Source organism: Arthrobacter sp. MYb214 (assembly GCF_002979865.1).
GTDB lineage: Bacteria > Actinomycetota > Actinomycetes > Actinomycetales > Micrococcaceae > Glutamicibacter.
On record NZ_PCPZ01000007.1, the window covers coordinates 114,293 to 171,062 of the forward strand.

The 56,770-nt window shown below is 62.8% G+C and carries 53 protein-coding genes and 1 pseudogene (1 of these 54 only partly in view); 41 read left to right on the top strand and 13 right to left on the bottom strand.

Annotation, left to right across the window (positions count from 1 at the left end; all coding sequences use genetic code 11):
• The first annotated feature begins 191 nt into the window (after window positions 1–191).
• The 15 genes from rho (at window position 192) to CQ012_RS15735 (ending at window position 14,768) form a co-directional block, all read left to right on the top strand.
• Entirely contained in the window at window positions 192–2,435 is a 2,244-nt protein-coding gene (rho, locus tag CQ012_RS15665) for a transcription termination factor Rho (RefSeq protein ID WP_105662583.1), read from the top strand.
• A 188-nt stretch (window positions 2,436–2,623) separates the two neighbouring features.
• On the top strand, window positions 2,624–3,697 hold the full coding sequence (prfA, locus tag CQ012_RS15670) for a peptide chain release factor 1 (RefSeq protein WP_105658405.1): 1,074 nt from the start codon (window positions 2,624–2,626) through the stop codon (window positions 3,695–3,697).
• A gap of 7 nt (window positions 3,698–3,704) precedes the next feature.
• The gene (gene prmC / locus CQ012_RS15675) at window positions 3,705–4,562 is read left to right on the top strand and encodes a peptide chain release factor N(5)-glutamine methyltransferase (RefSeq protein WP_105662584.1); all 858 of its coding nucleotides are present in this window, start codon (window positions 3,705–3,707) and stop codon (window positions 4,560–4,562) included.
• 33 nt (window positions 4,563–4,595) lie between these two features.
• A complete protein-coding gene (locus tag CQ012_RS15680; protein WP_105662585.1) occupies window positions 4,596–5,279 on the top strand; it encodes an L-threonylcarbamoyladenylate synthase in 684 nt (227 codons plus the stop codon).
• Window positions 5,276–6,397 carry an MraY family glycosyltransferase gene (locus CQ012_RS15685; RefSeq protein ID WP_105662586.1) on the top strand — a complete coding sequence of 374 codons (1,122 nt, stop codon included), beginning with the start codon at window positions 5,276–5,278 and terminating at the stop codon, window positions 6,395–6,397. Before CQ012_RS15680 ends, CQ012_RS15685 begins: the two co-directional genes overlap by 4 nt.
• Window positions 6,398–6,644: 247 nt before the next feature.
• Complete coding sequence (locus CQ012_RS15690) at window positions 6,645–7,001, top strand: hypothetical protein (RefSeq protein ID WP_146112315.1); 357 nt, start codon at window positions 6,645–6,647, stop codon at window positions 6,999–7,001.
• A gap of 285 nt (window positions 7,002–7,286) precedes the next feature.
• Window positions 7,287–8,078: a F0F1 ATP synthase subunit A gene (gene atpB / locus CQ012_RS15695; protein WP_105658410.1), complete on the top strand. Its 792-nt coding sequence runs from the start codon at window positions 7,287–7,289 to the stop codon at window positions 8,076–8,078.
• A 107-nt stretch (window positions 8,079–8,185) separates the two neighbouring features.
• Window positions 8,186–8,398: an ATP synthase subunit C-like protein gene (locus CQ012_RS15700; protein WP_013348621.1), complete on the top strand. Its 213-nt coding sequence runs from the start codon at window positions 8,186–8,188 to the stop codon at window positions 8,396–8,398.
• An 80-nt stretch (window positions 8,399–8,478) separates the two neighbouring features.
• Window positions 8,479–9,033, top strand: coding sequence for a F0F1 ATP synthase subunit B (locus CQ012_RS15705; protein ID WP_013348622.1), 555 nt, complete (start codon window positions 8,479–8,481; stop codon window positions 9,031–9,033).
• Window positions 9,033–9,845 (top strand): F0F1 ATP synthase subunit delta, encoded by an 813-nt coding sequence (locus CQ012_RS15710; protein WP_013348623.1) that lies wholly within the window; start codon window positions 9,033–9,035, stop codon window positions 9,843–9,845. The genes CQ012_RS15705 and CQ012_RS15710 overlap by 1 nt, the downstream gene beginning before the upstream one ends.
• A 126-nt stretch (window positions 9,846–9,971) precedes the next feature.
• On the top strand, window positions 9,972–11,609 hold the full coding sequence (gene atpA / locus CQ012_RS15715) for a F0F1 ATP synthase subunit alpha (protein ID WP_013348624.1): 1,638 nt from the start codon (window positions 9,972–9,974) through the stop codon (window positions 11,607–11,609).
• 75 nt (window positions 11,610–11,684) lie between these two features.
• Window positions 11,685–12,578, top strand: coding sequence for a F0F1 ATP synthase subunit gamma (locus CQ012_RS15720; RefSeq protein ID WP_013348625.1), 894 nt, complete (start codon window positions 11,685–11,687; stop codon window positions 12,576–12,578).
• 35 nt (window positions 12,579–12,613) lie between these two features.
• On the top strand, window positions 12,614–14,059 hold the full coding sequence (gene atpD, locus CQ012_RS15725) for a F0F1 ATP synthase subunit beta (protein WP_105658412.1): 1,446 nt from the start codon (window positions 12,614–12,616) through the stop codon (window positions 14,057–14,059).
• 2 nt (window positions 14,060–14,061) lie between these two features.
• The gene (locus tag CQ012_RS15730; RefSeq protein ID WP_038990466.1) at window positions 14,062–14,331 is read left to right on the top strand and encodes a F0F1 ATP synthase subunit epsilon; all 270 of its coding nucleotides are present in this window, start codon (window positions 14,062–14,064) and stop codon (window positions 14,329–14,331) included.
• A gap of 8 nt (window positions 14,332–14,339) precedes the next feature.
• On the top strand, window positions 14,340–14,768 hold the full coding sequence (locus CQ012_RS15735; RefSeq protein ID WP_105658413.1) for a DUF2550 domain-containing protein: 429 nt from the start codon (window positions 14,340–14,342) through the stop codon (window positions 14,766–14,768).
• 131 nt (window positions 14,769–14,899) lie between these two features.
• On the opposite strand, the gene CQ012_RS17685 is transcribed toward CQ012_RS15735, so the two are convergent.
• Window positions 14,900–15,037 (bottom strand): hypothetical protein, encoded by a 138-nt coding sequence (locus tag CQ012_RS17685; RefSeq protein ID WP_181149085.1) that lies wholly within the window; start codon window positions 15,035–15,037, stop codon window positions 14,900–14,902.
• Between CQ012_RS17685 and CQ012_RS15740 the strand changes: the two genes are divergently transcribed.
• Window positions 15,036–16,022 (top strand): NAD-dependent epimerase/dehydratase family protein, encoded by a 987-nt coding sequence (locus tag CQ012_RS15740; RefSeq protein WP_105662587.1) that lies wholly within the window; start codon window positions 15,036–15,038, stop codon window positions 16,020–16,022. The two genes, CQ012_RS17685 and CQ012_RS15740, sit on opposite strands and share 2 nt — an antisense overlap.
• Window positions 16,023–16,045: 23 nt before the next feature.
• Here the strand turns inward: CQ012_RS15740 and nagA are convergent, their stop codons facing one another.
• The 3 genes from nagA to nucS all read right to left on the bottom strand — a co-directional run bounded on the left by nagA (window position 16,046) and on the right by nucS (window position 18,963).
• Window positions 16,046–17,254: an N-acetylglucosamine-6-phosphate deacetylase gene (nagA, locus tag CQ012_RS15745; protein ID WP_105662588.1), complete on the bottom strand. Its 1,209-nt coding sequence runs from the start codon at window positions 17,252–17,254 to the stop codon at window positions 16,046–16,048.
• A gap of 129 nt (window positions 17,255–17,383) precedes the next feature.
• Window positions 17,384–18,106 (bottom strand): DUF4126 domain-containing protein, encoded by a 723-nt coding sequence (locus CQ012_RS15750; protein WP_105662589.1) that lies wholly within the window; start codon window positions 18,104–18,106, stop codon window positions 17,384–17,386.
• 161 nt (window positions 18,107–18,267) lie between these two features.
• Window positions 18,268–18,963 carry an endonuclease NucS gene (gene nucS / locus CQ012_RS15755; RefSeq protein WP_105662590.1) on the bottom strand — a complete coding sequence of 232 codons (696 nt, stop codon included), beginning with the start codon at window positions 18,961–18,963 and terminating at the stop codon, window positions 18,268–18,270.
• 59 nt (window positions 18,964–19,022) lie between these two features.
• On the opposite strand from nucS, the gene CQ012_RS15760 reads away from it, so the two are divergent.
• On the top strand, window positions 19,023–19,394 hold the full coding sequence (locus CQ012_RS15760) for an Rv1322 family protein (protein WP_105658418.1): 372 nt from the start codon (window positions 19,023–19,025) through the stop codon (window positions 19,392–19,394).
• 24 nt (window positions 19,395–19,418) lie between these two features.
• Here CQ012_RS15760 and CQ012_RS15765 read toward each other — a convergent pair whose 3' ends face one another.
• The gene (locus CQ012_RS15765) at window positions 19,419–20,786 is read right to left on the bottom strand and encodes an AI-2E family transporter (RefSeq protein ID WP_105662591.1); all 1,368 of its coding nucleotides are present in this window, start codon (window positions 20,784–20,786) and stop codon (window positions 19,419–19,421) included.
• Window positions 20,787–20,947: 161 nt separating this feature from the next.
• Here CQ012_RS15765 and CQ012_RS15770 point away from each other — a divergent pair, with 161 nt between their 5' ends.
• The 6 genes from CQ012_RS15770 (at window position 20,948) to CQ012_RS15795 (ending at window position 28,379) form a co-directional block, all read left to right on the top strand.
• The gene (locus tag CQ012_RS15770; protein ID WP_146112978.1) at window positions 20,948–22,642 is read left to right on the top strand and encodes a hypothetical protein; all 1,695 of its coding nucleotides are present in this window, start codon (window positions 20,948–20,950) and stop codon (window positions 22,640–22,642) included.
• Between the two features lie 5 nt (window positions 22,643–22,647).
• Window positions 22,648–23,559, top strand: coding sequence for a co-chaperone YbbN (locus CQ012_RS15775; RefSeq protein ID WP_105662593.1), 912 nt, complete (start codon window positions 22,648–22,650; stop codon window positions 23,557–23,559).
• A gap of 139 nt (window positions 23,560–23,698) precedes the next feature.
• Window positions 23,699–24,457 carry an ABC transporter ATP-binding protein gene (locus CQ012_RS15780; RefSeq protein ID WP_105658422.1) on the top strand — a complete coding sequence of 253 codons (759 nt, stop codon included), beginning with the start codon at window positions 23,699–23,701 and terminating at the stop codon, window positions 24,455–24,457.
• On the top strand, window positions 24,439–26,004 hold the full coding sequence (locus CQ012_RS15785; RefSeq protein WP_105658423.1) for a transporter: 1,566 nt from the start codon (window positions 24,439–24,441) through the stop codon (window positions 26,002–26,004). Before CQ012_RS15780 ends, CQ012_RS15785 begins: the two co-directional genes overlap by 19 nt.
• A gap of 301 nt (window positions 26,005–26,305) precedes the next feature.
• Window positions 26,306–26,557 (top strand): DUF3039 domain-containing protein, encoded by a 252-nt coding sequence (locus CQ012_RS15790; protein ID WP_105658424.1) that lies wholly within the window; start codon window positions 26,306–26,308, stop codon window positions 26,555–26,557.
• A gap of 55 nt (window positions 26,558–26,612) precedes the next feature.
• Entirely contained in the window at window positions 26,613–28,379 is a 1,767-nt protein-coding gene (locus CQ012_RS15795) for a DEAD/DEAH box helicase (protein ID WP_105658425.1), read from the top strand.
• A gap of 78 nt (window positions 28,380–28,457) precedes the next feature.
• Here CQ012_RS15795 and CQ012_RS15800 read toward each other — a convergent pair whose 3' ends face one another.
• Together CQ012_RS15800 and CQ012_RS15805 are read right to left on the bottom strand one after the other, a co-directional pair.
• The gene (locus CQ012_RS15800; protein ID WP_105658426.1) at window positions 28,458–29,051 is read right to left on the bottom strand and encodes an isochorismatase family protein; all 594 of its coding nucleotides are present in this window, start codon (window positions 29,049–29,051) and stop codon (window positions 28,458–28,460) included.
• 104 nt (window positions 29,052–29,155) lie between these two features.
• The gene (locus CQ012_RS15805) at window positions 29,156–30,454 is read right to left on the bottom strand and encodes a nicotinate phosphoribosyltransferase (protein ID WP_105662594.1); all 1,299 of its coding nucleotides are present in this window, start codon (window positions 30,452–30,454) and stop codon (window positions 29,156–29,158) included.
• A 142-nt stretch (window positions 30,455–30,596) separates the two neighbouring features.
• On the opposite strand from CQ012_RS15805, the gene clpS reads away from it, so the two are divergent.
• The 4 genes and pseudogenes from clpS to CQ012_RS15825 form a co-directional block, all read left to right on the top strand.
• Entirely contained in the window at window positions 30,597–30,881 is a 285-nt protein-coding gene (gene clpS, locus CQ012_RS15810) for an ATP-dependent Clp protease adapter ClpS (RefSeq protein ID WP_105658428.1), read from the top strand.
• A 2-nt stretch (window positions 30,882–30,883) separates the two neighbouring features.
• The gene (locus tag CQ012_RS15815; protein ID WP_105662595.1) at window positions 30,884–31,462 is read left to right on the top strand and encodes a DUF2017 domain-containing protein; all 579 of its coding nucleotides are present in this window, start codon (window positions 30,884–30,886) and stop codon (window positions 31,460–31,462) included.
• Between the two features lie 3 nt (window positions 31,463–31,465).
• Complete coding sequence (gene murI / locus CQ012_RS15820) at window positions 31,466–32,389, top strand: glutamate racemase (protein WP_105662596.1); 924 nt, start codon at window positions 31,466–31,468, stop codon at window positions 32,387–32,389.
• Window positions 32,386–33,180 (top strand): annotated as a pseudogene (locus CQ012_RS15825) (MBL fold metallo-hydrolase); the annotation flags it as partial. The gene murI and the pseudogene CQ012_RS15825, both read left to right, overlap by 4 nt.
• Window positions 33,181–33,408: 228 nt before the next feature.
• On the opposite strand, the gene CQ012_RS15830 reads toward CQ012_RS15825, so the two are convergent.
• A complete protein-coding gene (locus tag CQ012_RS15830; protein ID WP_286134697.1) occupies window positions 33,409–33,873 on the bottom strand; it encodes a hypothetical protein in 465 nt (154 codons plus the stop codon).
• A gap of 88 nt (window positions 33,874–33,961) precedes the next feature.
• On the opposite strand from CQ012_RS15830, the gene CQ012_RS15835 reads away from it, so the two are divergent.
• The 3 genes from CQ012_RS15835 (at window position 33,962) to rdgB (ending at window position 36,071) form a co-directional block, all read left to right on the top strand.
• Window positions 33,962–34,618, top strand: coding sequence for a helix-turn-helix transcriptional regulator (locus tag CQ012_RS15835; RefSeq protein ID WP_105662597.1), 657 nt, complete (start codon window positions 33,962–33,964; stop codon window positions 34,616–34,618).
• An 89-nt stretch (window positions 34,619–34,707) separates the two neighbouring features.
• Window positions 34,708–35,442, top strand: coding sequence for a ribonuclease PH (gene rph / locus CQ012_RS15840; RefSeq protein ID WP_105662598.1), 735 nt, complete (start codon window positions 34,708–34,710; stop codon window positions 35,440–35,442).
• The gene (gene rdgB / locus CQ012_RS15845; RefSeq protein ID WP_105662599.1) at window positions 35,439–36,071 is read left to right on the top strand and encodes an RdgB/HAM1 family non-canonical purine NTP pyrophosphatase; all 633 of its coding nucleotides are present in this window, start codon (window positions 35,439–35,441) and stop codon (window positions 36,069–36,071) included. The genes rph and rdgB overlap by 4 nt, the downstream gene beginning before the upstream one ends.
• 66 nt (window positions 36,072–36,137) lie before the next feature.
• Here rdgB and CQ012_RS15850 read toward each other — a convergent pair whose 3' ends face one another.
• A complete protein-coding gene (locus CQ012_RS15850; protein WP_146112979.1) occupies window positions 36,138–37,265 on the bottom strand; it encodes an HNH endonuclease signature motif containing protein in 1,128 nt (375 codons plus the stop codon).
• 383 nt (window positions 37,266–37,648) lie between these two features.
• Here CQ012_RS15850 and CQ012_RS15855 point away from each other — a divergent pair, with 383 nt between their 5' ends.
• The 5 genes from CQ012_RS15855 to CQ012_RS15880 all read left to right on the top strand — a co-directional run bounded on the left by CQ012_RS15855 (window position 37,649) and on the right by CQ012_RS15880 (window position 41,563).
• Window positions 37,649–38,008: a GntR family transcriptional regulator gene (locus tag CQ012_RS15855; RefSeq protein WP_181148913.1), complete on the top strand. Its 360-nt coding sequence runs from the start codon at window positions 37,649–37,651 to the stop codon at window positions 38,006–38,008.
• A 29-nt stretch (window positions 38,009–38,037) separates the two neighbouring features.
• Entirely contained in the window at window positions 38,038–38,955 is a 918-nt protein-coding gene (locus CQ012_RS15860) for an ABC transporter ATP-binding protein (RefSeq protein WP_105662601.1), read from the top strand.
• A complete protein-coding gene (locus CQ012_RS15865; protein WP_105662602.1) occupies window positions 38,952–39,647 on the top strand; it encodes a hypothetical protein in 696 nt (231 codons plus the stop codon). Before CQ012_RS15860 ends, CQ012_RS15865 begins: the two co-directional genes overlap by 4 nt.
• 189 nt (window positions 39,648–39,836) lie before the next feature.
• Window positions 39,837–40,334 (top strand): SRPBCC family protein, encoded by a 498-nt coding sequence (locus CQ012_RS15875; RefSeq protein ID WP_181149086.1) that lies wholly within the window; start codon window positions 39,837–39,839, stop codon window positions 40,332–40,334.
• 227 nt (window positions 40,335–40,561) lie between these two features.
• Entirely contained in the window at window positions 40,562–41,563 is a 1,002-nt protein-coding gene (locus tag CQ012_RS15880; RefSeq protein WP_105658459.1) for a 3'-5' exonuclease, read from the top strand.
• Between the two features lie 77 nt (window positions 41,564–41,640).
• Here CQ012_RS15880 and CQ012_RS15885 read toward each other — a convergent pair whose 3' ends face one another.
• Window positions 41,641–42,579 (bottom strand): hypothetical protein, encoded by a 939-nt coding sequence (locus tag CQ012_RS15885; protein ID WP_105658439.1) that lies wholly within the window; start codon window positions 42,577–42,579, stop codon window positions 41,641–41,643.
• Window positions 42,580–42,630: 51 nt separating this feature from the next.
• On the opposite strand from CQ012_RS15885, the gene CQ012_RS15890 reads away from it, so the two are divergent.
• The 3 genes from CQ012_RS15890 to CQ012_RS15900 all read left to right on the top strand — a co-directional run bounded on the left by CQ012_RS15890 (window position 42,631) and on the right by CQ012_RS15900 (window position 48,280).
• A complete protein-coding gene (locus CQ012_RS15890) occupies window positions 42,631–43,797 on the top strand; it encodes an exonuclease SbcCD subunit D (RefSeq protein WP_105662615.1) in 1,167 nt (388 codons plus the stop codon).
• Entirely contained in the window at window positions 43,794–46,892 is a 3,099-nt protein-coding gene (locus CQ012_RS15895; protein WP_105662605.1) for an AAA family ATPase, read from the top strand. The genes CQ012_RS15890 and CQ012_RS15895 overlap by 4 nt, the downstream gene beginning before the upstream one ends.
• Before the next feature lie 113 nt (window positions 46,893–47,005).
• Window positions 47,006–48,280, top strand: coding sequence for an MFS transporter (locus CQ012_RS15900; protein WP_105662606.1), 1,275 nt, complete (start codon window positions 47,006–47,008; stop codon window positions 48,278–48,280).
• A gap of 115 nt (window positions 48,281–48,395) precedes the next feature.
• On the opposite strand, the gene CQ012_RS15905 is transcribed toward CQ012_RS15900, so the two are convergent.
• On the bottom strand, window positions 48,396–49,091 hold the full coding sequence (locus CQ012_RS15905) for an IclR family transcriptional regulator (protein WP_105658443.1): 696 nt from the start codon (window positions 49,089–49,091) through the stop codon (window positions 48,396–48,398).
• Between the two features lie 266 nt (window positions 49,092–49,357).
• Here CQ012_RS15905 and CQ012_RS15910 point away from each other — a divergent pair, with 266 nt between their 5' ends.
• Window positions 49,358–50,698: an MFS transporter gene (locus CQ012_RS15910; RefSeq protein ID WP_105658444.1), complete on the top strand. Its 1,341-nt coding sequence runs from the start codon at window positions 49,358–49,360 to the stop codon at window positions 50,696–50,698.
• Window positions 50,699–50,895: 197 nt separating this feature from the next.
• On the opposite strand, the gene CQ012_RS15915 is transcribed toward CQ012_RS15910, so the two are convergent.
• Together CQ012_RS15915 and CQ012_RS15920 are read right to left on the bottom strand one after the other, a co-directional pair.
• Window positions 50,896–51,903 (bottom strand): LacI family DNA-binding transcriptional regulator, encoded by a 1,008-nt coding sequence (locus CQ012_RS15915; RefSeq protein WP_105658460.1) that lies wholly within the window; start codon window positions 51,901–51,903, stop codon window positions 50,896–50,898.
• 112 nt (window positions 51,904–52,015) lie between these two features.
• Window positions 52,016–53,704, bottom strand: a complete 1,689-nt coding sequence (locus tag CQ012_RS15920; protein ID WP_105662607.1) for a glycoside hydrolase family 13 protein — start codon at window positions 53,702–53,704, stop codon at window positions 52,016–52,018.
• Window positions 53,705–53,972: 268 nt separating this feature from the next.
• Here CQ012_RS15920 and CQ012_RS15925 point away from each other — a divergent pair, with 268 nt between their 5' ends.
• A complete protein-coding gene (locus CQ012_RS15925) occupies window positions 53,973–55,241 on the top strand; it encodes a sugar ABC transporter substrate-binding protein (RefSeq protein WP_105658446.1) in 1,269 nt (422 codons plus the stop codon).
• A gap of 116 nt (window positions 55,242–55,357) precedes the next feature.
• On the top strand, window positions 55,358–56,770 hold the 5' portion of the coding sequence (locus tag CQ012_RS15930; RefSeq protein ID WP_105662608.1) for an ABC transporter permease subunit. Its footprint extends 183 nt past the window's final position; 1,413 of the gene's 1,596 nt are visible here — the first part of the coding sequence; the start codon lies at window positions 55,358–55,360; the stop codon falls past the right edge of the window.

Genomic DNA, 56,770 nt, shown 5'->3' on the forward strand with positions numbered 1-56,770 from the left:
CCCGCATTCAGGTACGTCTTCGTGCCTAGGAGATGTCAGTCTCTCTAATCCACTGCAGTTTTGCCCCGAATTCTGGGCCATCTTGCGGGGAGAAAGTGAAGTAGCCACGAAATCTTCGGCTGCTGAACATCATTTACGGCATAGTGGGCCTGCCTTGAAGCGGCCCATCCTACGAGTCAGAAGGAACTTTCGTGACCGAAACCACGAGCCTCAACGAAGGCGTGGACACCAAGACTTCCGAAAACAAGAGCGCCGGACTGGCCTCTTTGAAAATGACCCAGCTCCAGCAGTTGGCTTCGCAGCTGGGTATCACCGGCGGTTCGCGGATGCGCAAGGCTGATCTGGTCAAGGCCATCGGCGACCACCAGCGCGGTGGCTCCGTTGCCGCCAAGGACGCCAAGGCCGCACAGGAAGCGAAGTCTGCCAAGACCGAAGCTCCCGCAGCGAAGGCTGAAGCTCCAGCCGAGCAGGCCAAGGAAACCAAGACCCGTGCACGTCGTGCGCCAAAGGCCGCGGCCCAGGCGCAGGCTGAGACCGAGAGCGCACCAGAGGCCGGCGCGGCTGCTGAAGCTCCGGCTGAAAAGCCAGCTCGCGCACGCCGCACCTCGCGCCGCGTGACCGACTCGGGCAAGGTTGCGGCTCCTGCCGAAGCCAACGAAGCCGCTACCGAGGCTCCAGCCGAGAACCAGGCAGCAGCCGAGGAGTCCAAGGCTCCACGCCAGCGCCGCAACTCGCGGAACAACAAGCCGGTTGACCAGCCAGCAGAGCAGGCAGCCGAGCAGGCCGAGGCACCGGCGGAGAACGCCGAGAACAACGGCGAAGCACGCGAAGAGCGCCGCGAGCGCGGCAACCGCCGTGAGCGTGGCAACCGCCGCGATCGCAACACCGAGCGCACCGAAGTTGCCGAGTCGGAGAACGCTGAAGAGCGCACCGACCGCCGCGAAGAGCGCCGCGAGCGCAACAACCGCCGCAACGAGCGCAACAACGACCGCAATGAGCGCAACAACGACCGCAACGAGCGCAATAACGATCGTGCTGAGCGCAACAACGATCGCAACGATCGCAACAACGACTCGAACGACTCGGAGAACGCCGAGGACCGTTCCGAGCGTGGCGACCGCAATGACCGCCGCGAACGCCGCGAGCGCAACAACGACCGCAACGATCGCAATGACCGCAGCAACCGCCGCGAGCGCAACAATGATCGCAACGATCGCAACAACGACCGTAACGATCGCAACAACCGCAACCGCCGCAACCGCCGTGATGACGACGAGCCGCAGCTGAGCGAGGACGACGTCGTATTGCCGATCGCCGGCATCCTGGACGTGCTGGAGAACTACGCCTTCGTGCGCACCTCCGGCTACCTGCCCGGCCCGAACGACGTCTACGTCACCCTGGGCCAGGTCAAGAAGTACAACCTGCGCAAGGGCGACGCCATCGTTGGCGCGATCCGCCAGCCACGCGAGGGCGAGACCCCGAACCCCCGCCAGAAGTTCAACGCCCTGGTGCAGCTGACTTCGGTCAACGGCAAGAAGCCAGAGGACAACCGCGAACGCGTCGAGTTCAACAAGCTCGTCCCGCTGTACCCGACCGAGCGCCTGCGCCTGGAAACCGATCCGAAGCTGGTCGGCCCGCGCGTCATCGACCTGGTCGCGCCAATCGGCAAGGGCCAGCGCGGCCTGATCGTTTCGCCTCCGAAGGCCGGCAAGACCTTGATCCTGCAGGCCATTGCCAACGCGATCACCATCAACAACCCGGAAGTGCACCTGATGATGGTGCTCGTTGATGAGCGTCCCGAAGAAGTCACCGACATGCAGCGCACCGTGAAGGGCGAGGTCATCGCCTCGACCTTCGACCGCCCGGCCGATGACCACACCACCGTGGCCGAGCTGGCCATCGAGCGCGCCAAGCGCCTGGTGGAAATGGGCATGGATGTCGTGGTCCTGCTGGACTCGATGACCCGCCTGGGCCGTGCCTACAACCTGGCCGCTCCGGCCTCGGGCCGCATCCTCTCCGGCGGCGTCGACTCGGCAGCGCTGTACCCGCCGAAGCGCTTCTTCGGTGCAGCCCGCAACATCGAGAATGGCGGCTCGCTGACCATCCTGGCTACCGCCCTGGTGGAGACCGGTTCCAAGATGGACGAGGTCATCTTCGAGGAATTCAAGGGCACCGGCAACATGGAGCTGCGCCTTTCGCGCCAGCTGGCCGAGAAGCGCATCTTCCCGGCAGTGGATGTCAACGCTTCCTCGACCCGCCGCGAAGAGCAGCTGATGAGTGCCGAAGAGGTGCGCATCATGTGGCGCCTGCGCCGCATGCTCTCGGGCATCGATCCGCAGCAGGCACTGGAAGTGCTCACCGGGAAGATCCGCGAAACCGGATCGAACGCGGAATTCTTGATGCTGGTCAACAAGACCACTCCAAACAAGGATTAGCACCACCCACCGCCATGGCGTCCAGCCAGCTTGCCGCACCGGCAGCTGGCTGGACGCCATCGGCGCGTAGTGACACCTCGCACGCCGGCCCCGGCCGGCGCAGCGTTTAGAATTGAATTCCAGCAGTGCCCCAGCCGCAATAGCCGGCGGCACTGCGCGGAAAACGCCAACAAGGAAGCACACCCACCATGTTCGAGTCCGTCAAGTCGCTACTAGAAGAGCATGCCGCAATCCAGGCGCAGCTCTCGGATCCAGCGGTGTACGCCGACCAGGCGCTGGCCCGCAAGCTCGGCCGCCGCTCGGCACAGCTGAACGGCATCGTCGAGGCCTACAACAAGTGGCACGCCGCCACCGAGGACCTGGAAGCAGCCAAGGAAATGGCTGACGAGGATCCGGACTTCGCAGAAGAGGTGGAAACCCTCACCGCCGCCCTGCCAGAGCTCGAGGAGAAGCTGCGCCGCCTGCTGATCCCGCGCGACGAGAACGACGGCCGCGACGTGATCCTCGAAGTCAAGGGCGGCGAGGGCGGCGACGAAGCAGCGCTGTTCGCAGCCGACCTGCTGCGCATGTACACCCGTTTCGCCGAGCACAAGGGCTGGAAGGTGGAGATGATCTCCTTCAACGAGTCCGACCTCGGCGGCTACAAGGACGCCCAGGTTGCCATCAAAGGCAAATCGAATGACCCGGCCGAAGGCGTCTACGCCCAGCTGAAGTTCGAAGGCGGCGTGCACCGCGTGCAGCGCGTGCCGGTCACCGAATCCCAGGGCCGCATCCACACCTCGGCTGCCGGCGTGCTGGTCCTGCCCGAGGTGGACGAGCCCGAAGAAGTCGACATCCACCAGAACGACCTGAAGATCGATGTCTACCGTTCCTCGGGCCCCGGCGGCCAGTCGGTGAACACCACCGACTCCGCGGTGCGCATTACCCACCTGCCCACCGGCATCGTGGTGGCCATGCAGAACGAGAAGTCGCAGATCCAGAACCGCGAAGCCGCGATGCGCGTGCTGCGTTCGCGCCTGCTGGCCCACCAGCAGGAGATCATCGACAAGGAGAACTCGGCCCAGCGTGCAAGCCAGATCCGCACCATGGACCGCTCCGAGCGCATCCGCACCTACAACTACCCGGAAAACCGCATTGCCGACCACCGCACCGGCTACAAGGCCTACAACCTTGACGCCGTGATGGACGGGGACCTGCAGCCGGTGGTTGAATCCTGCATCCAGATGGACGAGGAAGAGCGCTTGGCAGCGCTGGGCGAGTAACGACGCCTTGGAAGAACTCACTGCCGTACGCCGCCAGGCGATTGCGGCGCTGGCCGACGCCGGGGTGCCAAGCCCCGGCGTCGACGTCGAGCTGCTGCTGTGCCACGTGCTGGGCATCGACCGCTCGGAACTGAAGCTGCGCGAACTGCGTGGCGAGGGCCTCGACCCTGGATCCCGGGAGCAATTCACCGCCCTGGTGGCCGCCCGGCGCACCCGCATCCCGCTGCAGCACCTGACTGGCGTGGCGTACTTCCGCTACCTGGAGCTGAAGGTGGGACCGGGAGTATTCACCCCGCGCCCGGAAACCGAAACCGTGGTGCAGCTCGGCCTTGATTTCCTGGCCGCCCAAGGCATCGGCACCCCGCGGTGCATTGATTTGTGCTCGGGCTCCGGCGCCATTGCAGCGTCCGTGGCCAGCGAAGTGCCAGCAGCCAGCGTCTGGGCCGTGGAGCTCTCGGAGGATGCCATCGGCTACACCCGGGCCAACTGCGAGCCGCACCGGGTCACCGTGCTGCACCAGGATGCCACGGCGGTCCCCGGGGAACTGGAAGGCACCATGGACCTGGTGATCTCCAATCCGCCGTATATTCCGCCCAACGCGGTGCCGCGCGAAGTGGAAGTGCGCGAGCACGACCCGGAAATGGCGTTGTACGGGCTCGGGGAGGACGGACTGGACATTCCGCGAGCCATTACCGCCCAAGCCATGAAGCTCTTGCGTCCCGGCGGCTACTACGTGATGGAACACGCCGAAGTGCAGCGCGAAACCGCGGCAGCCATGCTGCGCGCGGCCGGTTTCACGCAGGTAGCTGGCCATGAAGATTTGACCGGGCGCGCCCGCGCCACATCCGGCTACGCGCCGCAATAACCAAACCACACCAGTGCATGAAAGAATGATCCCGTGAGCACAACATTTTCGGTAAGCAACGAGCAGGAACACGCTGAAGGCATCGCCGCAGCCAAGGCCGCGCTGGCGGACAAGCGCTGCATCGTCTTGCCTACAGATACCGTCTACGGGATCGGCGCCGATGCATTCAGCGCCCAGGGCGTGGCGATGCTGCTGGCCGCCAAAGGCCGCAACCGCACCATGCCCCCGCCGGTGCTGATCGCCCAGAGTTCCACCATGGACGGATTGGCCAGGGACATCCCCGAGCCCGCGCGCAAGCTGGCCGAAGCGTTCTGGCCAGGCGGACTGACCCTGATCCTGCAGGCCCAGCCTTCGCTGACCTGGGATCTGGGGGAGACCCGCGGCACCGTGGCGCTGCGCGTGCCCAACGACGACACCGCCCTGGAACTCCTGGGCCAGACCGGCCCGCTGGCCGTGTCCTCGGCCAACCGCACCGGCAACGCGGCGGCGCTGGATGTCGAGCAGGCTTTCGCTCAGCTCGGGGAGTCGGTGGATGTCTACCTCGACGGCGGCCCGCGCGGCGAGGCCGGGGAAGAGGTCCTGCCATCGACCATCATCGATTGCACCGGCCAGAACCTGCAGGTGGTTCGCTCGGGCGCGATTTCCATTGACGAATTGCGCGTGGTCGTCCCTGGCATTCTCGATTTGGGACAGGACGCACCGGAAACCGGCGCATGAGAACATACGTACTGCTCATAGCATTCAGCTTTACGGTTTCGTTCCTGCTCACCCCGATCATCCGCACCCTTGGCCACCGTTTCACCGGCAACCAGCTGGTGCGCGAACGCGACCAGCACGAAAAACCGATCGTGAAGTTCGGCGGCCTGGCGATTATCGCCGCTTTCGCCGCAGGGCTATGGCTGGCCAGCAACTTCCACTTCTTCCGCGGGGTTTTCGGCAATGACGACGCCATCCGCGGAATCGCCTACGCCCTGGGCGTCATCGTGCTCATGGGCCTGGCCGATGACATGTTCGACCTCAAATGGTGGCTGAAGCTCGCCGGCCAGATCCTGATCGGCTGGATGGTCGCCACCAACGGAATCGTCATCCAGTCCCTGCCCGTGGGGTCGTGGCAGATCGATGAGCAATGGATGCAGATTTCGGTGACCATTTTCCTGATCGTGCTGACCATGAACGCGATCAACTTCTCCGATGGATTGGATGGCCTGGCCGCGGGCCTGGCCGCCATTGGCGCGGCGACCTTCTTCGTGTACTCCTATGTACTGGCCACGCACGTGAGCGCCGATGACTACGCGAACATCGGGGCCTTGCTCTGCGCCTTGCTGCTCGGTGCCTGCCTGGGCTTCTTGCCGCACAACTTCAACCCGGCGAATATCTTCATGGGGGAGACCGGCGTTCTCGCCATCGGCATGATCCTCTCGGTGGCCGCGGTGGCGGTGACCGGTGATGTGCAGGGCCTGGAGGCCCGGCGCTTCCGCAACATCCCGGCCTACATGCCGATGCTGCTGCCGATGGTGATCGTCTTCCTACCAGTACTGGACCTTGTACTCTCGGTCTTCCGCCGGCTGGCCAACAAACGCTCACCCTTTTCCCCGGACGCCAAGCACATCCACCACCGGATGCTGGCCCAGGGCCACTCCGTGCGCCAATCGGTAGTTCTGCTCTACCTGTGGGCCGCCGTGATTGCAGTCTCAGTGGTTTCCATCGCCTTCATCCCGGTCATTCTGGTGGTCCCGATGGCCTTGCTGTTGTTCCTAGTGGCAGCGGTAGCAACGTGGCGTCCCCTGGTGATCAAGCGGGTCGAGGCCTTACGCAAGCGCATGGGCAAAGCCTAGCCCGATCAAATAGCAGGGTAACGCACAAGCAATCTGTTTCTATCTCGTGTAGAATTCAATCTGGATCTTCTTTCATCTGTTCTTTAGGGAATAGGTGGAAGTTTCAAGTTTCATCAGCATCGATGGGTGCACGATGGTTCCTCGGTGTTGACGAAGAAAGGTTGCGGACGTGAATTCTGGTTCTGCCCGCGTCAGTGCTTCGTCAGCCCCGAAATCCATCTGGTTGCCGATTCTTGGCTTGTCACTGGTGTATTCGCTGATCGCTACCGCCATATTTTTCCTGATTTCATGGTTGGTTGCCGATCTTCGCTACGCGCTTTCTGGCGCGCTGGCTGCCGGGATTGTGATTGGCTTTTTCGCGATTGGCATTCTCATTGCCGAAGCTGCAGGGCGAATTCGCCACTCGTGGGCCATGCCCGCGTTCTTGGGTGTCTTTGTCATCAAGGTTTTTGGCATCGCCTTCGTGTTGTTGAACCTGGGGTTGCCCGATTGGGTTAATCGCCAGGGATTCGTTCTTGCAGCAGCTATCTCCCTTGTTGCCTGGCAGGTTGGTGAGGTGCGTGCTTTCATGAAGGCGCGCCTGGCTATCTACAACGAGGAATAGAGTATTCCGCGCGACTTTGTGTCGGTGGGGTGCTGTGAGTTTGATAAGCTTACTTCGGGTCATTTTTGGCCGTCCGCTCAACTGCGGGCGGAATACGCAATATGCATCCGCGGGGTAACCCGCAGATGGACCTTCATCAGGGTTGATGCTTCTGGCATGGGCCATGATGGGATCCCCGTTTGATCTTTTCTTCACACGGTGAGAGGCAGTTACCGCCAGTCACCGCCTTTTGCCCGTGACCGTTACTGCAGAGAGGACAGCGCGTTGTTCGCGTTTGCGCTCCCAATGGCCTCAGAAGAAGGCGGCTTCGTACCGCCATCCGTTTCCGATACCCACCTCCCGGATCTTTTCCCGTGGATGGCTGAGTACGGCACGGGTTTCGGCAAGCAGATGCTCATGATCGTTTTGTCGATCGTGCTTATCTCTTGGTTCTTCACCGTGGCCATCAAGAACCCGAAGCTGGTTCCAGGCAAGATGCAGTACATCGCTGAGTCCGGTTACGCGTTTGTACGTAACGGAATTGGCCGCGACATCATCGGCGAGAAGAACTTCCGTCCTTGGATTCCTCTGCTGTTCGCGACCTTCTTCTTCGTACTGCTGAACAACCTCTTCGGCGCGATTCCGTTCCTGCAGCTTCCATCGTTCTCACACGCTGGTTCTGCATACGCGATGGCTATCATCATCTACGGCACCTGGATTGCTGTAGGCCTGAAGAACCACGGTATCCGCTACTTCAAGTTGGCCGTCGTCCCGTCCGGTGTTCCGGGCTGGATCATGCCACTGATGATTCCGTTGGAAATCATTTCTAACTTCATCGTTCGCCCGCTGACGCACTCGCTGCGTTTGATGGCAACGATGCTGGCCGGTCACATGATCGTGATGCTGGCAGCTGCCGGCGCTCGTCACCTGATCGTTGTCCAGGACTCCCTGGCCATGAACGGCCTTGGCATCCTGGTCATCGTTGGCTCGGTCGCCATGTACTTCCTGGAACTGCTGATCATGGTCCTGCAGGCGTTTGTTTTCGCCCTGCTGACCGCGATCTACCTCCAGGGTGCAATCGAAGCCGACGCCCACTAGGCCAACACTTCTTTTCTTCCAACCCATAAAGATCTTCCTTGAGTCGCTCAAGGAATACCTCACAACCTACCGGCAAAAGCTCGGTATCTTGAAAGGAACATAATCACATGTTGCACGGCTCCCTGAATATGATCGGCTACGGCCTGGCTGCTATCGGTTCGGCTATCGGCGTTGGCTTGATCTTCGCTGCCTACATCAACGGTGTTGCACGTCAGCCTGAGGCTCAGCGCATCCTGCAGCCAATCGCCATGCTTGGCTTCGCACTTGCTGAAGCACTGGCCATCCTGGGCCTGGTCTTCGCTTTCGTCATCGGCGCCTAGTCTTTTCGCAACTGTAGTGGCCTCGCCACTATCGCGAGGCGTACACACAAGCGGAAACTAGTAGATAAGGAATAGTGAGAATGAACAGCACTGATTTCATCCTCGCTGCGAGCGAATCGGTCAACCCGCTGTTGCCGAACCCGTGGGAAATTCTCGTCACGGGTGTTGGTTTCGCGGTCCTTCTGTTCATCGTCATCAAGGTAATTGCTCCGAAGTTCGAGCAGTCCTATGAAGATCGCGTCACCGCGATCGAAGGTGGCCTGGAGAAGGCTGAAGCAGCGCAGAAGGAAGCAGAGGAGACCTTGGCTCAGTACAAGGCCCAGCTTCTGGAAGCACGCACCGAAGCAAACCGCATCCGTGAGGAAGCTCGTAGCGAAGGTGCTCAGATCCTCGCAGATCTGAAGACCAAGGCAACCGATGAGGCAGCTCGTATCACCGAGCAGTCGCACCGTCAGATCGAAGCAGAGCGCGTTTCGGCTCTGGCTTCGCTCCGCACCGACGTGGGCGCATTGGCTACCGAGCTTGCAAGCAAGGTTGTTGACGAAGCTCTGCAGGACGATGCCCGTGCCCAGCGCGTGGTTGACAAGTTCCTGACCGATTTGGAAGCTCAGCAGAACGCAGGTGCATCGAACTAATGGCAAGTGTATCGAGCGAGTCACTAGCAAAGGCTTTGGCGTTCCTGGAACCCAAGCTGGCACTGGCATCTATTGAGCTGCCTAAGGAACTGTTCGCGGTCCTGGAAGTACTGGATGCAAATGCCGGTCTTCGCCGCGCATTGACTGACCCAGCCCGTGATGCTGCCGAAAAGGCAGGCCTCTTGGCCCAGCTGCTGCACGGAAAGGTCTCGGCTGACGCTGAGGACACCGTTGCCCAGCTGGCTTCTACCCGTTGGAGCTCGGAACGCGACATTAGCGATGCGCTCGAAACGCTGGCTGTCACTGCGGTTACCGCAGTGGCTGAGCAGCAGGACGGCGCTTCGGGGCTGAACAAGCTGGAGCAGGATCTGTTCTCCTTCATCGAGGTAGTTCGTGGCAACCACGAACTGCAGCGTGCGTTGGATGATGCACAGGCCCCAGTCGAGGCAAAGCGCGCTCTCGCGCTGAAGCTCGTGCCTAACGCGTCGCAGACCTCTCAGGTATTGATCTCGCAGGCAGTTTCGAACCCTCGTGGTTTGAAGCCAGCAGCTTTGCTGGAACGCTTCGTGGAGCTCGTGGCCAAGCGCCAGCAGCGCTGGATCGCTTCGGTGACCAGCTCTGTAGAGCTTTCGGCGACTCAGCTTTCGCGCCTGGAGACCAGCCTGAACAAGCTTTACGGTCGTCAGCTCAAGCTCAACGCCACTATCGACCCATCGCTGGTCGGTGGACTGGTAGTCAAGGTTGGCGACGAAGTTGTCGACGCTTCCGTGGCATCGCGCGTGGCAGATTTGCGCCGGGCCTTGGCCAGCTAGGACTCATTAGGCGAAGGAGCAATCCTTTACCTGGTGTTCCTAGCTGCCAGGACCACAACAGACTTCATTCACATTCGATTCGGTGTTTTAGAACCGGATCACAATTTAGGAGAGCAGGGACTGCAGATGGCCGATTTGACCATCAATGCCAACGACGTCCGTAATGCCCTAAACGAGTTCGCATCTTCCTACGAACCGGGTAAGGCAGAGCGCACCGAGGTGGGACGCGTCGTCGCCGCGAGCGACGGCATCGCCAGAGTGGAAGGCCTTCCTTCCGTCATGGCAAACGAGTTGCTGAAGTTCGAAGATGGCACCCTGGGCCTTGCCCAGAACCTCGATACCCGCGAAATCGGTGTCGTTGTGCTTGGTGACTTCACCGGCATCGAAGCTGGCCAGAAGGTCGAGCGCACAGGCGAGATCCTTTCGGTTCCAGTTGGCGACGGCTACCTCGGCCGCGTGGTTGACCCATTGGGCGAGCCACTGGACAATCTGGGCCCAATCGCTTCCGAGGGCCGCCGCGCCCTGGAGCTTCAGGCACCAGGCGTTACCCAGCGCAAGAGCGTGCACGAGCCAATGCAGACCGGTCTGAAGGCTATCGACGCCATGATCCCGATCGGCCGTGGCCAGCGTCAGCTGATCATTGGTGACCGCCAGACCGGTAAGACCGCTATCGCGGTTGACACCATTCTGAACCAGCGCGCCAACTGGGAATCCGGCGACCAGACCAAGCAGGTTCGCTGCGTCTACGTGGCAATTGGCCAGAAGGCATCGACCATCGCTGCCGTACGCCAGACCCTCGAAGAGCAGGGTGCACTGGAATACACCACCATCGTGGCTTCCCCCGCATCTGACCCAGCAGGCTTCAAGTACTTGGCACCATACGCAGGCTCGGCCATCGGCCAGCACTGGATGTACGGTGGCAAGCACGTTCTGATCGTCTTTGATGATCTGTCGAAGCAGGCTGAAGCCTACCGTGCCGTGTCCCTGCTGCTGCGCCGTCCGCCAGGACGCGAAGCTTACCCAGGTGACGTCTTCTACCTGCACTCCCGCCTGCTTGAGCGTTGCGCCAAGCTGTCGGACGAGTTGGGTGCAGGTTCGATGACTGGTCTGCCAATCATCGAAACCAAGGCCAACGACGTGGGCGCGTTCATCCCGACCAACGTCATCTCGATCACCGACGGCCAGATCTTCTTGCAGTCGGACCTGTTCAACGCCAACCAGCGTCCAGCAGTCGACGTGGGTATCTCCGTATCCCGCGTTGGCGGCTCGGCTCAGGTCAAGGCCATGAAGAAGGTCTCCGGTACTTTGAAGCTTGAATTGGCTCAGTACCGCGACATGCAGGCATTCGCGATGTTCGCTTCGGACCTGGATGCTGCTTCCAAGCAGCAGCTGACCCGTGGTGCACGCCTGATGGAACTGCTCAAGCAGGGCCAGTACACCCCATACCCAGTCGAAGACCAGGTCGTTTCGATCTGGGCCGGCACCAACGGTTACCTGGACGATGTCCCGGTTGAGGATGTACGCCGCTTCGAGGGCGAGTTCATCGACTACCTGCGCCACCGCACCGACGTGCTGACCGTGATCGGCCAGACCGGCAAGCTGGAGAACGAGACTCTGGAAGCCATGAAGACCGCTGTTGCGGACTTCAAGGCCGGCTTCTTCGGCGAAGGTGACGACAAGCTTGTCGCCGCCGGACACGAAGAGCACGACGCTCTCGATTCCGAGTCCGTTGACCAGGAACAGATCGTCAAGCAGAAGCGCTGACAATTTCCTTACGAGGGGGAGCGGCGCCGGTAACGGCGCCGCCCTCCCGAAGTAGGGGATAAGGAAAGGACACACATGGGAGCCCAGATTCGGGTCTACCGCCAGAAGATCGGATCGACCAAGTCGATGCGTAAGATCTTCAAGGCGATGGAACTGATCGCTGCATCCCGCATTGGTAAGGCACGTACGCGTGTCTCGGCCTCGTTGCCGTATGCCAATGCGATTACCCGTGCAGTAACCGCCGTCGCGTCCCAGGCCGATGTCGAGCATCCACTGACCACCGAGCCGGCGCAGGTTCGCCGCGCCGCGGTCTTGGTGATGACTTCGGACCGAGGACTTGCCGGGTCCTACTCCGCCAGCGTTCTGAAGCAGGCAGAGCACCTCGTGGAACTCCTGCGTGAAGAAGGCAAGGAAGTCAAGACCTACTTGGTCGGCCGCAAGGCCCAGGCTTACTTTGATTTCCGTTCACGCGAGTACGCACGAGTTTGGACCGGGGAAACTGATTCCCCGCGTTTCGAAACCGCACGCGAGCTGCGCGACGTTCTCCTTGAGGACTTCGACACCGACTTCGAGCAGGGTGGCGTGGATGAAATCCACGTCGTCTACACCCAGTTCAAGTCGATGGTCACGCAGGAACCGACGGTCATCCGTCTGTTGCCGTTGGAGGTTGTCGAGGATGAATCCGAGACTCCAACCGACGAGCTATTGCCACTGTACGAGTTTGAGCCATCGCCGGAAGAAGTGCTTGATTCACTGCTCCCGCGCTACATCGATTCTCGACTGTTCAACTGCCAGTTGCAGTCCGCAGCTTCCGAGCTCGCTGCACGTCAGCGCGCTATGAAGGCCGCAGGCGACAACGCTGGTGAACTGATCAAGAAGTACACCCGATTGCTCAACAATGCCCGTCAGGCTGAAATCACCCAGGAGCTTTCGGAAATTATCGCCGGCGCCGACGCGCTGAACAGCTAATTACCGATACTCCGACCAGACAAGAAGTGAGAAAGATGACTGCCCAACTCAACGAGCAGGTTACCGCAGGGGCCATCGGTCGCATCGCGCGCGTGACTGGCCCGGTCGTGGACGTCGAGTTCCCAGCCGACGCACTGCCTGCTATCTACAACGCACTGACCGCTGAGCTGAACCTCAACGGCGAAACCAAGAAGATCACCTTCGAGACCAGCCAGCACCTCGGTGAGGGCCTGGTCCGCGCAGTATCGCTGCAGGCCACCGACGGCCTGGTCCGCGGTGCTTCGGTGACCGATACCGGCGCTGCCATCTCCGTCCCAGTCGGCGACGGCGTCAAGGGCCACATCTTCAACGTTCTGGGCGACGCCCTGGACGTTGACAACTCGGAGATCCAGGTCACCGAGCGTTGGCCAATCCACCGCCAGCCTCCGAAGTTCTCGGAGCTCGAGGGCTCGACCGAAATGCTGGAAACCGGCATCAAGTCGATCGACCTCCTGACCCCGTACATCAAGGGCGGCAAGATCGGCCTGTTCGGCGGCGCCGGCGTTGGCAAGACCGTGCTGATCCAGGAAATGATCACCCGTGTTGCACGTAACTTCGGTGGTACCTCGGTATTCGCCGGTGTTGGCGAGCGCACCCGTGAAGGCAACGACCTCTGGGTCGAAATGGACGAGGCAAACGTCCTGAAGGACACCGCACTGGTGTTCGGCCAGATGGATGAGCCACCTGGAACCCGTTTGCGCGTGGCACTGTCGGCTCTGACCATGGCGGAATACTTCCGCGATGTCCAGAACCAGGACGTGCTGCTGTTCATCGACAACATCTTCCGCTTCACCCAGGCCGGTTCCGAGGTGTCGACCCTGCTGGGCCGCATGCCTTCCGCCGTGGGCTACCAGCCGAACTTGGCCGATGAAATGGGTCTGCTGCAGGAACGCATCACCTCGACGAAGGGCCGCTCGATCACCTCGATGCAGGCTGTCTACGTCCCGGCCGATGACTACACCGACCCGGCTCCAGCAGCAACCTTCGCCCACTTGGATGCAACCACCGAGCTGTCGCGTGAAATCGCGTCGCGCGGCCTGTACCCGGCGATCGACCCGCTGACCTCGACCTCGCGAATCCTGGATCCGCAGTACATTGGCCAGGATCACTACGATGTAGCCATCCGCGTGAAGGCCATTCTGCAGAAGAACAAGGAACTGCAGGACATCATCGCGATCCTCGGTATCGACGAGCTGGGCGAAGAGGACAAGATCGTCGTTGCCCGTGCACGCCGTATCCAGCAGTTCCTCTCGCAGAACACCTACACCGCAAAGCAGTTCACCGGTGTCGAGGGCTCGACCGTATCGATCAAGGACACCATCGAAGGCTTCAAGGCCATTTGCGATGGCGAATTGGACCACATTGCAGAGCAGGCGTTCTTCAACATCGGCGGTCTTGACGACGTCGAGCGCCAGTGGGCCGAAATCCAGAAGGCCAGCTAATTATGGCTGAGCTTCAGGTCGAAATCGTCGCGGCTGACCACTTCGTGTGGTCGGGCGCTGCGAAGCTGGTCAAGGCTCGTTCGGTGGACGGCGAGATCGGTGTTCTGCCCGGTCACGTTCCGATGCTGTCCGTGCTTGCCGCTGGGGACCTGGAAATCGAACCGGTTTCCGAGTCCCGCTTCTCGGTCCAGATCGACGGAGGCTTCTTCTCTGTTGATTCGGATCGCGTAGTGATCGTTGCTGACAACGCTGTGCTTGGTACCGCAGCGTAGGCGATGAATTGTTTGAGATAACCGCACCAGTTCTGATCGCGTTGCTGATCCTGATCGGCATCGCCATGTTCTTCGGGGCCATGGCCGTGCGCCGCATCCAATTGCGGCGCACGCTGGGCACCTTCGATGCATCCATCCTGGCGCCTTCGGGCAAATGGATGATGGTCATCGGCCGCTACGGCGGAGCGCATGTGGACCTGTTGCGGTTTTTCTCTGTCTCCCCGGTCCCGAGCTTCGTGATCGAGCGCCGTGGCCTGGATATCACCGGGACACGCCAGCCCACCGATGAGGAAACCTCGCGGATCCCGCCAGGATTCATCATCGTGATGCTGGTGCGCAGCGGTGATGAGCTGCTGCTGGCCATGGACTACCGCGACTACACCGGCTTCTCGGCCTGGCTCGAAGCCGGGCCGATCGCCGGGAGCTGGCAGATCTAGAACTTGATAAAGCAAAGCCGCCGTTGCAGATGCAGCGGCGGTTTTCGCGTTCCCTGGCCAGTCAATGCTGGCAGGCAGCGTTGGCAGGCTGGGGGGGGCACTGCGGATCGCCTGCGTGCTCGGCGCACTGCTCAGCTGCGCGTGGCGGCTTGGGGGAGCACCTCCGGATCCCGGGCACCGCAGCCACCGATCCGGAAACGGCCGGCAGGAACTGCGCTGAGTGCGAAATGCCTGGGCGCGTGGCGCAGGACGTAGTTGACTGTTCGCATGAAACGAACCTTGATCCTTGGCGGCACCGCGTGGCTCGGCCGCGAGCTGGCGCGGCAGCTGATCCGCAGTGGCCACGAAGTAACCTGCCTGGCGCGCGGCAATTCCGGCGAGGTTGCCCAGGGCGCGCAGCTGGTGCGTGCCGACCGGAGCCAGCCCGGGGCCTATGATGCCGTGCAGGGCATCGGATTCGACTCGGTCATCGAGCTGTCCTATGAGCTGCAATGGGTGCACGAAGCGCTGGCGGCCCTGGCCGCGAATGCGCGGCACTGGACCCTGGTTTCCTCCATCTCGGTGTATGCCAGCGCGCAGCTGCCCGGTGCCGGCGAAGACGCGCAACTGCATGAACCGTCCGATCCCGGCGACTACGGGCATGCAAAGGTCCTTGCCGAACGGGCCAGCACGGCGATGGTTGCCGACCGGCTGCTCATTGCCCGTCCGGGGCTGATTACCGGACCTGGCGATCCCAGCGACCGCTTTTCCTACTGGGTTTCGCGCTTGGCCTTGGCCGGTGCCGGCCAGGTCCTCATCCCGCCAACCGCGGGCCGCCATGTGCAGGTCATCGACGTGCGCGATGCCGCCGCGTGGATTATCGACGCCGCCGCGCGTTCGCTCACGGGAACCTTCAACGTGGCCGGAACATCACATGGCTTCGCCCAGTTCCTCAGTACGGCCGCACGGATTGCGGGATTCAGCGGGGAACTGGTCACCGCCCAGGACGCATGGCTGCGCGAACGCCAGGTCAATTACTGGGCCGGGGCGCGTTCGCTGCCGCTGTGGCTTGCGCTGGAGGACCACGGCTTCGCCCAGCGCAGCAACCAGCGGTACGCCTTGGCCGGTGGCCCGGAGCGGGACCTGGAGGACTTGCTTGGCGACGTGCTGGCCGATGAACGGGCTCGCGGACTGGACCGGTCCCGGCGTGCTGGCCTCGGCCGGGCCGAGGAGCTTGAGCTGCTCGGCCAGCTCGGGCGGATCCGGCAGGGCTAGCGCAGTCCGGGATTTTCGGTGGGCTAGAGGTATTCCCCGTTGCGGATCGTCTGGACCAGCTGCAGATTGGCATCCAGGATCAGTGCATCGGCGGCGAAGCCGTAGTGCAGGGAACCGACTTCGTCGGCCAGGCCGATCAGCGAGGCGGGGATGGACGTAGCCGAGTTGACCGCCTGGACCAGTGAGACCCCGGCCTGCACGGCGCGCTGCACGATTTCCAGCAGCGTGCAGGTGCCGCCGGCCAGGGAATTGTCGCTGGCCAGCCGTGCCTGGCCCAGGGCCACATTCACATCCTGCGGGCCGAGGGTGTACTGCCCATCGGCCAAGCCGGTGGCCGCCATGGAATCGCTGACCAGCAAGATGTTCTCCGCACCGACCAAGCGGAAGACCAGGCGCACGGTATCGGGGGACAGGTGCACCCCGTCGGCGATCAGCTCCACGAACGCATTGCGGTTCACCGCCTCTTCCAGGCAGGCGGCCACCGGACCGGGTTCGCGGTGGTGCAGCGAAGGCATGCCGTTGAACAGGTGGGTGACCGTAGGGCGTTCGGTGAAGCCGTCCACCCCGGCGCTGCGCAGCTGTTCGCGGGCAAAGCGCAGGGAATCCGCGGTGATCTGGGCGCTGGCATCGGTGTGCCCCAGCGACGGAACCACGCCGTGGGAGACCAGCTGCTCAACGAGTTCCTCGCTGCCGGCCAATTCCGGAGCGTAGGTCATGGTGCGCAGCTGGCCGCGGCTGGCAGCCACCAGCTCGCTGACGAATTCCGGATCCGGATCATGCAGGAAGCGCGGGTCCTGGGCGCCGCAGCGGTCTACGGAGAGGAACGGGCCTTCGGCATGGATGCCGGCAATCTGGCCGGCCTCCGCCAGCTCGGCGAGCAGCTCGGCGGCCTCGATCATGGACGAGGGCTCTGCGGTGACCAGCGACGCGAGCAGGGTAGTGGTGCCCGAGCGGTGCAGGTACTCCACCGCTTCGGTGACGCTCGAATGATCCGGTGCCGAGAAGTCCGCGCCGAGGGCGCCATGGCAATGCAGGTCGATCAGGCCCGGGATGATGATGGAGCCGGGGGCTACCTCGCGTACCGGGTAGTCGGCAGCATCGGCCAGGGCGTTGAAGTCATCGCGGTTGCCGGCAAAGCGGATGCGGTCGCCTTCCACGGCGAGCACGCCATCGGTGACCTTGAGGCCATCGGAAATCAGGGTGGCATGAAGGGCGTAGCGCGTCGTAGTCATGTTCCCAGCTTAGAAGAGAGAACGCGTCCAGTCACCGACTCGACGGATTATTTTCTCAGCGGACTTGGCATTTAGCGAACCGGGAACGCAGCAGCCCCAGCGCGCCGGGCACCTGGCCACGGCAAGGAGCTAGCTGCCCTTGCCCGCAGGATCTTCGGAAGCCGGCGCGTTGCCGGTGGCCAGGGCCTGCAGCGCCTGCAGCGTACTGGTCTTCGTGCCGGAGGCCAGCTGCGCTTCGCGCGCGGAGTGCGCGGCGGCCCGGTTCTGCCTGATGCTGCCGACCCGGTTCTTCATTGACCGGTAGACCCGGCGGAACATGCGGTAGAGGAAGAAGCCGATGGCAATGGCAACGAGTCCGAGCACGGCGGCCAGTACCGGAACCAGCACAGCTGCGAAGACGAGAACCAGCGCGCCAAGATCTTCTGCCAGGCTGCGCACCCATTGGGTGATGGGTTCGGGCACGGCATTGGTCGCCGCGGTCATCGACGATTTGCCCAGGCTCACCGACAGCGCGGAGCCCGCACCGAGCAGTCCGGTGAGGACGGCAACCTCGACTCCCGAATTGGCGCCAAGGCCGATGCCAACCAGGGCGCCGAAAACAGGTCGCAGCCACACCGAGATGGTTTCCATGGACAAATTCAGGAAGGGGATCTTATCCAGGCCGGCCTCGCCGATGGCAAGTACGGCACAGATCGCCAGGACCCACGGATTGGTGATGCTTTCAGGAATCTGCCGTGCCGCAGAAGCGATCATGTCAGGTGCGGTATCGGGGATCACGAGTCCCGCGATGCCCAGGGCCAATACCGTGAAATACGGCCGCAGGCCCGCAGCGGAACCGCTGCCAATGGCCATGAGCGAAGCTGTCAGCGGATCCAATGGACCTCCCGAGCCTGGCGGCCCGGGCCGTGCGGCACCGAGCGCTTTTGGTAGAGGAGATCAGACTAGCAGTCGGGATGCAGTTTTCTGCAGGGCCAAACTAAGGCTGCCAGGCAGCCCGGGGAGGACCCGCAACCCTAGAAGAGGCGTCCTGCCGAGTCGTCGACTCCGCGCATTGCGTCGTAATCCAAGGTGAGGCAGCGGATGCCGCGGTCTTCGGCCAAGGTGCGGGCCTGCGGCTTGATCTGCTGGGCGGCGAAAATGCCGGTAACCGGCTTGAGCAGCGGGTCGCGGTTCAGAAGCTCCAGGTAGCGGGTCAGCTGTTCCACTCCGTCGATATCGCCACGGCGCTTGAGCTCTACGGCAACCGTGGCGCCCTTGGCATCACGGGCCAGGATATCCACCGGACCGATGGCGGTCATGTATTCACGGCGGACCAACTGGTGGCCAGCGCCGAGCAACTCGATCTGCTCGGCCAGCAGGCGCTGCAGGTCGGCTTCGACGCCATCCTTGATCAGCCCCGGATCGGTGCCCAGGATGTGGGCCGAGTCGTGCTCGAAGCTATGGAAGTGGATGGTCAGCTTGTCATCGGTCTTCGCACTGGACACGGTCCAGGTAGCGGTGGCACCCAATGCAGCGGCGTCCTCATCGGGATCTGCCTCACGCAGGATCAACGGCGGATTCATCCAATTCAGCGGCTTGTAGCTGCCGCCGTCCGAGTGGATGAGTACCGAGCCGTCGGCCTTGACCATGATCAAGCGGGTCGCCAACGGAAGGTGGGCTCGAAGACGGCCCTCGTAATCAACTGAACACTTCGCTACCACTAAACGCACCCCACACACTTTACTAGCTGGTTGCGACTTGTGCCGGGAGATACGGCATGATTAAAGACATGCCACGTTCCAACCGCCCGCGCCGCTCCAAGAATTCCCGACCCGCCCAAGGCCGGAACTCCGGCTCCGGCTACGGTTCCGGGGATGAAGAGCAGGGCTACGGTTCGGGCCAGGAAGAGTGGATGCAGCGTGCCCGCTTCGGCGTGGTGCTGCGCCAGGATGCCCCCGACGGCCAATGGCATGTGCGCAAGATTGCGCCGATGAACGCCAACAAGCCCTATTCCTGCCCGGGGTGCCACCGTTCCATCGGAGTTGGAGTTGCCCATGTTGTCGCCTGGCGCGCGGACCACTGGTCGGGCGATGACGCCGCGGCCAACGCGCGCCGCCACTGGCATCCGCACTGCTGGGAAACCCGTTCCTACCGCTACTAGGCCAGCTGCCTGGAGGGGCAGGTGCTAGCGGCGGTCCTGCCGGGCGATGAAGACTTCGCGCAGCAGGATCATGGCGCTGGCTGCCACCGGGATGGCCATGAGCGCACCGGTGACCCCGGCCAGGGTGCCGCCGGCAATCACCGAGATCACCGCGACCGCGCCGGGCACTGCCACCGCACGGCGCATGATGCGCGGCGAAACGAAATACGCCTCGACCTGCAGGTAGCCGAAGTAGCACACCGCGTAGATCAGGGCGGTCTGCCAGCCCAGTGACAATGTCACCAAGGTAACCAGCACGCCGGCGATCACCCCGCCGACCAATGGGATGAAGGCCAGCATCGCCACCAGCAAGGTGAGCAGCGCGGTGAACGGAACGCCCAGGATGCTCATCAGCACCAGCGCCACCAGGCAGTTCAGTATGGCCACAGTGGCTTGGCCCATCACGTAATTGCCCACGGAGCGGGTAATGCGCACGGTCAATTCGGCCACGCGGTCGCGTTTGGAGCGCGGGGCCAGGCGCAGCGAGAAGCCCATCATCCCTGGCAGCGAAGCCAGGAAGTAGATGGCCAGCACCAGCACGATCAGCACGCCGAACATGGACTGGGCGACGGTCTGCGATACGCCCAGGACGCCGCCGAACACATTGGTCACCGCGCCCGAATCGCCAAAGAAACGGTCGACCTCGGTAGTGATGCGCTGGGAAATCGCGTATTGCCGGTCGATTTCCCGGACCCAATCGCTATTGAGGAAATCATCCACGATTTCAGGCGCCCGCGTGATGAAGGCGGTGATCTGGTTGACCAGGGTAGGGATGATCAAGGCCATGAAGCCGCCGAAGATCGCCAGCAAGCTGACCATGGTCGCGGCCACGGCCAGCGGACGGGTCATTCCCTTGCGCATCATGAAGCGCACAATCGGATCAAGGCCCAAGGCGATGAACAGCGCAATGGCAATCCAGGTCATCAGCGAACCGACGTTGGTCAGCAGGTAGTAGCCGCCCAGGGCGATGCCCACGCCAATGGTGCCCAAGAAGCCCATGGAAATAGGGTGCAGCGCCGGAATCGGTTCCGGCGAGCCATCCAGCGGATGCTCCGGTTCCTCGCCCAGGGCCGCACTGCGCTGCGGGGTGTTGAGCATCTTGCCCACGCGTTCGGCGATCTTCTTGGACCAGCCCTCGCGGGACGGATTAGCGCCCGTCGGCGCAGCGCCCGGATAACGGGCCTGCGCGCTGGCGGCCGCAGGTGATTCCGGTTGGGAATTGCCCTCATGAGGCTGGGAATGCGCTGTGGATTCCGGGCCGGAGGTTGCCGGCCCGGAAGAGCGATCCGACGCGTCGGAACGCTGCTCGGGTACGTGCTTATCGCGATGCGGGTGCGGCTGATCAGGCTCCATGGGTCAGAGCATATCGCGCATCGGCCACTGTTAAGTGGTTCAAGACACCGTGCTGTTGCGTTGTTGAGCCAGTTCACAGGCGCGGATCGGAACCATGATCGGCCGCAACTCGTTAGACTTGTCAAAGAACAGCTGTGAGACGTAGGCGAATAGGTGAACTTGTGCGAAAAGTAATCTCCGTGATCGCGATGCTGCTGGGGGCCGCGGCCCTGGTAGTCGGCATCGGACAGAAGACCTTTTGGGCCCCGCCCGAAACGGTGACCGCGAGCATGCCGCAACTAGCTGATGAGGCACCGCTGACCTTGATTGAATCCTCGGTCAACGACCCCAAGCTGGACCCGGTGGAACTGGTGATCAAGTCGAAGGGTGAATTCACTGCTTCCTTGGGCCGCGACTATGACGTCGAGGCGTGGATCGGCGATGCATCGCATGTATCGGTCACCGGCATCGACACCGAAAACCACAAGATGATCGCCGAGCACGCCAAGGGCAAGGCCGATGCGCCTAATCCCGCCGGTGATGACATCTTCTTCGACTCGCAGACCGCGGATCAGACCATGACCTACCGCTGGACCGCTCCGGATTCCGGCGACTGGTCCTTGCTGCTGGCCGCAGGCGGAAAGGATGCCGCTCCGGTGGATATCTCGGTAACCTACGCGAACGACGACGCCATGCCATTTGCCCTGCCGCTGATCATTGCCGGCTCGCTGCTGCTGGTCTTCGGACTGGCCCTGCTGGTCATGCGCCCGGGCAAGCCGAAGAGCGGGGCGAACACCCAGCACTCGGTCGCCGCCGTGGCCGTGGTGGCCCTGGCGATCTCCGGTGTTTCTCTGCCCATGGCGCCAAGCGACGAGTCCAGCGCCAAGCCTTCGGAATCCGAGCAGAAGTCGCAGGACGCCAAGGCGTCCGATGATGCCAAGGGCTCCGAGTCCGCCTCTTCCTCGGTTGAAGAAGTATCCAGCTTCCCGGTCATCACCGAAGAGCAGCTCAAGCGCGTTCTGGCTGATGCCCAGAAGCAGGTAGCCAAGGCCGATGAGAAGATCGACGCCAAGGCCCTGGAACCACGCACCGCCGGTGCGTTCAAGTACCTGCGCGATAAGCGCTACGACATGCTCAAGGAGAAGTTCGAGGTAGACAAGCCGCTGGCGCTCAATACCCAGGTCATCCGCTCGGCCGCTGTGCCGAATGCGAATGAAGCCAAGTTCCCCCGCGTAATCTCCGTGGTGACCGCGAAGAACAATGATGCCGACACCCTGCCGCAGGCGCTGACCCTGGTGCAGGCCAACGCCCGCGATAACTTCAAGGTGGTCTTCGCCGGCCAGATGTTGCCGAACTCCACCTTCCCGGGCATCGCCGTTGGCGACCCGTCGACCAAGCAGCTTGCTGCCAACGCCGAGGGCCTGCAGATGACCCCGGAGAAGGCCCTGGAAGCACTGGGCAAAGTGCTGACCGATGGCAATGCCAAGGACAAGGACAAGTTTGCCGAATCGGACTTCATCAAGGCGGTGCACGCAGCCCAGAAGGATGAGTCCAAGGAAGCCAACGAGGCGGACGTCAAGTACAACCGCACGGTCACCAAGGGCGACACCAAGGTGGTTTCCACCCCGGATGGCGGAGCGATTGTTACCGGCAAGCTGAACAACAAGGCGCTCTTCGTGCGCACCGAAGACGCTGACCCGCTCAAGAGCACCGACAAGCTGACCGAACAGCTGCTGGGATCCAGCTCCTCGAACGGCGACGTGGAAAGCACCTACGCCGAACCGGTGATGTTCTACCTGCCAGCCGACGGTTCCAAGGACAAGATCCAGCTGATCTCTGCAAGCCAGATCCTGCTCGATGTGAAGGAAGTTGACTAACCCCCATGACTGATCAGAACATTCCCTCAACCCGCGGTGCGGTAGATCTCTCCGCCCTGGCCAGCCAAGGCCCGGAAGCTACCGGCAGCATGCCGGCTGGTCCGGCAAGCTGGACCACCAATCTGGATGAGGCTGCGTTCCAGCAGTTCGTCGGCATGTCCCAGCAGGTACCTGCCATCGTTTCCCTCGGCTCGCCTCGCGTGCAGGTCTCGGCAGACCTGGATGCGACGCTGCGCAAGCTGGTGGATGCCAAGGGCGGCAAATTCATCCTCGGCCTGGTGGATGCGGAAACCTACCCGCAGATCGCCCAGGCCTTCCAGGCCCAGCAGATCCCGATGGTGGTGGCGCTGATCAAGGGCCAGCCGGTGCCGCTGTTCCAGGGTCCTGCCGAGGAACAGCAGATTGTCCAGGTTTTCGCACAGCTTGAACAGCTCGCAGTCCAGCAGGGCATGAGCGGTACCGCCCCGGCATTCTCCGGGCAGGCCGGCGAACCTGAACCAGAGCTGCCGCCGCTGCACCAGAAGGCCGTGGACGCCATCGATGCCGGGGACTACGCCGCCGCCGAGGCCGCCTACCTGGAAGCGTTGAACGAGAAGCCGAACGACAAGGACGCGCAGATCGGCGTGTACCAGGTTCGACTGCTCTCGCGTACGCACAACCTGGATCTGAACAAGTCCCGCGAGCAAGCCGCGCAGAACCCTGAAGACATCGCAGCCCAGCTGGATGTAGCAGATCTGGACGTGGTGGGCGGGCATGTCGAAGATGCCTTCGCCCGACTGGTTTCGCTGATCTCCCGCCTGGCTGATGAAGACCGCGAGCGGGTCCGCCGTCGCCTGATTGAGCTCTATGCGGTGATCGGCAACAGCGATCCACGCGTAGCTGCCTCGCGGCAGAAGCTGGCACGCGTACTCTTCTAGGCTGACGTCCAGGGACTGGACCAAGCAGTTCAACCGCCGCGACCCAGGGTTTTTCCCTGGGTCGCGGCGGTTGTCTTATACCTGGGTTTAACTCCAAAGGATGATGCGTTCTGACTAGGGGCATTGCTAGCCTTAAGCTATGAATCAGATCGCACTGGACATTCGGGGTCTTGCCAAGCAATTCGGCGCCAAGATTGCCGTGAACAACGTCAGCCTGCAAGTTCCTGCGGGTTCCTTCTACGGTCTTGTCGGACCCAATGGTGCCGGCAAGACCACCATGCTTTCCATGGCCACTGGATTGCTGCGCCCGGATTCAGGCCAAGCGCTGGTCAACGGCGTGGATATCTGGGCTGATCCGCAAGCGGCCAAGGCCACCTTGGGAGTCCTGGCTGATGGCGTGCGCCAGTTTGACCGGCTGACCGGCCGCCAGCTGGTGACCTACTCGGGATTGCTGCGCGGCATGGAACGCGCAGAAGTTGCCCAGCGTACCGAAGACCTGCTGCGCGTGATGGATTTGCTCGATGACGGCGACAAGCTGGTGGTGGACTACTCGGCCGGCATGACCAAGAAGATTTCCTTGGCTACCGCGATGATCCACTCGCCAAAGCTCTTGGTTCTGGACGAGCCGTTCGAGGCGGTGGACCCGGTATCTGCGGCGAATATCCGCGACATCCTGAATAACTACGTTGAATTCGGCGGCACCGTCATCGTTTCCTCGCATGTGATGGACCTCGTCCAGCGCATGTGCACGCATGTCGCGGTCATTTCCGATGGCATGCTCAAGGCGCAGGGCACCGTGGATGAAGTCCGCGGCGGCATGAGCCTGGAAGATCGCTTCGTCGATCTGGTGGGCGGCCGCGCCAATAATGAAGGGCTGTCATGGTTGCGCACGTCCTAAGCCTGAAACTGCGCTTGCTCGCCAACGGCTTCAAGCGCTCCGTCGGCCAGCTCATCGGCGTCATTATCGGTGGCCTGTACGCACTGGGCATGATCACCATGCTGACCTTGGCCATGTGGTTTACCGCCGGCGATATTCCTTTCCAGAGCGAAATCTTCACCCTGATCGGCTCGGCCGTGGTGCTGGGCTGGGCCATCATCCCGCCGCTGCTGACCGGTGTTGACCTCACCCTGGAACCTTCACGCTTTGTCCACTTCGGGATTCCGGAAAAGACCTTGGGGCCAGCGCTGGTGCTGGCTGGCTTCATCTCGATTCCCGCGGTGCTGACCATTGCGGGCCTGCTCGGCGCCTCGCTGATGTGGCGCTTCGATGCGGGCGCGCTCATGCTGGCCCTGCTGGCAGCGGTGGCGACCGCGGTGATGGCGATTCTTCTTTGCCAGTATCTGGTGATCATGGCGACCGCACTGCGGGCCAAGCGCCGATTCCGTGAATTGACCTTCGTGCTGCTGTTCGTGGTGCTCATCGCCTTGGGGCCGATCGTGACCTCGGCATTGGCTGCCGCGCAGAGCATGAGCGACTGGATCCAGCCGATTGCCTCGGTCTTGGGCTACACCCCGTTGGGTGCCTTTGCCGCGATTCCCGGGGCTTTTGCCTCGGCGCACTACGGCCAGATGGCGATCCATCTGGCGCTGGGCTTGCTCTACCTTGGCGGACTGTACCTCCTGCTGGCTCGAGCTACCGCCAAAGCCACGGTGACCCCGCCGCCAGAGCAGCGCGCTGCCACGGCCAAGGGGCTGGGCTTCTTCAAGTTGATGCCGGCCACGCCAACGGGCGCCGTGGCTGCCCGCGCACTGACCTACTGGTTCAAGGATCCGCGCTATGCCATTGGCGTGCTCATTGTGCCGATGCTGCCGTTGCTCTTCTGGTTCACCGGCAACCAGACCGGCAGCTACGTGATGATGTTCCTGCTGGGCCCGTTGATCGGCATCTTGATGGGCTTCTCCATCTCGGCCGACATTTCCTATGACAACACCGCCTTTGCGCTGCACGCGCTGACCGGCATTTCCGGACGTGCTGATCGGGCAGGGCGAGTGCTGTCCTGTTTCCTGATTGCCATCGTTCCGGTCCTGGCGGCAGCCATTTTGCCGGGCCTCATCTCCGGTGCGCTGTGGCGCATCCCGGGAGACCTGGGCCTGTCACTGGCGGGGCTGCTCATCGCGTTGGGCGTCGCGTCGGTGTCCTCGGCCCGCTACACCTATTCGGTGCCGCTGCCGGGTGATAACCCGATGAAGACCCCTCCGGGCAATGGCATGCGCATTGCGCTGACCCAGCTGGGAATCATGCTTGCCATGGGCCTCCTGCTGATCCCGGTACTCATTCCCTACATCATCGGCTGGGTGAAGCAGTCGCAGTCCTTCGGCTTCATCACCTTGGGCGCGGGCCTGGCCGTGGGTATCGGACTGATGCTCGGCGGCATTGCCCTCGGTGGCAAATGGTACGAAAAGCGCACTCCTGAGCTGATGCAGTCGGTCATCCTCAATAAGTAGGCGCAGCAGCCGAATTGCTGCCTCCGGCCGTCTAGCGGGACGCTGTTTTCCGCTAGGCGGCCGTTTGCCTGCCTTGGGTGCAAGGAGGTTCACAGGATATTGATCGGGTCGCGCCCAATTGGCGCAATATCGACTTCCAACGGCACCGCAACGCATCGCAAGAACATTGAAAAATGGTTGTTGACTTGCAGCGAGGAAGAAATCGATGGGGCGGCCTAGTGCAGCGCGGCAAAGTCAATGTGGACAAGCTCCCATGCTTGCCACGCGGACAGCAGTGGCAATCCGTATTAGACTTGGAGGCATGGTGGAACAGTCTGAAGAAACCCGCGGTGGCACTGCCACGATTGAACGTACCGAGACAACCCAGAGTGTCGAGGCCGGAGATCATGAGCGTTTTGCTCACTACGTGCAGAAGGAAAAGATCATGGAGTCGGCAATGACCGGCGACCCAGTGATCGCTCTGTGCGGCAAGGTCTGGACGCCAGGCCGAGATCCGCAGAAGTTCCCGGTATGCCCCGAGTGCAAGGAAGTCTACGACTCCATGATGGGGTAGTGCTGCGAATGAACTAGCACTACTTCACACAATGCACGCGGCCGGGAAAAGGTAAATGACCGAGACACTCTTTGATTTTGGCGACAAGCTTCCACTAGAAGACAAACTGCCGGTAGCGTATCCGGAACGTGCGGCTTGGGGAACTGGGCCGAAGCTGCGTGCCTGGCAGGCCGAGGCCTTGGCTCTGTACTTCGATACGGAGCCCAAGGACTTCATGGCGGTGGCGACCCCTGGCGCAGGTAAGACCACCTTCGCGCTGCGCTTGGCCAAAGTGCTGATCGACTCGGGCAAGATCAACCGCATGATCGTTGTCGCGCCCACCGACCACCTGAAAAAGCAGTGGGCGGATGCGGCGGCGCGTGTGGGCATCTCACTGGACCCGAACTACAAGAACTCCGACGGCCGGCACGGCTCGCACTACATGGGCGTGGTGGTGACCTATGCCCAGGTCTCGCTGAAGCCCGCGGTGCACCGCGCGAAAACTGAAGATGCCCGCACCCTGGTGATCATGGATGAGGTCCACCACGCCGGCGATGCCCTGTCCTGGGGCGATGGCATTCGTGAAGCATTCGAACCGGCTACCCGGCGGCTTGCCCTGACCGGTACCCCATTCCGTTCCGATGCGGCCCCGATTCCTTTCGTGCAGTATGTGGACGAGGGCGATGGCATTCGCCGTTCCAAGGCGGACTACACCTACGGCTACGGCAGCGCCCTGGCCGACCACGTGGTCCGTCCGGTGCTGTTCATGGCCTATTCGGGCAATATGCGCTGGCGTACCTCCGGCGGCGAGGAGATGGAAGCAAACCTCGGCGAAGGCTTCACCAAGGATGTCACCGCCCATGCCTGGCGTACCGCGCTGGATCCGCACGGCGACTGGATCCCGTCGGTGCTGCAGGCCGCTGACCGGCGGCTCTCGGAGGTCCGCCGCACCGTGAAGGACGCCGGCGGCCTGATCATCGCCACGGACCACGAGGACGCGCGCGGCTACGCGGCCCAGCTCGAAGCGATCTGTGGCGAGAAGGTCACCACCATTCTTTCCGATGACCCCAAGGCATCGCAGAAGATCGACGATTTCTCCGAATCCGACGCGCGCTGGATGGTTGCGGTGCGCATGGTGTCCGAAGGCGTGGACGTTCCGCGTCTCTGCGTGGGCGTTTATGCGACGTCCACCTCCACTCCGTTGTTCTTCGCCCAGGCGGTCGGCCGCTTCGTGCGTAGCCGCAAGCGCGGCGAGGTGGCTTCGGTCTTCCTGCCCTCGGTGCCGATCCTGATGGCCTTGGCCAACGAGATGGAAGTCGAACGCGACCACGCCTTGGACCGTGAAGGTTCCAAGGACGAAGACGGGCTGGACGATTCGCTGCTGGAAGCGGCGAACAAGGAAGACAAGGCCAGCGACGAGCTGACGCGCAACAAGTTCGAGGCGCTGAACTCGCAGGCCTCCTTTGACCGCGTGCTCTTCGACGGCGGCGAATTCGGTACCGGCGCCGACATCGGCAGTGAAGAAGAACTCGGCTTCCTGGGGATCCCGGGCCTGCTGGATACCGAACAGGTTTCCGAGCTGCTGCGCAAGCAGCAGAACAAGCAGATTTCCAAGGGCGGCACCAAGCCCGAGCCGGTCTCGGACCACCGCCGCATGATGGAGCTGCGCACCAAGCTGTCGAAGAACGTCTCGGCATGGGCCGCCCGCACCGGCACCCCGCACGGGCAGATCCACAACAAGCTGCGCAGCGTCTGCGGCGGGCCTGCCGTGCCGCAGGCTACTGCTGACCAGCTGCAGGCGCGCATTGACAAGCTGCAGGACTGGTTCGTCGGGCGAAAATAGGTTCCACGAGAGAACGGCTTTGCCCCTGACCGGAAAATTCGGTCAGGAGCAAAGCCGTTTCTGCTTTCCGGGGGATCATCAACCCAGCGAAATCACCGTTACCCCGGCTGCCCTCAGTTCCTCGCGTATCGCCGGCAGATTCTCCGGCGAGACTGCTGCGGTCAGCGGAGAAATGATGGTCGTGGTGAATCCTGCTTCAGCTGCATCGAAGGCGGTCGCCTTTACGCAATGATCCGCGGCGAGCCCTACGACATCTACAGAGTCAATGCCTCTGGCCTTGAGCCATGGACCTAGCAGTTCTCCGCTTTCATCAGCCTGGTCAGCCGATGGATCCAGCACTCTGGCTTCGAAACCCGAATAGGCTGCGGTGAAGCGCCCCTTGGCGAAGTGCGCATCCAGGGGCACCTCGGCGAGCTGCGGATGCAGGGCGGCGCCAGATGTTCCGGCGACACAGTGCACCGGCCAGGAATCAATGAAGTCGGGGGTTTCCGAGAAATGATTCCCGGGCTCGATATGCCAATCCTGGGTGGTGACGATTGCCGAGTAGGCATCGCGGCGTTCGGCAATATCCGCGGCAATGGCCGTTGCGACGGCGTTGCCGCCGGTCACGGCCAGGGCTCCGCCTTCGCAGAAGTCGGGTTGGACATCAATGATCAACAGGGCTCTGCTCATCGCTGCCTCCTGGCTGGGGGAAGTGTAGAGATTGGAAAACTGCGGACCGCAGGATCCTTGAATCTGGATCCTACGTCCCGCAGCTGGGATTTTCGTGTGTTCGACTAGTCCTGGATCATGACGGTCGGGATGACCGGTTCGCCACGCTGCATCTTGCGTGCCACGCCTGGCAGTTCCTGGACCGATGCGAAGTGGCGCTCGGTGGCGAGCTTGACGCCAGCTGCACCCACGTACGCCTGATCGATCTCGCCATGGCGCACCAACGGGACCACCAGATCCCGCTCGGGGCCGCCGGTGGTGTACTCGGAAGTGGAGACGATTTCAGCGACAGCGCGGTTGCGTTCATTGAGCTGGCGCACCGCGTACTTGCGCCCGCCCACGCTGGCCTTGTTCGCCGCGGCCTTGGCGACCGGAATCCATTGCCCCGAATCGTCTTGGCGGGCAACCAGCTTGTAAACCATCGACGCGGTCGGATGGCCGGAGCCGGTGACCAATGCCGTGCCGACGCCATAGGCGTCAACCGGGGCGCTGGCCAGGGCGGCGATCGCGTACTCGTCGAGGTCCGAGGTCACGGTGATCTTGGTGTTCCAGTTGCCCAGGTCATCAAGCAGCTCGCGAACCCAGCCTGCCTGCTGCACCAGGTCGCCCGAGTCCAGCCGGACTCCGCCTAGTTCCGGACCCGCAACTTCAACCGCGGTGCGTACGCCCTTCTCCACGTCGTAGGTATCCACCAGCAAGATGGTGTCCTTGCCCAGCGAGGCAACCTGCGCTTCGAAGGCGGCGCGCTCGGTGTCGTGAAGCAGGGTGAACGAGTGGGCCGAAGTGCCAACGGTCTTCAAGCCATAGCGGGCACCGGCTTCCAAATTGGACGTTGAAGTGAATCCGGCAATCATGGCGGCCCGCGCGGCAGCCACTGCTGATTCCTCATGGGTGCGGCGCGAGCCCATCTCGATACATGGGCGTTCGCCGGCCGAGGCGATCATTCGCGATGCCGCCGAAGCGATGGCCGAATCATGGTTCATGACCGAGAGCAGGAAAGTCTCGATAACGCAGGCTTCAGCGAAAGTCGACTCCACGGTCAGCAGCGGCGAATTCGGGAAGTACAACTCGCCCTCGGCGTAGCCGGAGATGCTGCCGGTGAAGCGGAAGTTCTCCAGGTACTTGATGGTTTCCGCGTTGACTACCTTGTTGTCGCTGAGGAAACGCAGCTGTTCGTCATCGAAGCGGAAGTTTGCCAACCCTTCGAGCACGCGACCAGTACCTGCGACCACGCCATAGCGCCGGCCCTCGGGCAAGCGGCGAGCGAATGCCTCGAAGACAGACGGGCGGTGAGCTGCACCGGATCCCAGCGCTGCTTGGAGCATGGTCAGCTCATAGTGGTCGGTGAAGAGACTGGTGCGCATGTGACGCTCCTGATGATCGGAAAAGGCCTTATACGGTGCTGCTTGGGAAAGCAGACCGATTTTACTGTATAACGGCTCACGCTCAAGGTGATATTTGCCGTGTCCGGTGTTGCGTTCAGCTTCCAAGCGTAAAATGGAAGCCATGACCGCAATGCCCGATGTACTTTCCGAATTTGAAACCCTGGTATCCCAAGACAAGCCCTGGCGCTTGGTCGTGTGGAATGATCCAGTGAACTTGATGAGCTACGTATCCTACGTGTTCCGTTCCTACTTTGGTTTCAGCGCGGAAAAAGCCGAGAAGCTCATGCTGCAGGTGCACCATGACGGCTTCTGCACGGTGCGCAGCGGCAGCCGCGAAGCTATCGAATCCGATGTGCAGGCAATGCACGGATTCGGCCTGAACGCAACGATGACCCAGGGAGCCTGAACGTGGCGAAGGCCTTCAAGAACGGTTCCAAGGGCATTACCGGAACACTGCACTCCGCAGAACGAAAACTGATCCGCGAACTCTTCGGCGATGTCATTGGAATGCTCGAGGAGCGTGCGCAGCTGCACCAGCTGCCCGAAGATGTTGATCCGCTTTACGCCCTGACCGGCATGCGGCCCGAGTCCATGGACCTGCCGCCGGTTTCCGATCCAGCGCTGGCCAGGCTGCTGCCGGATGCCAGCGATGACGCAGTGGCCGCCGCGGAGCATCGCCGGCTGACCGAAGCCGACCTGATCGCGCAAAAGGTTGGCCGCCTGCGCGAGGCCCAGATGCTGCTGGACACCGAAAAGCTGGTCTTGGACAAGGACACCGCGACGCGTTTTGCCCAAGCGCTGAACGACGTGCGCCTGGTGCTCGCAGAGCGCCTGGAAATCCGCAGTGAAGAGGATTCGGCCCGGGTCGCAGAGGTGCTCGATGCATCCGAGGTGAACACCCCGGACGAATACATGTCCTTGGTGTACAACCTGATTTCATGGGTCCTCGATACCCTGATGGCTGCACTGATGGATGCGGAGTTCTAATCCATGAATTCCTACTTTGCTACCGGGCAGGTCTCGGCCCCGGAGGCCAATACCCCCATCGGCATTTTCGACTCGGGCGTTGGCGGGCTGACCGTGGCCCGCGCGATCATTGACCAGCTGCCGGGCGAATCGCTGATCTATGTGGGGGATACCGCCAACTCTCCCTATGGCCCGCTGCCCATTGCCCAGGTTCGGGCCAATGCGCTGGGGGTGATGGATGAGCTGGTAGATGGTGGCGTGAAGCTGCTGGTGATTGCCTGCAATTCGGCCTCTGCCGCAGTGCTGCGCGATGCTCGCGAGCGCTATACCGCGCGCTATGGCATCCCGGTCGTCGAGGTCATCCAGCCGGCGGTGCGCCGTGCGGTAGCCGGCACGAAGAATGGCAAGATCGGCATCATCGGCACCCAGGCGACTGTTGGTTCACGCGCCTACGAGGACGCCTTTGCGGCCGCGCCGAACTTGCAGGTCTCCACCGTGGCCTGCCCGCGTTTCGTGGAGTTCGTGGAGTCCGGCATTACCGCCGGTGCCGAGCTGCTGGAGATCGCGCAGGAATACCTGGCGCCGCTGCAGGCCGCCGATGTAGACACCCTGGTTCTGGGATGCACGCACTATCCGTTGCTGACCGGCGTGATCTCCTATGTCATGGGGGATTCGGTCAGCTTGGTTTCGAGTGCCGAGGAAACGGCAAAGGACGTTTTCCGGGCGTTGACCCGCCATGCCCTGGTGCGCAACGACGGCGCCGCGGCGCGTCATGAGTTCCTAGCCACAGGCAACGCTGATAGCTTTGGTGTACTGGCTCGCCGATTCCTCGGACCCGAGGTGCTGCAGGTGCGCCACGTGGACCATGTAGCCGCCCACTATCCGACCGGAGCTATTTCGCGGATTACCCCGCAGATGATTGCCGCGTCGAAAGCGAGTAACGAATGAAGCTGACCATCATTGGATGCACCGGGTCATTCCCAGGGCCGGGATCGCCCGCTTCCTGCTACCTGGTGTCGGCCTTTGATGGCACGCGCGACTGGAAGATCCTGCTGGATCTGGGCTCAGGCGCATTGGGCGTGCTTCAGCGTTACACCGATTTAAAAGACATTGACGGGATCATGATTTCCCATCTGCATCCGGATCACTGCATGGACCTTTGCGGTTTGCATGTGGCGATTCGCTGGGATCCGACGGGCTGGGGCCGGGACCGGATGCTGGTGCACGGTCCGGAAGATACCGCCGAACGCATTGAAACGGCCTACTCCCTACCCGATGGCGACACCATGGCCAAGGACTACGACTTCCAGGTCTGGAAATCCTTGCAGCCGGTGAACATCGGTCCCTTCACCATCACTCCCTACCCGGTGCGCCACCCGATCAAGGAAGCCTATGCGCTGCGCGTGGAAGCGCATGAGCCGGGCCCCGATGGCGAGTTGCTGACCAGCGTGCTGACCTATTCCGGGGACACCGACAGCTGCGATGGCCTGGTTGAGGCAGCCCGCGGCGCTGACATGTTCCTGTGCGAAGCGGCCTTCGAAGAGGGCCGCGATGACCATATCGACGGCGTGCACCTGACGGGCAAGCGTGCTGGCGAAATGGCGACCGCGGCCGGTGCCGAGCGCATGCTGCTGACGCACATTCCGGTATGGACCGACATCAACAAGGTAGTCGAAGAAGCCAAGGAAACCTACGACGGCGGGATCGCTGTTGCCGTTTCCGGGGTGACTTACGGCGTGTACTCCGGCAGCCTGAAGGAAGACAAGGACCCGGCCCTGTTCAAGGGGGAGCGCGGTACCGACTACCTGAAGACCCGTACAGGCACCATGCCGACCATCAAGTACGAGAAGACCCGCAAGTTCCCCTTGCTCAAACGCAAGAAGTAGGCACGCGGAACCGGAGAAAAGCACTGGCGGACAGGAAGAAATATCCTCTGCGCCGGTGCTTTTCGCGTTCCCGGAAGCAGCCTAGCCGGCGCCGTGCTTGGCACCCCAGGGCTTGTCGTATTTGCTGGCCAGTCGGGTCAGGGCCAATGCGGCGACCAGCAGTCCCACGTCGCGCAGGGCGACATCGAGGAAGACGCCCATCGAGACCAGATTGACGATGATGCCCAGCAGCCACAGTGACAGCACATAGCTCGCGTAGCGCGGCTTGATGATCATCGATGCGGCGGCAACCAGTTCCACCACGCCAACGAAATGCATGGCGGTTTGCGCGGAGAACGGCATGATGTCAATGATCCACGGGGCCAGGTATTCCGGCCAGTAGGTCATGACGTTCGCGAACTTGTCCAGTCCCATCAGCAGGGGCAGGACGACAAATCCAATGCGCAGGATCCAGAATGCGCTCAACGACGGGTCGGTGTTGACTCGTGCAGCTGTTGTTGCCCGTATGTGCGAGACCGGATGCTTCTCGCTCCATGAGGCGCTCATGGCGATCACCCTCCAAAGGTTTGAACGTATACCCAGAATTCGCCTCTCGGGCCTATTTGTCAATATCCATTGTTGATAGAATTCTGGCATGTCGACAAAACTGAGCTTGCAGCAAGATGCGGTCCTCAAATCGCTCAACGATCCGGTTCGGCGGCGACTGTTCGAATTCATTTCGCAAAGTCCGCAACCGGCAGGACGCGACGCGGCATCCAAGGCCGCAGGAATCAGCCGGACCCTGGCCGCCTACCATCTGGACCGGCTGGCAAGCGCAGGATTGCTGGCGGTGACTTTCGCACGGCCGGAAGGCAAAAACGGGCCGGGGGCCGGGCGCACCGCGAAACTTTACGCGCTCGCCCAAGAGGAAGTATCCGTGAGCTTGCCAGCGCGCAATTACCGCCTCTTGGGCAGCTTGCTGGCGAACGCGGCCAGTGCCGATGCCTCGGGGGCTGTGCTCCAGGCGCTGCGTCAGGCGGCACGTGGCGAGGGGCAGAACCTGGGACAGGCCGGTGACGGGCTCGTGCCGTCGCTGGACGAGCTGGGCTATGCGCCTGAAACAGACGAGCGAGGAGAGATCTCCATGGGGAACTGCCCCTTCCATCTGGTCGCGCAGCAGCAGACCGAACTGGTCTGCTCCATGAACTATGAACTGGTTTCAGGCGTCTTGGAGGGGTGCCAGTTGGATTGCAGCCGGGCCGAGCTGAGCCCGCGTCCCGGGCGATGCTGCGTTGTGGTGCATCCTCAGTAGCTGCCAAGGATGCGCCACGAGGTGCATTTCACCGTAACTCGCGGGTTCACCCGTACAGATCGCGCGGTGCGCGTGGTTAGGATGGAAGCATGACTTTACGCGCTGACGGCCGAGGAGCCGCGCAACTTCGAGACATTACCATCACCCGTGGCTGGTCCGCTCAGGCCGAAGGCTCGGCGCTGATCGAATTCGGCAACACCCGCGTGCTGTGCACCGCGTCCTTCACCGAGGGCGTGCCACGCTGGCTCAAGGGCGAAGGCACCGGCTGGGTCACCGCTGAATACGCGATGCTCCCACGTGCTACCAACACCCGCAACTCCCGCGAATCGGTCAGGGGCAAGCTCTCGGGCCGCACCCATGAGATTTCCCGCCTGATCGGCCGCTCGCTGCGTGCCGTCGTGGACACCAAGGCCCTGGGCGAAAACACCATCGTGCTGGACTGCGACGTCCTGCAGGCCGACGGCGGCACCCGCACTGCCGCCATCACCGGTGCCTACGTGGCACTGGCAGAAGCAATTTCCTGGGCCCGTTCGCAGGGCATCGTGAAGGCCAACGCCAAGGTGCTCACCGACTCGGTCGCCGCGATCTCGGTGGGCATCATCGATGGCACCCCGATGCTGGACCTGCCCTACGAGGAAGATGTTCGCGCCGAGACCGACATGAACGTCGTGGTCACCGGATCCGGCGACTTCGTCGAGGTCCAGGGCACCGCCGAAGGGGTTCCATTCAAGCGCGAGGAGCTGGATGCCCTGCTGGACCTGGCCCTTGGCGGTACCAACGAGCTGGCCGAGATCCAGCGTGAAACCCTGAGCAGCACCAAATGAGCCAGCCGGTACTGGTGCTTGCCTCGCGCAACCAGGGCAAGCTGCGCGAATTGCGCGAATTGCTGCGCGGGCAGGTGCCGGGCCTGGATGTTGACAGCCAGGTCATTGACGCCGCCACCGCTGGGGCTGCCGACCCGGTTGAAGACCAGGTCACCTTCCAGGGCAATGCGCTGAAAAAGGCCCGCGAGATCTCGGCATCCACCGGCCTGGTGGCGCTGGCCGATGATTCCGGTTTGAGCGTGGATGTGCTCGGGGGAGCGCCGGGAATCTTCTCGGCGCGCTGGTCCGGGGTGCACGGCAATGACGAAGCGAATATCGATCTGCTGCTCGGCCAGCTCGGCGATATTGCTGCCGAGCACCGCGCAGCGCAGTTCGTCTGCGCCGCGGCACTGGCTACCCCAGAGGGTGCCGAGCACGTGGAACTGGGCAAGGTCGAAGGCGTGCTGCGCACCGAGCGTGCCGGCGAGCATGGGTTCGGCTATGATCCGATCTTCGAACCTGCCGGCGCCGGCAAGTCCATGGCCCAGCACACTCCGGAGGAGAAGAACGCGATCTCGCATCGGGCTCGCGCCTTCGCCGCGTTGCTGCCCAGCATCATCGACGAGGTCACCAAGGCCTTGGCCAAGTAGCCTCCAAATCCCGGATAGAACAAGAACGCCAGCAAATCCTGAAACGGATTTGCTGGCGTTCTTGCGCTAGTGCGGGAAGTTCTCGCCGAACCGTCCCAGGGCCAGATAGGGCCGCTCGTCGAACTCGGTCACCAGGTATTGGGTTTCGCATGCGCGGCACTGCCACTGTGCGGGAGGCCCCAAAGGCATCATGCAGCCAGCGGTGACGTACTCGTCGTCATCGGGCATGAAGCTTGGCATTCCCCAGATGATCTTCAGCGGATTGCGTTCCCCGCATTCCGGGCAGGCAGGCTTCGCGAACTTCCGAAGCTGTTCCAGGGTTGGCTGGTGGGCCATGGCGTGGCAGCCACGGCAAAGCAGCACCACCTCATCGGCATGGTCCTGGATCTCCCAACGCAGGCCGTTGTGATGGCTCTGCGGCAGATGGACCTCGGGCCTGGCAGAAATATCCCGATCGCAGATTTCGCAAGCAAGCGGTTCATACGGTGAAGCCTTCTGGAGGATGGCCACTACGCCCAGCACCTCATTGGCCTTCGCAGGCTGCGAGGGAGTGCAAGGTCCGGCGGTGACGAATATCGGGCGGGGGCGTTCGAGAAGATCCCCGATGCTGCCCAGAAGCTTCTGGGCAAGGGAATCTGCCAAATACTGCGAGCGTCCTGGAAGTTCTGCGCCGATCATGGACTCGAGCTCAGCCACGGAGATCGGGTCGGTGAAGGTCGTCAAATTGGTGAAGGTGAGCCGCTCCGCCTCATCCGCTTCGGTGATTTCAAGGCTGGCAATCAACGCTGGAGTTCCCTCCAATGCCGTCAGGACGAGATCGCCTGCCCGCAGGGGTTCCTCCAAATTCCAGCGGAATGACTCGTTCTCCTGCCCCAGGGCCGCCGCGGAAGCCAGTGCATTTGCCTGGCGGCACCAATATACCGGCTGGCCCTTCGTGCCGGTGAGCAGTGCGCGATTCAATGCCGCTTGGTTCGGGCGGCGCAAGGGGTAGTCCAGGATATTGCGGCCGGGACGCTGCATGGTGCCAGCGCGCGAGTCCTGGATTCTGGCGATCAGCTCGCGCCGGGTAGCGCGGGCCATTTCTTCACCGGTGGATTCGGGGAAAAGCACCTTGTACAGCCCGAGCAGGATCTGGCGATCCAATGCTCCGAGAAGCGGATCCGGAGCCTCAAGGCGATTGAAAAGTTCTTGCATGGTCCCTCCCATAAAGGCCTGCAATCCGTGGATTGCGGTCATTGCCCAGCGTGCGATCACTATTTTCCTGGGCCAGATACTGCAAATTATTCGTAGCCATCGCCAGCCCTTCCCGGTTTCGGGTTGCGCCATGCGTTGTCTCGGTCTGCAGCTCCATTTCCGTGCTCACCACGCTGAACGCACCATCGCCGGTGCCCGTTCCAGGCAGCCCCGTCGACAGTTCCCAGCATAGATAGCGAGGCGGACAGTTTGGGGTACCGGATTTTCCGTGGATATTTTGCCGCCCCGCTATTGCACAGAACCGAACTAGGTTCTATGGTTAGTTACATGAGTAACTAACCCACTAACTAACCTAGTGGAAATGAGCACGGAGAGGAGCCAGCATGATTGATGATTCAAAACCGATCTTCTTGCAGATTGCTGAGCTGATTGAGAACGACATCATCTCTGGTGTTCTTGCAGAAGAAGCGCAAGTTCCATCAACCAATGAATTCGCAGCGTTCTACCGGATCAATCCGGCCACAGCAGCCAAGGGAATCAACCGGCTCGTGGAAGACGGACTGCTCTACAAGAAGCGGGGGATCGGCATGTTCGTCACCGAAGGTGCACCGCGGCGGCTGCGAGAACAGCGCCGCGAGAAATTCCAACAGCAATTCATCACCCCATTGACCGCAGAAGCCTCCAAGCTGGGCATTGGCCTGGATGAGCTGGTCGCCATGATCAAGACCGGTTCGGATTCTTGAAACATCTCTACTAGGCAGGGAGGAACGACATGCCACGAACGACAGCAATCGCCACACGCGAGCTGAGCAAGACCTACAAGGACGTGCGAGCGCTCGACAACGTCAGCCTGGAACTGGAACCCGACCGTATCTACGGGCTGCTTGGACGGAACGGGGCCGGCAAGACCACGCTCATGTCCATCCTGACCGGGCAGAACTATGCGGACCAAGGCACCGCCGAAATCTTCGGCCACGCCCCCTTCGAGCATGATCCGACGCTCTCGCGCATCTGCTTCATCCGCGAATCCCAGAAGTACCCCGATGACTTCAAGGTCCACCAGGCCTTCAAATCCGCAGCCCTGTTCTTCGAGAACTGGGATGAGGAACTGGCCCAGGATCTCGTCGAGGCGTTCGCACTGCCGACCAGGCGCAGGATCAAGAAGCTCTCCCGCGGGCAGCTGTCCGCGGTGGGCGTGATCATCGGCATGGCCTCGCGGGCGGACATCACGTTCTTCGACGAACCCTACCTCGGCCTGGACGCGGTAGCGCGGCAGATCTTCTATGACCGCCTCGTCGAAGACTTCGCGGAATATCCACGCACCATCGTGCTCTCCAGCCACCTGATCGATGAAGTCGCCAACCTGCTCGAACACGTCATCGTGATCGACAAGGGGCGAATCGTCATCGACTCGGATGCCGAAGAGCTGCGCGGCACAGCGGTAACGGTAACTGGCGAGGACGCCAAGGTCCAGGAATTCATCGGCTCCGCGCAGATAATCCATCGTGATGCACTCGGCGCCCTGGCCAGCGTCACCATCAAGGCCAAGCTGGATTCGGAGCAGCGCGAACAAGCGAAGCTCATGGGCCTGGACCTGAGTCCGGTGTCGCTGCAGCAACTGGTAGTCCGCAGCGCCTTGAGCAGCACCACCGAAACAGGGATCGACGAACGGACGGAGGCAAGAAAATGAACCGCATCATCAAAGTCGCCCGCATGCAACTGATCAACAAAGCCACTTTCATTGGAATCCCGCTGATAATCCTGGGTGGATCGTTCCTCTTCACACTGGCCATCTGGTGGCTGGTCCGGCGCAACGGCAGCGACGAAGGGCTGTACAGCGGTGGCGCCCAAGCGCCGATGTGGTACTTCTTGGCCCTGGGCATCCAGGCGCTGACGCTGACTTTCCCGTTCTCCATGGCCATGAGCATTTCGCGGCGTACCTTCTATCTGGGAACCGTGGCACTGTTCTCCGTCTGCGCACTGGTTCTGTCGGTGTTCTACTACCTGATTGGATTGCTGGAAGTCGCCACCGGTGGTTGGGGCATGGGCGGCCAGTTCTTCGCCCTGCAATGGATTGCGGATAACAACTGGCTGGTCCAGATCCTGTTCTACTTCGTGCTGATGGTGCTGCTGTTCATGGTCGGCTTCCTGATAGCGACCATCTACATGAGGTGGCGCACCACGGGCATGGTGGTTTTCTTCACCCTGCTGGGTGTGGTGGTGCTGGGAATCATCGCCTTGTTCACCTTCGGCAATTACTGGGACCAGTTCTGGAGCTGGGCCTTGAACTGGACCGCCGCGGGGATCACGCTGTGGGGCGGCCTGGTGGCCCTGCTGATGGCAGGAGGATCCTATCTCACCTTGCGCAAGGCAACCGCCTAGCCCGGGTCCGAAATGCAGGGCATATGGGCACCGGTTCCCTTTCCCTTGGGGGAAGGGAACCGGTGCCTGCTTTTGCAAGAAGGCGCCCAGCGGCCCGGGACCGCGATTTGCTATTCTTCAATGACTGCCGGTGAAGGCGCTGGAGCCGCCCGTGCCGCGGCGGCAGGGGAGCAACCCAGGAGAGAAATCATGAGCGCCTCGCCGACCGGAATTCGAACCGCAGACGGAGCGCTGGAATTGCGCCGCGAGTTCACCCAATCCCCGAGCAGGATCTGGCGCTATCTGGCTGACTCCCAGTGCTTGGCGCTCTGGTATGGCCCATGGCACGGGGACCCGGAGCGCGGCGCGGTGGACGTAGTGATGCTGCTCGAGGACGGTTCACCCACCGAACGAGTCGAAATCCTGCGTTGCGATCCGTGCATGCACCACCTGCAGGTGCAACTTGGAACAGGCCCCTCGGCCTGGCGGCTGGAGCTCGCGGTGCAGTCCTGCGGCGAGGGCAGTTCCCTGGTCTTCCGGATGCCGGGCCTTGACCCGCAGCTCGCCGGCTCCGTCGGGCCGGGCTGGGACTACTACCTGGACCGCCTGGCAGCCGTGGTGAACGGAGCCGATGCCGACAGCGTGGACTTCGAGGCCGATTACTATCCGGCGCTCAGCGAGTATTACGAGGAGCTGTTCGGGCACTGAGTTCCCTGCGTGCAGGGTTCGACTCGCTCAATGCGGCCGGCTGATGATTGTGAGATGCCCTGCCTTGCGCCCAAGCCAGCCAGGCCGCCGATAACTTGATCGATACAGGTCAAAATCGGATTGCAGCGAATTATTGGCACGTTATCGCCCGGCGGTCACCGCGCGGTGCACGGTGCGCGAATGTCACGCATGCCGGTGCCAGCGATTAAGCGAGTAAGCTATTGGGCGTGGCATTGGACTTCACAGCAGTAGATTTTGAGACAGCAAACGGTTTTATCGGCTCCGCCTGTTCGGTGGGCCTGGTCAAGGTACGCTCCGGGCAAATCGTCGAAACCGAACAGTGGCTCATGCAGCCGCCGGCAGGCTTCGACCACTTCGACCCGCGCAACGTCTCGATCCACCACATCACCCCCGACATGGTGAGCGCCGCGCCACGGGTGACCGACAGGATTCCGGAACTGCTGGAATTCATCGGATCCGACGTGCTGGTGGCCCACAATTCTTCGTTCGATTCCGGAGTGATCCGCGCGGCGTGCGAAGCCGGCGAACTGCCGGTACCGGAAATTGCGCACCTGTGCACCGTCAAGCTCTCCCGCAAGGCCTACGATCTGCCCAGCTACTCGCTGCCGTTCGTTGCCGAAGAAGCCGGGCACCCTATCGAAAACCACCACGAGGCCCTGGCTGATGCTGTGGCCTGTGCCTGGGCAATGATCGATATCGCCGGGCGCAGCGGACAGCAGTCCGTGTTGGAGACGGCAGACCACTATGGCGTCCGGCTGAGCCTGACCCAGCCGTGGCAGCCAGGCCACGAACTGTCCCGCGCCACCCGCGACGCCCAAGGCTGGCTGGCTGCAGGCAACCCGTTGCCGCCGCAGGATTCCTTCAACAACTGGCCGCAGGAAGGGCCGAACCCGAAGCCGAGCGACAACGCGGATCCCAGCCATCCGCTGTTCGGCCAGATCATGGTGTTCACCGGCAACCTGTCCATGCCGCGCCCCAAGGCCAAGGAACTGGCCGCCGAACACGGCGCGCAGACCGCCTCGCGGGTCACCCGCGCCACCACGGCGCTGGTCGTCGGAGACGGCTTCGTCCCGGAGGATCTGGCCAACGGGCGGCTGACCAACAAGGCCAAGCACGTACTCCGGCTGCGCGAAAAGGGCCAGCGGGTCAGCATCATCTCCGAAGGCGAGTTCATGCAGATGGTTGGCGGGTTCGGCCTGACCGCCTAGCAAACCGCAGAAGCCCGGCCGGCACAGATCGAATCTGTGCCGGCCGGGCTTCTGCCATTTTTTTCTGGGGGCGGTTCCTAGACCAGCAGCGCCATCCAGCGGTCATGCAGCTCGGAGATGATGTCATCCAGTGCGCTCGCGGGGCGCTCGCCGACGGCTTCGGTGCCGTAGATGGCAGCCAGCAGCGCTACAGCGTAGGCGTCGACCTCGGGATCTCGGCTGGCTTCTTCTTCGGCGGTTGCCGCCGGGGCGGCCTCGATGTCCGATTCCGCGTCTTGCTCGGCGGCATGCTCGCCGAAGTACGCCGCGTAGGCCTCTTCGGGGGACAGCGAGATGTTCTCGGCGATCCTGGTGGCCACCTCGCGCAGCGCATCGGCCGACGGGCCCTGCAGGCCAACGAGCAGCTCGGCCCATTCGCCGGTGGCGGCCTCGGAGCGTTCCATGGCCGAGCGGATGATCTTCGCCGCGGCAATGGCGGTCTTGGCCGCCTGGTCGTCGTGGGTCAGGAAGGCGGCCGAACGGGCCAGGGTCTCGGTGGTGCCCACAGGGACCCGAGCCAGCAGCGCGGCAATCGCGGCACGCGGCAGCACGCCGGTGGAGTCGGCGCCAGCGCCGGTGGGACGCCCCGGCTGTCCCATGTCGGGGCTGTCCAGGCCGGCGAGGTTCTGCGGATCGCCGTCCAGGATCTTCTCGAAGATCTCGACGTTGGCGAATTCCTTGTCGATCCAGCGGCCCAGCGGTTGCGGGGCGCGTTCCGGGAAGGAGCCGGCGATCTTGCTGTAGCCGCGCAGGGCCGCAAGCCACATGCAGGCCGCTTCGTCGCTGGCGACACCGTCGTTGGCCCATTCCAGCGCTTCCAGCAGGCCGTCGGCCAGGTAGAGCGGGAGGATTTCGGTGGCCCCGGGGTCAATTTCGTCACGGGCGTGGGTTGCGCCATCGGCTAGGCCGAGGAGGATCGCAAACACCTTGTCTGAGTAGTTCTCTGGCAGGAGTGCAGTTTCACCGGTTTCATTCACATCACCATTCTAATGTCCAAGTTGTCCGCGGCATTGCATAAGGTTGGACACATGCGATTGCTTCACACCTCGGACTGGCATTTGGGACGGACCTTCCACGGGGCCTCCCTGATCGAAGCGCAGCGCGCAGTGCTGCAGGAAATCATCGATATCACGATTAATCAGCAGGTTGATGCGGTGCTGATTTCCGGTGACATCTACGACCGCGCGCTGCCGCATGTGGATGCCGTCCAGTTGTGCAACTGGGTGCTGCGCGAGCTGCGCGCCACCGGGGCCGCCGTCGTGGTCACCAGCGGCAACCACGACTCGGCCTCCCGTCTGGGCTTCGGCGCAGAGCTCCTGGACAGCGCCGGGGTGCACATCATCGCCGACCTCCAGCGCATGCTGCTGCCGGTTATCCACGATGCCGGCGATCACCGGGTGGCCATCTACGGCATCCCGTACCTGGAACCGCGCATGGTGATGGAACGCCTGGGCGTGGAAAAGGCCAGCCACGAAGCGGTGGTCCGTGCGGCCATCGCGCAGATCGAAGAAGATCTTGCGCAACTGCGGGCAGGGGAAAAACCGGTAGTTTCCATCGCGATGGCCCACCTGTTCGCCGCCGGCGGCTACGGCAGCGACTCCGAACGCGAGCTGAGCACCGGCAACCTCGACGTGGTTCCGGCAGAGCTTTTCGAGCGCTTCGACTACTCGGCGCTGGGGCACCTGCATGGACGGCAGAAGGTCAAGGAGCACGTGCGCTATTCGGGCTCTCCGCTGGCATACTCCTTCTCCGAGGCAACGCAGCGCAAGGGCGTATGGCTGATCGACACCAACGCCCGGGGCATAGAGTCCGTGCAGGAAGTCCTGCTTCCGGTGCCGAAGAAATTGGCCATCCTCAAGGGCAAGCTCGCTGAGCTCCTGGCGGATCCGGAACTGGAATCCGCCGTCGATTCATGGTGCCAGGTCACGCTGACCGATAGCGAGCGCCCCGCCGACGCGATGGCAACGATTCGAACCCGTTTCCCCGACACCGTGGTGCTGAATTTCGCCCCCGATCATGCCGGCGGGGATGCCAAGCCGGCGAGCTATGCCGAGCGCATGGCCAAGGCCGCCAGCACCGAACAAGTGGTGGGGGACTTTATGGAACATGTGCGCGAACGCGCGGCCGATGAACTGGAACGGGAAGTCATCGGCGCCGTCATCCAAGCCACCCGAGAGGCACAGGCCAGCCAGTGAGAATCCACAAACTCCAGATCCAGGCGTTCGGGCCCTTCGCAGGCACCGAAGAGATCGACTTCGATGAATTGGCCGAAGGCGGACTGTTCCTGCTTGATGGCCCCACCGGTGCCGGCAAGTCCAGCATCCTGGATGCGATCTGCTACGCCCTGTACGGTGCGCTGCCCGGAAGCCGCGCCGGCAGCCGGCAGATCCGTTCGGACCATGCCCCGGCCGGTTTGGCTCCGGAAGTGGTCTGCGAGCTGACCATCGGCGACCGGCGCTTCGAGGTCACCCGTTCGCCGGCCTGGATGCGCCCATCCAAGCGCGGCAAGAACAAGACCACTGAGCAGAAGGCCGCCAGCTTCCTGCGCGAGTTCACCGGTTCGGGCTGGAAGGAACTGTCCACCCGCAACGACGAGGTGGGCCACGTCCTGGGCAGCCTGCTGGGTCTGGACCGCGAGCAGTTCACCAAGGTAGTCATGCTGCCGCAGGGCGGCTTTGCGGACTTCCTGCGGGCCAAGGCCAAGGACCGCGAAGATCTCCTGGCGAATCTCTTCGATACCAGCGGCTATGCGCGGATCGAGGATGAATTCGCCGCTCGGCTGGCCGAAGAGCGCAAGAAAACCGAGAGCCTGGAAGCACGCCTGAGCGCCAGCGAAGAGGCCATCCATTCCGCTGCCCGGGCGTTCCTCGCTGGCCGCGAAGCCAGCGATGAGCCCGCCGAGGCCGACGGCGAAGCGAACGCCGACGCCGACGCCGATGGCGCTGGACAGGCCGCGGCGGTGGACCTGAGCAGTGCCGAGCAGTTCGCCGGCTATCACCGCCGGATCGCGGCGGTTCACCGGGACTCGGCCCTAGAAGCGGCCAAACTGCGCACCGAGATGACCCGCACCCGCGAGCAGGCGCAGGCCCTGGAGGAACGCCGCCGGATCTTCGCGCGCCTGGCCGAGCTGCGCGGCATGCAGGCCGGCTATGCCCAGAACCATGAAGCGGCCGCAGCGGCTGCCGCGCGCTTGGACAGCGATGCCAAGGCAGGCGCGGTGCGTGCCTACCAGGCCCAGCTCCAGGAGGCATCCGTCGCCCAGGAGCAAGCCAAGGCAACCTGGCTGGACAGCAAGCTGTGGCTTGAAACCGAACAGGGGCTGGACCCCAGCGCCGACGCTGCCGGTCTGGAGCAGCTGCGCCTGCCGGCGCAGCAAGCGGCCGAAGAACTAGCGGTGGCCAAGGCGGGCCTGGACGATGAAAAGCGCCGCGGCGTCCTGGGCGGCCAGGCACGCAAGGCCGCCGAACTGGCCGCTGCGCAGGAAGAGACCCGTGCCCAGGCCGAAGCCGAAGTTGCCTTGCTCAAGGCCGAACGTGCTGCGCTGGAAGCCGCGGACCTCGACCAGGTAGCCGCCGGCGGCAAGGTCCAGCAGGCCAAGGAACAGGTGAAGGGGCTGGAGACCAGGATCCAGCATGCCACCGAGCGCGACACCCTGGAGAAGCAGGCGCTGGCCGCACGGGAGCAGTCCAGCGCACAAGAGCTGGAGATTGTAGGCGTAGCCAATACCTTGCTTGACCTGCGTACCGAGCAGCTGGCCCAGAGCGCTTTGCGATTGGCTGCCGCACTGGAAGACGGGCAACCGTGCCTGGTCTGCGGTGCGCAAGAGCATCCCGCCCCGGCCCGGGCGGATGCCGATGCGCCGCTGATCGACGATGAGCAGATCCAGGCGCTGGAAGCCGCGGTGGCTGCGGCAAGAGCTGCCGGGCAACGGGCCGCGCAGGCGCGCGACACCCTGATGGCCAAGTTCCAGGCCGCGCAGGAAGCCGCTGGCGATGCCCCGGTCGCGGACCTGCGGACGGAGTTTGCCACGGCGCAGGCCGGGCTGGAACGGGAGCAGAAGCAGCAAGGAGAAATCGCTGCCCGCGTGGCAAAGCTGGACGTGGTGCGCCAGCGTACCGAGCAGCAGAACGCGCGGGCATCCCAGGCGGTACTCGAGCACGCCACCGCGAAGCAGCGTGCGCAGTCCCTGCAAACCCAGCTGGCAGAACTCGACGCCAAGCTGGAGCAGCTGCGCCAAGGCCGGGAGAACCTGGCCGAACTTGTGGCGCAGCTGTCCGCTACGTCCCAGGGCTTGGCCAGTGCGGTGCAGAACCTGCGCCGTTTCCTCGAGGCGGGCGAGGCGCTGGAGAAGGCCGAGGCCACCTGGAATAGCCAGCGCACGGCCGCCGGTTTCGAGAATCCGGCTGCCTTCGAGGCCGCCTTGCTGGACAGCGCCGAACGCGAGCGCCTGCGCCAGCTGCAGCGTGCCGATGCCGACCTGGCCAGTGCCATTGCCACGCTTGAAGCGTCGCAGGACTGCCGCAAGGCCCAGGAATTATCCGCGCAGGGTGTGGAAGGGCCAAGCGAAGAAGGGATTGCCGAAGCGAAGCTGCTCTCTTCCCTCGCCGAAGAACGCTTCGAAGCGGCGCGGGAACAAGAAGTGCTGGCGCAGACCCAGCTCGTTCGCCACGAGCAAGCAGCCACTGATCTTGAACGCCAGCGGACCGAGGCAGGCCCGGTCATCGAAGCCTACCGCCGGCTGCGCGGATTGGCTGAAGTGATTCGTGGCGGGGGAGAGAACCTCTACAAGATGACGCTGAGCACCTATGTGCTCGCTGCCCGGCTGGAGGAAGTGGCCATCGCCGCAACGCAGCGCCTGGGCATGATGTCCGGCGGCCGCTACTCGCTGCACCATGATGATTCCAAGCAGGGCAATTCGAAGTCCGGGTTGGGGCTGCAGGTGCTCGATTCGTGGACCGGGAAGCGCCGGGAGACCCAGACGCTCTCCGGAGGCGAGACCTTCATGGCCTCGCTGGCCCTGGCACTGGGCCTGGCGGATGTCATTTCGCACCATTCCGGGGCAGTGGACATGCAGACGCTCTTCGTCGATGAAGGCTTCGGTTCGCTGGATGCCGAGACGCTGGAAGAAGTCATGCAGGCGCTGGAAAACTTGCGTGCCGGGGGCCGCACCATCGGCTTGGTCTCCCACGTGGCAGAAATGAAGCAGCGCATCACCAATCGGATTTCGGTCAGCAAGACCCAGCACGGTTCCACCATTGAACGCGATGGCACTGTGATCTTGGCTGGATAGATTGGACTTGCCCCAGGGCAGTAGCTATCTTGAAAGTAGTGCCATCAGGCATGCCTGGGAAATTTTGTGCGTCGGGGGGTGTGGGACGACGCACGCTTCTTCATGGAGTTTTGTTGACTCAGCCTACTTTGTCGAAGGAAAACAGTGAGGAATCCGAGAAGATGTCCGGATACTCCGCGTTAGTTCCTTTGGTGGGAGCACCCTTCCTGCCGCTTACTTTCCTTGCACGCCTCCCACTGGCGATGCTCACCATCGGGTCCATGACCCTGGTAACTGCTACCACCGGCTCATATGCCATGGGCGGCTTGGCCGCGGCCATGGTTGGCCTGGGGTCCGCCATTGGCGGTCCGAGCATCGGCTATCTGGCTGACCGGGTGGGCCAGCGCCCGGTATTGACCACTGTCGCGGTCATCCACACCATCCTGCTGGTTGCCCTGACGCTGTTTGCCGATTCGGGACCGGACATGTCCGCGGCCTTGCTCTCGATCATGTGCCTGGCCGCCGGTGCTACCGGCCCGCAGGTCGGCCCGATGTCCCGCGTCCGCTGGATTGCAATCACCCGCCAGCAGAAGAAGAACCACAAGGTCCTTTCGGCGGCACTGAGCCTGGAGTCCATGTTCGATGAACTGGGCTTCGTCTTCGGCCCGGTTGCCGTGGGCCTGCTGGCCTCCCTGGTGGATCCGGTGCTGCCGCTCTACCTTGCCGCCCTGCTGACCCTGGTGCTGGTGCCGGTGTTCGCCTCGCACCGTACCGGCAATGCGGTGAAGCCGGCGAGAACCGCCGAGCACACTCCCAAGGTCTCGATCAGCGGCGCGCAGGTTGCCGCGATCGGTGCCCTGGTCCTGGGCATGATGGCGCTGGGCACGGTCTTCGGTTCCTCGGCGGCCGGTACCCTGGCCTTTGCCGGGGCGCAGGGCGATTCCAACTCCGGCGGCCTGCTCTATGGCGCCATGGGCTTCTCCAGCGCGATTGCCGCGATCTCCGTGGCCGCTTGGCCGCAGGCCTTCAAGCAGATCAACCGCTGGATCCTGTGCGGCGCAGCACTGACCGTGCTCAGCTTCGGCCTGCACGTGGCCGGCAATGTCCCGCTGATGCTGGTTGCCCTGTTCATCGCAGGATTTGCGGTAGGGCCGGTGATCGTCACGGTCATGACCCTGGGCGGCGAAGTCGCTCCGCCGCAGCGCCTGTCCACCGTGATGACCATGCTCTCTGCCGGCATTGTTGTGGGAACCGCGATCGGAAACGGCTTGGCCGGCGTCTTCGCCGAGACCCTGGGCTACCTCGGCGCCTTCTGGGTCTCCACCGGTGGCGCACTGGTGATCTTCCTGGCCGCTGTGGCGATGAAGATCGTTGTCGCGAAGTCCCCGACGCTGGCCCGCGTCCGCTAGGGCAAGAACTCTGCGCATCTTGCGGCCGGCCAGCAAAGCTGGATAAGAAGCATCCCGTTGCACCTCGCCCAGCAGGCGAAGGGCAACGGGATGCTTCTTTCCCCGCCGGGAATTGCTAGTGCGCGAGCTTTTCGCTGATGCGCGCCGCTGCGTGCTTGAGTTCCTCGATCATGCGCTCGTACCCGCCGACCGTGCTGGCGGCGAAGACGACGGCCAAGGCCGCCGGGGTTTGCCCGGAATGCTGGATCGGAACGGCAATGGACGTCACGCCCTGGATGACTTCATTCTCGCTGGTGGCATAGCCGTCAATCCGGGCCGCGACGGCAGCTTCGCGGTACTCGATGCCCGTGTCCAGGGCATCCCACTCGGCCTTGGCATAGCGCGACTGGATCGCGATGCCGGCTGCTCCCACATCCATGCCGTGCACCGAGCCCGGGCGATGGACGATCGCGCGCTGGGAGTTCAACGGGGAGACCGACTGCAAGGTGGTGCACAGGTCGTGTTCCCAGACGGCTACGAAAGCAGTCATCGACAGCTCGTTGGCCAGCGCGGTGAGTTCCGGGGTGGCGGCCGCCTGCAGGTCGCGCTGGACCGAGCGGGCGAGCACGGCCAAGCCGGAAGCGGAACGGATGTGCCCGGCCTCGTCGCGGTTGAGCAGGTGATGCTGCTCCAGGGTGCGGATGATGCGGTAGGCAATGGAGCGGTGGACTTCCAGTTTCGCGGCGATTTCCGCGATGGAAAGGTTGACCGGGGAATTGGCGACGATTTCAAGGACGCGGATTCCACGCGAAAGCGTCTGGGAGGTAGGCATTGCTCTTCAATCTGGCGTGCGGCGCTGCTGGAACGTCGTCGAGGGCCTTCGTAGTGAATCTGGGGACCAAGCGGTCGGTGATCTATATCCGATTTTAGTCGTTCTCTATTAGAACACCGAATTCCCAGCCCATTGCGGGAGAGGGCGCCTGGCTGGAGCTGGTCACGATTTGGATAGATCTTGTGATCTGCTTCACTGTGGGCATATGATGGTGTGCGACATAAACCGTCCGAACGGTCGGTAAACAACTCGCAAAAGGCCAACTCATGTCATCGACTGTCACTCGCACCCAGGAGGAGCGCCGGGTTCTTGCCGGCACCCTGGTGGGCACCACCATTGAGTGGTACGACTTCTTCATTTTCGCCCAGCTCACCGCGACCCTGCTGACCCCGTTGTTCCTCGAGCCCCTGGGGCAGTCGAATCCGGGTGTCGCGCAGATCCTTTCTTTCGCAATGATCGGCATCTCCTTCTTCTTCCGTCCCCTGGGCGCAGTGGTTGCCGGCCACCTGGGCGACCGCTACGGACGCAAGCGCATCCTGGTGCTCACCCTGATCCTCATGGGCGTTGCCACCGCGGCCATCGGCCTGCTGCCAACCTACGCGTCCATCGGCGTGGCCGCGCCAATCCTGCTGGTGCTCCTGCGCGTAGTCCAGGGCTTCTCGGCCGGTGGCGAATGGGGCGGTGCAGCCTTGATGGCGGTAGAGCACGCACCGAAGGATCGCCGCGGCTACTTCGGCGCCTACCCGCAGATCGGCGTGCCCATCGGCATGATCCTGGCTACCGGCCTGCTCTACATCCTGCGCGTTGCGATGAGCCCGGAAGAGTTCGCCGCATGGGGCTGGCGCATTCCGTTCCTGCTCTCCATTGCGCTGATCTTCGTGGGCTACATGATCCGCCGTGCGGTCGAGGAATCCCCGGTCTTCAAGCAGCTCGCCCAGCGCAAGGCTTCCGAGCACACCCCGCTGCGCGAGCTGATGACCAGCCATTCCAAGCAGGTCCTGCAGGCCGCGCTGATCTTCATCTCGAACAACGCCGCCGGCTACCTGGTGATCGCGTTCTTCATTTCCTACACCACCAAGGTCCTCGAGATGCCGGTGGCACCGATCCTCCTGGCTACTACCATCGGTTCGGTGGGCTGGCTGATCTTCACCCTGGTCGGCGGCTGGCTCTCGGACAAGATCGGGCGCCGCAATACCTTCGTGATCGGCTACGCGCTGGTGTTCATCTGGATGATCCCGATGTTCCTGATGGTCGACACCGGAAACATCGTGCTGTACACCATTGCGATCTTCGTGCTGACCGTTGGCCTGGGCTTGTCCTACGGTCCGCAGTCGGCGATGTACGCGGAGATGTTCCCGGCGCAGATCCGCTACTCGGGCATCTCCATTGGCTACGCCATTGGCGCTATTCTGGGCGGTGCCTTCGCGGCCACCGTGGCGCAGATCCTGCTGGAGACCACAGGCTCTTCGATCTCGATTGCCATCTACATCATGGTGCTGACCATCATTTCCGTGGCAGCGGTGCTCTGGGTGGGCGAGACCCGTGGACGCAACCTGCACGTGGAAGAAATTGAGGGCGAACAGGCCGACTCGCGCGTGGCGCACTAGATTCGCGGCAGCATAATGCCCGCGCAGGCAAGGGATCAAGCGATCCTGGCCCGCGCGGGCATTTGCGCGTCTGGCGACCGGTGGTTTGGCGATCAGCAGGCGGATGCAGCGGGCAGTTTGCTGCACGGCCGACGTCCGGCCACCGCCATCCATTGCGCCTAGGCCGCCGGCATGCGGGACCCGACTGCCTGGCCAGGTTACTGGGCGGGGCGGGTGGTGGAGGAACGCACGATCAGCCGATGGCCCAACTCGTGGGCCTGCGCCGGTTCCTGGCCACGGATAGCACGCAGCAGCATGGCAACCGCCAGCTGCCCCTGCTCATGCGGACGCTGCTCGACGGTGGTCAAGCCGAAGAGCTCGGCCAGGTCGTGATTGTCCACGCCGATGACCGACAGGTCATGTGGCAGCTGCAAACCGAGATCGCGGGCGGCCAGGATCGCGCCAATGGCCATTTCATCACTGGCTGCGAACACTGCCGTCGGTCGGGATGCCGGGTTGCCCAGCAGCTGCTTGGCCACCGCGTAGCCCTGGGCCATGGAGAAGTCCGCGCTGGCGAACAGCGACTCATCCAGTTCAAGTCCAGCCTCGGCCAGCGCCCGCTCGTAGCCGGTGCGGCGGTGGGTGGGCACCATGAAATCCACATCGGTTTCCGCGTTGCCGCCGATGAAGCCAATGCGTTCATGGCCCAGGGAGATGAGGTGCCCGGTCGCGAGGGCAGAAATCGCTTCGTCATTCACGTGCAGGGTCGGCACACCGGGAAGCGGTCCTCCCACGCCAACCAGGGGCTTGTCCATGGCCAGCAGCGCCTGGACCTCGTCCCCCGCCAACTCGACGTTGACCGCGATCACCGCATCCACGCGCTGGCGCAGCAGGAAATCGGAGAAGATCTTCTCGCGCTGGGTGCGGTCCTTGGTCAGCTGATAGAGGGTGGTGTCATAGCCCTCGTCCATCAAGCGGCTGGAAATGCCTTCCAGCACGCAGGCATAGAACCAGTGGTTGATCACCGGAACGAGCACGCCGATGTTGCGGGTGCGTCCCGAGGCCAGCCCGGACGCGGAAGATGAGACCACATAGCCCAGCTCGGTGGCGGCGCGCTGCACAGCCTCCTGCGCGGACGCGGAGACAGAACCCCGGCCAGATAATGCGCGCGAGACGGTGGCAATGGATACGCCAGCGGCTTGTGCGACGTCTTTGATCCCGGCCACTTCTCTTCCTTCCTTCATAGGCACAGCCGTGGCTAGGGGAAATTCCTTCCCCTGGCCACGGCTCCTGCCCAACATTACCCGGTGCGGCTGCAGCCGGTCAGCAGATTGCCGGCTACGGCAACTGGAACCAGAGCGTGGTTTCGCCCGGAATCATTCCCGATTCCGCCGAAATCTCGCTTTGGCTGCGCACCAGTTCGGTGGCGCCCTGCGCACCGGCAGGCAAAGGCTGTGCAGTTGCAGCGTAGTTGGCCACGACCAGCACAGTGCCGTTGGCGAAAGCCAGAACATCATCTCCGGTGCCTTCGACCCAATCCAGGGTGCCGGTGCCCAGTGCATGATCCTGGCGCAGCTGCAACAGGCGGCGGTACAGGTTCAGCGTGGAGGACTGGTCATCGACCTGCGCATCGCGGGCGTAGGAGTCCCAGCCTGCCGGCTGCGGCAGCCAGCTTTCACCGGTCGCGCTGAAGCCGAAAGCGGGCTTGCCGCTTTCCCAGGGCAAGGGCACCCGGCAGCCGTCACGCCCGTAGCGCTCGCCATTGGTGCGCAACCAGGTAGGATCCTGGCGCGCCTCATCTGGCAGTTCAACGGCTTCTGGCAGGCCCAGCTCTTCGCCCTGGTAGATGTAGGCGCCACCTGGCAGGGCCAGCATCAACGCGCTGGAAGCACGAGCGCGACGCAATCCCACGGCAGCCTCCGGCAGGTTCGGGGTGTTCAGGCCGATGCCCTCGCCCTGCGGGTTCTCATCGGTCAGCGCCAAGCGGGTCGCATGGCGCACCACGTCATGGTTGGAGAGCACCCAGGTGCTCGGGGCGCCGACCTTGCCGAACTCCTCCAGAGACTGGTCGATGGTCTCGCGGATCTGCTGGGCATCGAAGTCGCAAGAGAGATAAGGGAAGTTGAAAGCCTGGTGCATCTCGTCCTCGCGCACCCACTTGGCCATCAGCGACAGGGGATTGACCCAAGCCTCGGCGCACAGCACGCGCTCGCCGTCGTACTCGTCCATGACCTTGCGCCAGTCGCGGTAGATCTCATGCACGCCATCCTGGCCCCACCACGGAGCCAGTTCGTCGGTGCCGCCCATGGAGGCACCGGATGGGTCCGGGGTGAAGTCCGGCAAGCCCTCGGCCTTGATCAGCCCGTGGGCCACGTCAACGCGGAAGCCGTCGGTGCCCCGGTCCAGCCAGAAGCGCAGGACGTCGCGGAACATCGCGCGCACTTCCTCGTTGTGCCAGTTGAAGTCCGGCTGCGAGGAGTCGAAGATATGCAGGTAGGACTGGCCGGCGCTGCCATCAGGATTCGTGGTTTCGGTCCACATGGGGCCGCCGAAGACTGAATCCCAATTATTCGGGAGCCCGGTTGCCGGGGTGTCCTTGAAGATGAAGCGGTCGCGTTCGGGGGAGCCGGGCGCGGCCTTGAGTGCTTCCTGGAACCACGGGTGCTGGTCCGAGCAGTGGTTCGGAACCAGGTCGATGATGACGCGCAGGCCCAATGCGTGGGCCTTGGCCACCATCGCGTCGTAGTCCTCCAGGGTTCCAAACAGCGGATCCACATCGCAGTAGTCCGACACGTCGTATCCGGCGTCCTTTTGCGGGGAAGTGAAGAATGGCGAAAGCCAAACCGCGTCGACCGAAAGCTGCGCGATGCTTTCCAGGCGTTCGGTAATTCCGCGCAGATCACCCATCCCATCGCCATTGGAATCGGCGAAGGAGCGCGGGTAGATCTGGTAGATCACCGAGGAGCGCCACCACTGCGAGTCTTCGGATTGCACAAGGGAATCAGCTACTGAACGAATTGAAGTCATGACGGTAACGATAAATGATTCACCACAGTTTGTAAACGCTTGCAATTATGCTTCAAAGCCTTCGTTCCATGGTGAGGTCTGAATTCGAGCCTCGGCCGATAAAAACTGATTTTTATCGGCGTTGTTGTCAATTTTCATGATCTGTGCCACGCTGTAAACGCTTACAATCAATGTGTTACTCGCACCACTAAAGACCCGACCGGCAGGCCCAGCGGAAATCGCGGCCGACCCGGTCCCTGATGACACAGTTGTCACGAAAGGACATCCCATGAAGGTGAATAAGCACCCTTGGCTTCTCGGCGGAGCACTGACGGCCATTGCCGCACTCTCGCTCACCGCCTGCGGCGGGTCTGGCTCCAACACGCCAGCAGTTTCCTCCAGCCCCGCAGCGGCGCAATCCTCGCCGGCAGCTGCCTCCGGCGGCAAGCTGACCGTCTGGGTCGACGCCAACCGCGAGCCAGTGCTCAAGGATGCAGCAGCTGACTTCGAGAAGCAGTCCGGGGTCAAGGTGGACCTCGTGATCAAGGACTTCTCCAAGATCCAGGAAGACTTCCTGCGCCAGGTTCCAACCGGCAAGGGCCCGGATATCACCATCGGCGCCCACGACTGGTTGGGCAACCTGGTCAACAACGGCGTAGTCCAGCCAGTTGAGCTGGGCGACAAGGCCGGCGAGTTCCAGGACGTCGCGGTCAACGCCATGAGCTACGAGGGCAACACCTACGGCGTTCCCTACGCCACCGAGAACCTGGCCCTGCTGCGCAATGCGGATCTGGTCAAGGAAGCTCCAAAGAGCTTCGATGACATGATTGCCGCCGGCGAGAAGGCCGGCACCGAATTCCCATTCCTGGTCCAGGTCTCTGATGTCGGCGATCCATTCCACGCCTACCCGTTCCAGACCTCCTTCGGCGCACCGGTGTTCGGCACCGATGATACGGGCGCCTATGACCCGGCAGATCTGCAGATCGGCAACGAGGGCGGCATCGAATTCGCCAAGTGGCTGGCTGAAGAGGGCGAAGAAGGCAACCTGAAGACCAGCCTCGACGGGGACATTGCCAAGGAGAAGTTCGTCTCCGGCGACTCGCCATTCTTCCTGACCGGTCCATGGAACGTGGAAGCAGTAGAAGAAGCTGAAATCAACCTGGAAATCGACCCGATTCCATCGGCCGGTGGCGAGCAGGCCCAGCCATTCGTCGCCGTGCAGGGTTTCTTCGTTTCCGCGAAGACCGAGAACCTGCTGGCCGCTACCGAATTCCTGACCAACTACATCGGCACCGAAGAAGTCCAGACCGAACTGTACGAGGTAGGCAACCGCCCGCCGGCAAACAAGGCGGCATTCGAAGCGGCCAAGGCCGATGAAACCATCGCTGCCTTCGGCGAGGTCGGCGCCAACGGCGTGCCAATGCCGAACATCCCGGAAATGGCTGCCGTATGGGAGTTCTGGGGCGTAGCCGAGGCCGAGATCATCACCGGCAAGGCTGATCCGGCCAAGCGCTGGAAGCAGATGACCTCGGACATCGAAAAGGCCATCTCGAAGTAGGAACGCCTGCCACCAGGCACAACGATGGGCGCTGGGGCCGGGAGGAACTCCTCCGGGCCCCAGCGCCTGCAATTCACCAGCGCTAACTGCACTTGATCGACAGGGACATCTGGAAGATGACAAAGACCGCCCGCCAAGGGCCGCAACCCGGCACCGAGGAGACGAAGCCCAAGCTGTCACCGGCAGCCAGGCGCTTCGCCAACGCCACCAGTACCTCCACTGGCGCCATGCTCGCCAAGATCATCCTGGTGGCGATCGTCGATGCGACCGCGCTCTTCGCGGTCTTCACCGCACTGGGGCGCGAAGCCTGGGCGATCGCCGCGGTGATCGCGGCCATTACCGTGCTGATCAACGTGGTCTACTTCAAGCGCGGATGGCTGCCGGCAAAGTACCTGCTGCCGGGCACCATCTTCCTGCTGATCTTCCAGGTCTTCGTGATCGGCTACACCGGGTATATCGCCTTCACCAACTACGGTTCGGGGCACAACTCGGATAAGGATGACGCGATCAGCGCGCTGCTGCAATCCAACCAGAACCGCGTCGAGGGATCAGCCGGCTACCCGGTGTCCATCCTCGAGGGGCAAGACGGGCTGGCGATGCTCATTGAGCGCGATGGCCAGCAGCTGCTCGGCGATGCGGATGATCCTTTCGCCCCGGTAGACCCCGCTGGCCTGGGGGACTACTCCGAACTGGCTTTCGCCGATTTGCTGGGCCGCCAGCAGGAAGTCACCTCGCTGGCCGTTCCATTCACCGAGAACCCGGCAGATGGCACCTTGCGCACCAGCGATGGCCGCACCGCCTACCAGTACACTTCCTCCATCAAGCATGATGAAGCCGCGGACACCATGACCGATCAGAAGACCGGCGTGGTGTACCGGGACACCGGCGTGGGCGCGTATACCGCGCAGGACGGCTCGCAGCTGATGCCCGGCTGGTCCATCAACGTGGGCTTCGAGAACTTCACCCGTGCGGTCACCGATTCCTCGATCCGCAACGCCCTGTTCTCTGTCACCGTGTGGACCTTCGCCTTCGCCTTCCTGTCGGTGGCGACCACCTTCTTCCTCGGGCTGTTCCTGGCGATTGTCTTCAACGACATGCGCATGAAGGGGCGGAAGGTCTACCGCGTCATCTCGATCCTGCCTTACGCATTCCCTGCGTTCCTGGGCGGGCTGGTCTGGGCCGGCATGCTCAACCGCGACTTCGGGTTCGTCAACCAGGTGCTCCTGGGCGGAGCGCAGATCCCTTGGCTGACCGACCCGTGGCTGGCGAAGTTCTCCGTGCTCTGGGTGAATCTGTGGCTCGGATTCCCGTACATGTTCCTGGTCTGCACCGGGGCGCTGCAGTCCATTCCGAATGAACTCTCCGAAGCGGCCACCATCGACGGGGCGAAGCCGTTCCAGATCTTCCGGTTGATCAAGCTGCCGCTGCTGCTGGTCTCGGTGGCTCCGCTGCTGATCAGCTCCTTCGCCTTCAACTTCAACAACTTCAACGTGATCTACATGCTCACCGAAGGCGGGCCGCGCGTGCAG

What these genes read in the sequence shown, in the direction of transcription:
- nagA (WP_105662588.1), bottom strand. Translation starts at nt 17,254, where the DNA reads ATGACTACGACGCGCTACGCCCTTCATGCCACCCTGATTTCCGATGGC.
- CQ012_RS15905 (WP_105658443.1), bottom strand. Translation starts at nt 49,091, where the DNA reads ATGCCTACCTCCCAGACGCTTTCGCGTGGAATCCGCGTCCTTGAAATC.
- CQ012_RS15700 (WP_013348621.1), top strand. Translation starts at nt 8,186, where the DNA reads ATGTTGCACGGCTCCCTGAATATGATCGGCTACGGCCTGGCTGCTATC.
- CQ012_RS15685 (WP_105662586.1), top strand. Translation starts at nt 5,276, where the DNA reads ATGAGAACATACGTACTGCTCATAGCATTCAGCTTTACGGTTTCGTTC.
- CQ012_RS15875 (WP_181149086.1), top strand. Translation starts at nt 39,837, where the DNA reads ATGAGCGCCTCGCCGACCGGAATTCGAACCGCAGACGGAGCGCTGGAA.
- atpB (WP_105658410.1), top strand. Translation starts at nt 7,287, where the DNA reads ATGGCCTCAGAAGAAGGCGGCTTCGTACCGCCATCCGTTTCCGATACC.
- CQ012_RS15730 (WP_038990466.1), top strand. Translation starts at nt 14,062, where the DNA reads ATGGCTGAGCTTCAGGTCGAAATCGTCGCGGCTGACCACTTCGTGTGG.
- prfA (WP_105658405.1), top strand. Translation starts at nt 2,624, where the DNA reads ATGTTCGAGTCCGTCAAGTCGCTACTAGAAGAGCATGCCGCAATCCAG.
- CQ012_RS15890 (WP_105662615.1), top strand. Translation starts at nt 42,631, where the DNA reads ATGCGATTGCTTCACACCTCGGACTGGCATTTGGGACGGACCTTCCAC.
- CQ012_RS17685 (WP_181149085.1), bottom strand. Translation starts at nt 15,037, where the DNA reads ATGCGAACAGTCAACTACGTCCTGCGCCACGCGCCCAGGCATTTCGCA.
- CQ012_RS15910 (WP_105658444.1), top strand. Translation starts at nt 49,358, where the DNA reads ATGTCATCGACTGTCACTCGCACCCAGGAGGAGCGCCGGGTTCTTGCC.
- CQ012_RS15765 (WP_105662591.1), bottom strand. Translation starts at nt 20,786, where the DNA reads ATGGAGCCTGATCAGCCGCACCCGCATCGCGATAAGCACGTACCCGAG.
- CQ012_RS15800 (WP_105658426.1), bottom strand. Translation starts at nt 29,051, where the DNA reads ATGAGCAGAGCCCTGTTGATCATTGATGTCCAACCCGACTTCTGCGAA.
- CQ012_RS15850 (WP_146112979.1), bottom strand. Translation starts at nt 37,265, where the DNA reads ATGCAAGAACTTTTCAATCGCCTTGAGGCTCCGGATCCGCTTCTCGGA.
- CQ012_RS15920 (WP_105662607.1), bottom strand. Translation starts at nt 53,704, where the DNA reads ATGACTTCAATTCGTTCAGTAGCTGATTCCCTTGTGCAATCCGAAGAC.
- CQ012_RS15795 (WP_105658425.1), top strand. Translation starts at nt 26,613, where the DNA reads ATGACCGAGACACTCTTTGATTTTGGCGACAAGCTTCCACTAGAAGAC.
- rph (WP_105662598.1), top strand. Translation starts at nt 34,708, where the DNA reads ATGACTTTACGCGCTGACGGCCGAGGAGCCGCGCAACTTCGAGACATT.
- CQ012_RS15750 (WP_105662589.1), bottom strand. Translation starts at nt 18,106, where the DNA reads ATGGCCATTGGCAGCGGTTCCGCTGCGGGCCTGCGGCCGTATTTCACG.
- atpD (WP_105658412.1), top strand. Translation starts at nt 12,614, where the DNA reads ATGACTGCCCAACTCAACGAGCAGGTTACCGCAGGGGCCATCGGTCGC.
- CQ012_RS15865 (WP_105662602.1), top strand. Translation starts at nt 38,952, where the DNA reads ATGAACCGCATCATCAAAGTCGCCCGCATGCAACTGATCAACAAAGCC.
- CQ012_RS15720 (WP_013348625.1), top strand. Translation starts at nt 11,685, where the DNA reads ATGGGAGCCCAGATTCGGGTCTACCGCCAGAAGATCGGATCGACCAAG.
- CQ012_RS15780 (WP_105658422.1), top strand. Translation starts at nt 23,699, where the DNA reads ATGAATCAGATCGCACTGGACATTCGGGGTCTTGCCAAGCAATTCGGC.
- CQ012_RS15710 (WP_013348623.1), top strand. Translation starts at nt 9,033, where the DNA reads ATGGCAAGTGTATCGAGCGAGTCACTAGCAAAGGCTTTGGCGTTCCTG.
- CQ012_RS15785 (WP_105658423.1), top strand. Translation starts at nt 24,439, where the DNA reads ATGGTTGCGCACGTCCTAAGCCTGAAACTGCGCTTGCTCGCCAACGGC.
- CQ012_RS15925 (WP_105658446.1), top strand. Translation starts at nt 53,973, where the DNA reads ATGAAGGTGAATAAGCACCCTTGGCTTCTCGGCGGAGCACTGACGGCC.
- CQ012_RS15740 (WP_105662587.1), top strand. Translation starts at nt 15,036, where the DNA reads ATGAAACGAACCTTGATCCTTGGCGGCACCGCGTGGCTCGGCCGCGAG.
- CQ012_RS15790 (WP_105658424.1), top strand. Translation starts at nt 26,306, where the DNA reads ATGGTGGAACAGTCTGAAGAAACCCGCGGTGGCACTGCCACGATTGAA.
- CQ012_RS15805 (WP_105662594.1), bottom strand. Translation starts at nt 30,454, where the DNA reads ATGCGCACCAGTCTCTTCACCGACCACTATGAGCTGACCATGCTCCAA.
- CQ012_RS15860 (WP_105662601.1), top strand. Translation starts at nt 38,038, where the DNA reads ATGCCACGAACGACAGCAATCGCCACACGCGAGCTGAGCAAGACCTAC.
- CQ012_RS15855 (WP_181148913.1), top strand. Translation starts at nt 37,649, where the DNA reads ATGATTGATGATTCAAAACCGATCTTCTTGCAGATTGCTGAGCTGATT.
- rdgB (WP_105662599.1), top strand. Translation starts at nt 35,439, where the DNA reads ATGAGCCAGCCGGTACTGGTGCTTGCCTCGCGCAACCAGGGCAAGCTG.
- clpS (WP_105658428.1), top strand. Translation starts at nt 30,597, where the DNA reads ATGACCGCAATGCCCGATGTACTTTCCGAATTTGAAACCCTGGTATCC.
- CQ012_RS15705 (WP_013348622.1), top strand. Translation starts at nt 8,479, where the DNA reads ATGAACAGCACTGATTTCATCCTCGCTGCGAGCGAATCGGTCAACCCG.
- CQ012_RS15830 (WP_286134697.1), bottom strand. Translation starts at nt 33,873, where the DNA reads ATGAGCGCCTCATGGAGCGAGAAGCATCCGGTCTCGCACATACGGGCA.
- murI (WP_105662596.1), top strand. Translation starts at nt 31,466, where the DNA reads ATGAATTCCTACTTTGCTACCGGGCAGGTCTCGGCCCCGGAGGCCAAT.
- atpA (WP_013348624.1), top strand. Translation starts at nt 9,972, where the DNA reads ATGGCCGATTTGACCATCAATGCCAACGACGTCCGTAATGCCCTAAAC.
- CQ012_RS15835 (WP_105662597.1), top strand. Translation starts at nt 33,962, where the DNA reads ATGTCGACAAAACTGAGCTTGCAGCAAGATGCGGTCCTCAAATCGCTC.
- CQ012_RS15775 (WP_105662593.1), top strand. Translation starts at nt 22,648, where the DNA reads ATGACTGATCAGAACATTCCCTCAACCCGCGGTGCGGTAGATCTCTCC.
- CQ012_RS15760 (WP_105658418.1), top strand. Translation starts at nt 19,023, where the DNA reads ATGCCACGTTCCAACCGCCCGCGCCGCTCCAAGAATTCCCGACCCGCC.